This is a genomic window from Scleromatobacter humisilvae (assembly GCF_023231945.1).
GTDB classification, from domain to species: domain Bacteria; phylum Pseudomonadota; class Gammaproteobacteria; order Burkholderiales; family Burkholderiaceae_C; genus Scleromatobacter; species Scleromatobacter humisilvae.
This window is the reverse complement of sequence record NZ_JAJLJH010000002.1, coordinates 619,826-677,496: the sequence shown is the minus strand read 5'-3', so window position 1 is coordinate 677,496 and position 57,671 is coordinate 619,826. Positions and strand designations below refer to the sequence as shown.

Sequence of the window (57,671 nt, the reverse complement as noted above, 5' to 3'; positions counted from 1 at the left end):
GCCGCGATCGCGCTGGTCGACCAGTCGCTGCTGTCCAGCGGCGACACGGTGCTGATCCCGGCCAACGCCTACTTTCCGAACAAGAGCCTGGCCGCGCACGAGCTCGCGCGCTGGGGCATCGCGCACCGCTTCTACGACCCGATGGACGTCGAATCGTTGCGCGCTGCGCTCGGCGACGACGTCAAGCTGGTGTGGATCGAGCCGCCTGGCTCGGTGACGCTCGAGTTCCCCGACCTGCGGGGCCTCGTGCGTGCCGTGCGCGCGCACGCGCCGCGCGCGACGGTCGCGCTCGACAACACCTGGGGCAGCGGACTCGCCTTCGACGCATTCGACCTCGACCCCGGCGCGACGCCCGCGCTGGGCGTGGACCTGACGATCCACGCGCTCACCAAGTACCCGTCCGGCGGCGCCGACGTGATGATGGGCTCGGTCGTCCTGCGCTCGCAGGCCTTGCACGACCAGCTCGCGCTGACGCATTGCCGCCTCGGCCTGGGCGTCGGCCCCAATGACGTCGAGCTGGTGCTGCGCGGCCTGCAGACCGTGGCGCTGCGCTACGCCGCCCAGGACGCGGCGACGCGCCGCATCGCGCAGTGGGCGCTGGGCCGCAAGGAGTTCGTGCGCGTGCTGCATCCGGCCACGTCCGGCTCGCCCGGCCACGCGCACTGGGCCGCGCAATGCCGCGCCGCGGCGGGCTTGCTGACGCTGGTGTTCGATCCGGCCATCGCGCCGGAGCGCATCGATCGCTTCGTCGACGACCTGCGGCTGTTCGGCATCGGCTGGTCCTGGGCCGGGCCCATGAGCCTGGCCGTGCCATATCGCCCGGACTCGGGGCGCGTGGGCGACTACCCGGGCACGCTGGTGCGGCTGTCGATCGGGCTGGAGGATGCGGGCGACCTGATCCGCGACCTCGAATCCGCGCTGGAGGGACTGGCGCGCGCCTAGTCCTTCGAGGGCCCGGACACCTTGTGGCGCATCAAGCGACCCTTCTCGCGCTCCCAGTCGCGCTCCTTGATCGTGTTGCGCTTGTCGTGGTCGGCCTTGCCCTTGGCCAACGCGATGTCGGCCTTCACGTAGCTGCCCTTGAAGTGCAGGTTCAGCGGCACCATCGTGAAGCCGCGCTGCTCGACCTTGCCGATCAGGCGCCGGATCTCCTCGCCCTTCATCAGCAGCTTCTTGGTGCGGTCGGCCTCGGGGTTGACGTGCGTCGACGCCGAGCGCAGCGCGTTGATGCGGCAGCCGATCATGTGCAGCTCGCCGTCGCGGATGACGACGTAGCCGTCCGTCAGCTGCACCTGGCCGGCGCGGATGGCCTTGACCTCCCAGCCCTGCAACACCAGGCCGGCCTCGTACGTCTCTTCGATGTGGTATTCGAACCGCGCGCGGCGGTTCTCTGCGATGAGGGCGGGCATGGGGCGCTTAAAATTCAACCATTGTATGAAGCACGTCAAGAAGTCCGTCCTGCTCTGGTACTCCGCACGCGAAATGTATGAGCTCGTCGTCGCCGTGGAAGACTATCCCAAGTTCCTGCCCTGGTGCGAGTCGAGCACGGTGCTCGAGCAGCATGAGGCCGACCCGGCAACGGGCACGCCCGCGGGCATGACGGCGCGACTGGGCCTGTCGTACGCGGGCGTGCGCCAGGCCTTCACGACGCGCAACGAGCAGGTGCAGGGCGAGTCGGTCAAACTCAAGCTGGTCGACGGCCCGTTCTCGCAGCTCGATGGCGTGTGGACGTTCAAGCCGCTCAAGCAGTCCGACCCGGCCCAGCCCGTCAACCCGGACGAGCCGGTGGCCTGCCGCGTCGAATTCGATCTCGCCTACGCGTTCTCCAACCGCGTGTTCGAGGCCGTGCTCAGCCCGGTGTTCGACCAGGTGGCCAACACGTTCGTCGATTCCTTCGTCAAGCGCGCGGCGCAGGTGTATGGAGAGCGCTGAGATCGCGGTGCAGGTCGTGTGGAGCCCGTCCGCGCGCGAGACGCTGACCGCCGCGCTGCGACTGCCGGCGGGCGCCACCGTGGCCGACGCGCTGGCTGCGGCGGACTGGCCCGCGCTCGCGAGCGCCGCGCAGGGCGACGCGGCGTTCGGCGCGGCCGGGCTGTCGGCCGCGGTCTGGAGCAAGGCGCGCCCGCTGGCGCACGTGCTGCGCGATGGCGATCGCGTCGAAGTGCTGCGCGACCTGCAGATCGACCCGATGACCGCGCGCCGCGTGCGCTTCGAGGCGGCGGGCGGCATCGACGCGCTGCGCCAGCGCGGCTACGCCGGCCGCAAGCGCTGATTGTTCACTGGGCCGCCGGAAGCGGCCCGCAGTTGGACGAGATCACGTCTTGCGTATGCTTGATCTCGGCGGCGCGGGCGCTGTCGTCCAGCACCTCGCGCTCGCCCTTGTCGTTGAGGCGGGCCATGCGCAGGCCGCTCTGCAGCTCGGTGAGCGCGGCCTGGCCGCGGGCGCAGTTGTCCTTGCGCAGCGCGGCGGTCTTGGCCTCGGCGGCGGCGCGGTCGGCCTTGGCCTGGTCGGCCTTGGCCTGGTCGGCGGCGGCCTTCTTCTTGTCGAGCGCGGACGACGCGGCCGGGGCCGCTGCCGGAGTCGCGGCCGAGGCCTGGGGGTCGGCCGCGGCGGGCGCAAGCGAGACCGCCTTCGTCGACGTGGCGACCGGCGGGCCGCTGATGATGTTCTTGGCCGGCGTGCCCGGGGGCGGCGCGGTGTCGCTGATGTGCACCTGACCCGAGGCGTCGCGCCACTTCCAGAGTGTCTGTGCGTGTGCGCCGGCGACGGCGAACGCCAGCAGGCAGGCGGCGAGGGGCAGGGCGGTCTTTTGCATGGAGTTGAGGGCCGCCGGTTCGGCAGGCGCAGGAGTGTGTGGGACCAACGTGGCGCGACGTCGGCACGTTGACATTCTCGTGTCTTCGGCAATGCCGGCCGCCAGTGTAGTGCTCTGCAGTGGTGACAAATCGCAAACCGATGGGCCTGTCTGCCCCGCGTCGTGAAGGTGTTCTCGACGGGGCGGTCGAGCAAGGCGTCGCGGAGTCCGTATAATCCGCTTTTGCGTCTGGAGCTTCCTCTATGCGCCTTCTAGGCAAAGCGCTCACCTTCGACGACGTGTTGTTGGTGCCGGCATATTCCCAGGTGTTGCCCCGCGACACCAGCCTGCGGACTCATTTCACCCGCAACATCATCCTGAACCTGCCCGTCGTCTCGGCAGCGATGGACACCGTGACGGAGGCCCGCCTGGCGATCGCGATCGCGCAGGAAGGCGGCATCGGCGTCATCCACAAGAACCTGACGGCCATGCAGCAGGCCGCCGAAGTCGCGCGCGTCAAGCGCTACGAATCGGGCCTGCTGCGCGATCCGGTGACGATCGCCCCGGGCGCGCGCGTGCGCGACGTCGTGGAGCTGTCGAAGCTGCACGGCGTGTCGGGCTTCCCGGTGGTGGACAACGGCCGCGTCGTCGGCATCGTCACCAACCGCGACCTGCGCTTCGAGACGCGCATGGACGCGCCGGTGCGCGAGATCATGACGCCGCAGGAGCGCCTGATCACCGTGCCGGAGGGCACCTCGCTGGCCGTGGCCAAGGAGCTGATGCACCGCCACAAGCTGGAGCGCGTGCTGGTCGTCAACGACGCCTTCGAGCTGCGCGGGCTGTTCACCGTCAAGGACATCACCAAGCAGAACACCTTCCCCAACGCCGCGCGCGACTCGCACGGCAAGCTGCGCGTCGCGGCGGCCGTCGGTGTCGGCGACGGCACCGAGGAGCGCGTCGAGGCGCTGGCCAGGGCCGGCGTGGATGCGATCGTCGTCGACACCGCGCACGGCCACAGCCAGGGCGTGATCGACCGCGTCAAGTGGGTCAAGAAGAACTTCCCGAATGTCGACGTCATCGGCGGCAACATCGCCACCGGCGCGGCCGCGCTGGCGCTGGCCGAGGCCGGCGCCGACGCCGTCAAGGTGGGCATCGGCCCGGGCTCGATCTGCACCACGCGCATCGTCGCGGGCGTCGGCGTGCCGCAGGTCATGGCCATCGACAACGTCGCCACCGCGCTGCAGGGCACCGGCGTGCCGCTGATCGGCGACGGCGGCATCCGCTACTCGGGCGACATCGCCAAGGCCATCGCCGCGGGCGCGAGCACCGTGATGATGGGCGGCATGTTCGCCGGCACCGAAGAGGCGCCGGGCGAGGTCATCCTGTTCCAGGGCCGCAGCTACAAGAGCTACCGCGGCATGGGCTCGATCGGCGCGATGAAGGCCGGCTCGGCCGATCGCTACTTCCAGGAAGCCGACGACAACCCGAACGCCGACAAGCTGGTGCCCGAAGGCATCGAGGGCCGCGTGCCCTACAAGGGCTCGGTCGTGTCGATCCTGTTCCAGATGGCCGGCGGCCTGCGCGCGTCGATGGGCTACTGCGGCTGCCCGACCATCGACGACATGCGCAACAAGGCGGAGTTCGTCGAGATCACGTCGGCGGGCATTCGCGAGAGCCATGTGCACGACGTGCAGATCACCAAGGAAGCGCCCAACTACCGCGCCGACTGAGTGACGCGACGCTGAAGGACAGCCGCCCGGTTCGCCGGGCGGTTGCGCTTCGGACTCCTTCGAAGACCGGCCGCACGGATGGCCGGCACGAGACAACCTCCTTCAACCAGCCACCGTGAGCGCAGACCAAGCCCCCGTCGTCGAAGCCACCGCCTCCGGCAAGCGCCAGGCGGCGATGCCGTTCATCATGGCCACGGTGCTGATCGACATGATCTCGATCGGCCTGATCATCCCGGTGCTGCCCAAGCTGGTGGCAAGCTTCGAGACGACGGCCGCCGCGCAGGTCGGGGCGTACGCGTGGGTCTCGATGGCGTTCGCCATCGCCAACTTCATCGGCTCGCCGATCCTGGGCGCGCTGTCCGACCGCTACGGCCGGCGTCCCGTGCTGCTGATCGGCTTCAGCGGCCTGGCGCTGAGCTTCTTCGTCACGGCGCTGGCCACGGCCCTGTGGATGCTGATCGCGGTGCGCCTGGTCAGCGGCGCGCTGCAGGCCAACATCGCGGTGGCCAACGCCTACGTCTCCGACATCACGCCGCCCGAGGAGCGCGCCAGGCGCTTCGGCATGCTGGGCGCGATGTTCGGCCTCGGCTTCATCCTCGGCCCCGTGCTGGGCGGCCTGCTGGGCGGCATCAACCTGCGCCTGCCGTTCTTCGTCGCCGGCGGCCTGGCCGTCACCAACTGGCTCTACGGATTCTTCGTCCTGCCCGAGTCGCTGCCGCGCGAGCGGCGCCAGCCGTTCCGCTGGGCGCGCGCCAACCCGGTCGGCTCGCTGATGCACCTGGCGCAGCTGAAAAGCATGGGCGCGCTGCTGGGGGTAGTCACGTTCGCTTCGCTGGCACAGTTCATCCTGCAGGGCACGTGGGCGCTCTACACGCAGCTGAAGTTCGGCTGGGAGCCGCAGCAGATCGGCTGGTCGCTGTGCGCGGTCGGCGCGATGTCGGTGCTCGTGCAGGGCGTGCTGGTGGGCCGGCTGACGAAGATGATGCCGGTGCAGCGGCTGGTGGTGCTGGGCCTGGTGTCCTCGGCCATCGCCTACGTCTGCTGGGGCGCGGCCCCGCAGGGCTGGATGATGTATGCGGTCATCGCCTGCAACGTGCTGGGCTTCGCGGCGGGCGCGTCACTGCAGACGCTGATCGCCAACGCCGCCGACGAGAAGACCCAGGGCCAGACGATGGGCGCCGTCGCCGGCCTGCAAAGCCTCACCGCGGTGCTCGCGCCCGTCGTCGGCCCGCTGCTGCTGCGCACCGTCGCCGGCGCCCCGCGCGGCGACTGGCGCCTCGGCCTGCCTTACTACCTGTGCGCGCTGCTGCAGCTGTGCGCCATGGCGATGACGATCCTCCATTTCCGCCGCCTCCACGCCGATTCGACGGGCACGCCCATGCCCGCGAATCCCTGACATCCGATTCCTCAACGCCCCAGCCGCCATGCACGACAAGATCCTCATCCTCGATTTCGGCTCCCAGGTCACGCAGCTGATCGCGCGCCGCGTGCGCGAGGCGCACGTCTACTGCGAGATCCATCCCAACGACGTGTCCGACGACTTCATCCGTTCGTTCGGCGCCAAGGGCATCATCCTGTCGGGCAGCCACGCGAGCACGTACGAGGACGCCGAGCTGCGCGCCCCGCAGGCGGTGTGGGACTCGAAGGTGCCGGTGCTGGGCATCTGCTACGGCATGTTCACGATGACCGTGCAGCAGGGCGGCGAGGTGGAGCCCGCGCACGAGCGCGAGTTCGGCTACGCCGAGGTGCGCGCGCACGGCCACACCAGGCTGCTCGATGGCATCGAGGACTTCATCACGCCGGAAGGCCACGGCATGCTCAAGGTGTGGATGAGCCACGGCGACAAGGTCACCAAGCTGCCGCCGGGCTTCTCGTTGATGGCCAGCACCGGCAACTGCCCGATCGCCGGCATCGCCGACGAATCGCGCGGCTACTACGGCGTGCAGTTCCACCCGGAAGTGACGCATACGGTGCAGGGCAAGGCGCTGCTCGAGCGCTTCGTGCTGAACATCGCCGGCGCCAAGGCCGACTGGATCATGACCGACCACGTCGAGGAAGCCGTCAAGCGCATCCGCGAGCAGGTCGGCGACGAGGAGGTGATCCTCGGCCTGTCCGGCGGCGTCGATTCGAGCGTGGCCGCGGCGCTGATCCACCGCGCGATCGGCGACCAGCTCACCTGCGTGTTCGTCGACCACGGCCTGCTGCGCCTGGACGAAGGCAAGATGGTGATGGAGATGTTCGCCGGCCGCCTGCACGCGAAGGTCGTGCACGTCGACGCCAGCGCGCAGTTCCTGGGTCATCTCGCCGGCGTCACCGACCCCGAGCAGAAGCGCAAGATCATCGGCCGCGAGTTCGTGGAAGTGTTCAAGGCCGAGGCCGCGAAGCTCAAGGCCGGCGACGGCGGCCACAAGGGCGCGCAGTGGCTGGCGCAGGGCACGATCTATCCGGACGTCGTCGAGTCCGGCGGCGCGAAGACCAAGAAGGCCACGACGATCAAGAGCCACCACAACGTCGGCGGCCTGCCCGAACAGCTGGGCCTGAAGCTGCTGGAGCCGCTGCGCGACCTGTTCAAGGACGAGGTGCGCGAGCTGGGTGTCGCACTCGGGCTGCCGCCCGAGATGGTCTACCGCCATCCGTTCCCGGGCCCGGGCCTGGGCGTGCGCATCCTCGGCGAGGTGAAGAAGGAATACGCCGACCTGCTGCGCCGCGCCGATGCGATCTTCATCGAGGAACTGCGCAACTGGACGGACTCGGCCACCGGCAAGAACTGGTACGAGCTGACCAGCCAGGCCTTCACGGTGTTCCTGCCCGTCAAGAGCGTGGGCGTGATGGGCGACGGCCGCACCTATGACTACGTCGTCGCGCTGCGCGCCGTGCAGACCAGCGACTTCATGACGGCCGACTGGGCCGAGCTGCCGTACGGGCTGCTGAAGAAGGTGTCGGGCCGCATCATCAACGAGGTGCGCGGCATCAACCGCGTGACCTACGACGTGTCGAGCAAGCCGCCCGCGACCATCGAGTGGGAGTGAGCGGCGAAGGCGGCTCCGGCGACGATCAGTGAGCCGCCTTGCGCTTCAGGACTTCCGCCTGGATGTCCTGGAACTGCTGGCGCACCTCGCCCTCGACCACCGACGGGCCCAGCAGCGGCGGCACCCAGACGCCCGCGACGGAGTCCGCGTGGTAGGTCACGCGCGTGGCGTCGCCGTCGGGGGCCAGCTGCGTCAGCGTGTCGTGCTTCTTCAGGGTGCCGCGGATCAGGTGCGACTGCAGCGACTCCAGCGGCCGCACGTGCACCTCGCGCTGCGATTCGAAGCTGAACGAGAAGCCGGCGTGCGAGCTGTGCCCCTTCTGCTCGATCTGCCAGACGTCGCCGTCCCTGGCCGTGATCCTGCTCGAGTCCAGGCCGTGCAGGAAGCCGGCCATGTGGTCGAAGTCCGAGAGCACGTTCCAGACTTCCTGCGGCGTGCCCGCGATCGTGATGGACGCATCGACGGCGACGACATCGCCGTTCTTCTGCACCTTGACCTGCAGGCCGCCATCGGCCGGCGCCTGGGCCCACGCCGGCGACGTCGACAGGGCCAGCGCCAGCAGGCCGGTTCGGACAATCGTGGGCATCATCGGCGGGCTCCTTGCGAAGGACGTTGGCGAGCCATTGTGACGCAGGCCACGGGCGCGGCTAGAAGAGGCTGCCCTGCGCCGGCGGCTCCGGCGGCGGCGGGGCCGGCTTCGGCGGCTTGGGCGGCAGGATCTCGTCCCTGGCCGGCGGTTCGGTGGCGGCCCTGGGCGCGCGCGCCAGCGGCGCCGGCTCGGCCAGCAGCGGGCCGGGCCAGGCCTTGAAGAAGCGCGGCGCGTCGGGCAGGCCACAGGTCAGCCAGGGCAGGTAGTCCGCGGGGTCGAGGATGACGACCATGCGCTTCTCGTCGCCAGGCTTGAACAGGCGCCTGTAGACCGGATGCGTGTCCGCGTTGACGGTGATCATCGTGAACGTGAAGAGCTCGCCGCCTTTCGGATTGCGCCAGCGCCGGTACAGGCCGGCGATGCCCATCGGCACGTCGCCATGCTGCGAGACGCGCCAGCGCACGGCCTTGCCGCTCTCGTAGCAAGGCTCGAAGACTGCCTCGGCCGGGATGATGCAGCGTTGTCCCGCGGCCCAGGGCTGCCGGAAGCTGGGCAGGGTGGCGATCGTCTCGCTGCGTGCGTTGTAGGTGCGTCGTCCGAAGGCGAGCTCCGTCGCGAAGCCGGGCAGCAGTCCGAACATGCCGTCCTCGGCGACCAGCGCCGGCGGGCCGCCTTCCTGGCCCTCGATCGACAGGCGGATGAACGGCGCCATGCCGGTCGGGAAGACGTCGTCGGGCGCCTCGTCCTTCTCGCGCTCGACGCCGAAGAATGTCAGCAGTCGATCGAGGCGCGTGACGGGGCGGTAGTTGGAGCACATGCCGCCATGCTAATGCGGCAGCTCAGGCCGCCAGCGCCGCGTCAATCGCCTTCAGCAGCCGCGCATCGTCGGGCGCGGTGTCGGGCGCGAAGCGCGCGACGACGTGGCCGTCGCGGCCGACGAGGAACTTCTCGAAGTTCCACATGACGTCCTTCGGGTCGCCCGGCTGGATGCCGTAGCCCTTCAGTTCCTCGCGGAACGGCGCGGCGCCGAGGGCCTCCGGCTGGGCGGCGGTCAGGTTCGCGTAGAGCGGGTGCTGGTCGGCGCCGAGCACCGAGATCTTGGAGAACAGCGGGAACTTGACGTCGTAGGTGAGCGAGCAGAACTGGCTGATCTCGGCGTCGCTGCCGGGCTCCTGCGCGCCGAAGTTGTTGGCCGGAAAGCCCAGCACCTCCAGGCCTTGCGCGCGCTTGTCCTCGTAGAGCTTCTCGAGGCCTTCGTACTGCGGGGTGAGGCCGCACCTGGAGGCGACGTTGACGACCAGCAGCACCTTGCCGGCGTAGGCGCCGAGGGTCGTGGGGGCACCGTCGATGCGGTTGACGGGAATGGCCTGGAGTGGGGTGGTCATGGCGCAGCTGCTAGACAGTGGAACAAGCGCGGCCATGGTAGCCAAGGCGGGATCTCGCTGCCGCGCGATGGACTTGCCGAACAGCCGCGATAATGCGCGCTTCGCCTGCTTCGCACATTCCCGCCATGAGAGCCATGCTGACCATCGGATCGCTGCTGATCGTCCTGGCCGTCGTCGCGCTGTCGATGCGCGCCCAGTTGAAGGCGACCCAGCGATCGATGGCGTCGGCGGCGGCGTCGGATGCGGCGTCGGGCGCGTTGTCCGGCACGCCGGCGAACCAGGTGCAGCAGTACCAGCGCCAGCTCGACGCGGCCATGAAGGCGGCCGCGCAGCACACGGCCGACCGGGCCGCCAGCGCCGGCGAGGACGGCAGCCGTTGAACGCGTCCACGACCGTCGACGCGGCGTCCGACCTCGCGCCGGAGGTGCCGCCGTCCCCGTTCAGCCCGGCCGAGGAACGCGCGATGCGCCAGGCGCTGGACCAGGCCCAGAACGCGTGGCTGGTGGGCGAGGTGCCGGTCGGCGCGGTCATCCTGAGGGACGACGCCGACGGCGTGCCGCAGGTCGTGGCCACCGGCTACAACCGGCCCATCACCACCACCGATCCGACCGCACACGCCGAGCTCGTGGCGCTGCGCCACGCGGCCCAGCTGCTGGACAACTACCGCCTGCCCGAGTGCACCCTCGTCGTCACGCTGGAGCCGTGCGCGATGTGCGCGATGGCGCTGATCCACGCGCGCTTCAAGCGCGTCGTGTTCGGCGCGCGCGATCCGAAGACCGGCGCCGCGGGCTCCGTGATCGACCTGTTCTCGGTGCGCCAGCTCAATCACCAGACCACGGTGGTCGGCGGCTGCCTGGAGAACGAATGCGGCACGCTGCTGCGCGACTTCTTCGTCGAGCGCCGCGCCGCCCACAAGGCACGCCAGGCCGCGTTGCAGGCGCCTGCAGAAGACCCAGCCATCCCCGTCGCCGACGTGACCGTCGACGACGCGATCCCGGTCGGCGTCGCCACCGAGATCGATCCTTCCTTCCCCGATTCCCCGGACGCGCCATGACCTCGCTGATCCTGTACACGCCCTCCGGCGTCCTCGCCAAGGGCGGGCCGCTGAAGCTCGCCGCCAAGCGCCTGAAGAAGCTGGGCTTCGACGTCGCGATCGACGAAGCCGCGCTCGCGAAGCACCTGCGCTTCGGCGGCGAGGACGACGTGCGGCTCGAGGCGATCCACCGCGTCGCGCGCGCGCGCCCGGGCATCGCGCTGGCCACGCGCGGCGGCTACGGACTCACGCGGCTGCTCGATCGGCTCGACTGGTCGCTGCTTGCCGCGAGCGTCGAGGCCGGCACGCGCTGGGTCGGCTACAGCGACCTGACCGCGCTGCAGATGGGCCTGCTCGCGCACAAGAAGGCGCCGACCTGGTGGGGCCCGCACGCCTGCGACGACTTCGGCCGCGACGAGCTCGACGAGGTGACGCCCGACTGCTTCGCCGAGGCGATGACCGGCGCGCTGGAGGCGGTGGGCTTCCGCACCGAGTCCGGCTTCGACGGCCTGGACACGCGCGGCCTGATGTGGGGCGGCAATCTCGCGATGCTGTGCTCGCTGCTGGGCACGCCGCATTGGCCCAAGGTCAGGGGCGGGGTGCTGATGCTGGAGGACGTCGGCGAGCATCCGTACCGCGTCGAGCGCATGCTGCTGCAACTGCACCAGGCCGGCGTGCTGGCGTCGCAGAAGGCGATCCTCCTGGGTGCGTTCAGCGACTGGAAGAAGTCGCCGCTGGATCGCGGCTACACGCTCAAGACGGTGGTGGCGCACCTGCGCTCGCTGGTGAACGTCCCCGTCCTCACCGGCTTCCCGTTCGGCCACGTGCCGACCAAGGTGACGGTGCCGTTCGGCGTCAAGGGCCACCTGGTGGTGCAGGGACGCGACGCGTTCCTGGGCTGGGACGAGGATCATGCGCATCACCACCCTGGCCACGACGGCCACGGCCACGACCACGACGGCCACGCGCACCACGACCACTGAACGGCTTGTCTAGGCAAGCGCTCTCCAAGCGCTGAACACGCCGGGCCCGACCCTTGCTTGCTGCACTGCAACAGGGCTGAAAACCCCTAGGGGGCGCCCTGCGGGGTGCCTTTAAAATTGGCACGCACGCCTCGCGCGGCCTCGGGCACAACCCGAAGGTTGGCGGAGGCGGTTTTGTTTTGTTGGCGAGCCGGGCGGAATCGTTCTCCGCGCCGCCGCTCGAGTTCTGGAGATCCGCATGGGCGGTGTGTTTGGTCGTTGGGGCGGCGCTGCGTGGCTCGCGGCGTGCGCCTTGCTGGCGTCGCTGGCGGGCTGCGACAACAGCCCCTGGGAAAGCGGCGCGGCGTCGCAGAACACGCTGTTCACGGCCATGCAGGAGAACTCGCCGCGGCACATGGATTCGGTGGCGTCCTACTGGTCCAACGATCTCACGTTCACGATGCAGATCTACGAGCCGCCCTACGGGTATCACTACCTGAAGCGGCCCTACGAGCTCGTGGGCAAGTCGGCCGAGGCCGTCGCGCAGCCGCGCTTTCTCGACAAGGACGGCCACGAATTGCCGCAGGACGCGCCGATCGAGCAGATCGCCGAGAGCGTCTACGACGTGCACATCAAGCACGGCATCCTCTACCAGCCGCATCCGGCGTTCGCGCGCGATGCCGCCGGCAACTTCCTCTATCACCACCTGAAGCCGGGCGAGCTCGCCGGACGCTCCTCGCCGTGGGAGTTCGAGAAGACCGGCACGCGCGAACTGGTGGCCGACGACTTCGTCTATGCCATCAAGCGCCAGGCCACCACGCGCATCACCGCGCCCGTCTACAGCATCTTCTCGGAACACGTGATCGGCCTGGCCGACTACGGCCAGCTGATCAAGCTCGAGGACGCGAAGCTGCGCGCCGGCAGCGATCCCGCCAGCCTCGACCGGCCGTTCCTCGATTTCCGCAAGTACCCGCTGGCAGGGGCGTTCGCGCTCGACAAGTACACCTTCCGCGTGCGCATCAAGGGCCGCTATCCGCAGTGGAACTACTGGATGGCGATGACGTTCATGGCGCCCGTGCCCTGGGAAGCGGAGGAGTTCTACGCCCAGCCGGGCATGGCCGTGGCGAACCTCACCTATGACATCTGGCCGGTAGGCACCGGACCGTTCATGCTGTCGGAATACCACAAGGACCGGCTGCAGGTGATGCTGCGCAATCCGAACTACCGCGGCGAGCCCTACCCTTGCGAAGGCGCGCCGGGCGACAAGGAGGCCGGCCTGCTGGACGACTGCGGCAAGAAGACGCCGTTCGTCGACAAGATCGTGGTCGTCGCCGAGCGGGAGCAGGTGCCTCAGCGCGCCAAGTTCCGCCAGGGCTATTACGACCTGGAGGTGTTCGACCGCACGGACAAGGGCATGGAGTACATCGTCGAGAAGGAGAACTCCGACGAGGTCCGCAAGGACTACGACGCGAAGGGCTTCCGGCTCGACCGCTTCGATGATGTCTGGAGCTACGTCATCGCCTTCAACATGCTGGATCCGGTGATCGGCGACGGCGCCACGCCCCAGGAGGCCGAACGCCATCGCAAGTTGCGCGAGGCCATCTCCATCGCCATCGACTGGGAGGAGTTTGCGAAGGTATTCCCGTACCGCGCCGGACCGGCGGCGATGGGCCCGATACCCGCCGGCATCTTCGGATCGCGTCAGCAGACCGCGGCCGGCGTGAACCCGGTCACGCATCGCCTGGTCGGCGGCGTGCCCGTCAGGCGTTCGATCGAGGACGCCCGGGCGTTGATGGTGGAGGCCGGCTATCCCGGCGGGCGCGACGCGGCCACCGGGCGGCCGCTGGTGCTGAACTACGACTTCTACGCGCTGCCGACGCCGGAGCGCAAGATCGAGATCGACTGGGTCGTGCGTCAGTTCGCCAAGCTCGACATCCAGCTTGAGGTGCGCGCCACCGACAACAACCAGTTCCAGGACAAGATACGCAAGGGCAAGCATCAGGTGTTCTGGACCGGCTGGAACGCCGACTACCCGGACGCCGAGAACTTCCTCGTCCTGTTCTACGGGCCGAACTCCAAGAGCCTGTCCGACGGCGAGAACCAGTCCAACTACCGCAACCCGCGCTACGACGCGCTGTTCGAGGAGATGCGCAGCCTGCCCGATGGCCCTCGCAAGCAGGCCTTGATCGATCAGATGGTGGACATGCTGCGCCAGGACGCGCCTTGGTCCTGGGGCTACTTCCCGTATTCATCTGACGCCGTGCAGCACTGGGTCTACAACTCCAAGGCCGCGCTGCTGATCCGCGACCACGGGCGCTACCTGCGCATCGACGTCGACGAGCGCCGCCGCGCGCAGGCCGAGTGGAACAGGCCCGTCTGGTGGCCGATGGTCGTGCTCACGCTGGCGTTCGCGGGCCTGTTGCTGCTGGCCGTCCAGAGCTTCAGGCGACGCGAGCGCCTGAATGCGCGCGGCGAACTGCTGCCCGCCTGAAGGTCACCCGGATGTTCTCCCACCTCGTCCGCCGCTTCCTCTACGGCGCGCTCATCCTGCTGGGCGTGAACCTGCTCACGTTCTTCCTGTTCTTCACGGTCAACACGCCCGACGACATGGCCCGCCTGAACATCGGCGGCAAGCACGTCACGCAGGACCTGATCGACAAGTGGAAGGCCTCGCGCGGCTACGACAAGCCGCTGTACGTCAACGACGCGAAGCAGGGCGCCGAGCGCCTGACCGACACCATCTTCTGGGAGCGCTCGGTCTCGCTGTTCGAGCTGCGCTTCGGCCGCGCCGACGCCGAGAGCGCGGGCGACATCGGCCCCGAGGTGAGCCGGCGCATGTGGGTCAGCGTGCAGCTGGCGCTGCCGCTGTTCATCCTGCAGGTGATGGCCAGCACCGCGTTCGCGCTGCTGCTGGTGATGTTCCGCCACACGCGGCTCGACTTCTGGGGCGTCGTCGCCTGCGTGCTGATGCTGTCGATCTCCAGCCTGTTCTACATCATCGTCGGCCAGTTCCTGTTCTCGCGGCTGCTGCGCATCGCGCCGATATCCGGCTACGTGCCGGGCTGGGACGTCGCCAAGTTCCTGCTGCTGCCCATCGTGCTGTCGCTGATCTCGCGCCTGGGCACCGAGGCGCGCCTTTACCGCGCGATGTTCCTCGAGGAGATCGGCAAGGACTACGTGCGCACCGCGCGCGCCAAGGGCCTGGCGGAGACGGCAGTGCTGTTCCGCCACGTGTTGCGCAACGCGCTGCTGCCCATCGTGACCAGCGCGGGCTCGTACCTCCCCTACGTATTCCTCGGCAGCCTGGTCTTCGAGAGCTTCTTCGGCCTGCCGGGCCTGGGTGCCTACGTCATCGATGCCATCACGAAGCAGGACTTCGCCGTCGTGCGCACGATGGTGTTCGTCGGCTCGCTGCTGTACATCGCGACGTTCGTGCTGATCGACGTCGCCTACACCTGGGTCGATCCCCGGGTTCGCCTGGGTTGAGGCCGACGTGATGCCGAAATTCGTTCTGCTGTGGACGGACTCGACCGTCTGGGCGCTGGTGGCCTTCACGATCGCCTACGCGGCGATGGTGGCGCGCTCGCCCAACCTCAAGGCCAGCTGGCGCAAGGTGTTCCGCGACGCGCCGGCGCTGTGCTCGTCGCTGATCCTCGCGCTGTGCCTCGTCATCACGATGGCCGACAGCGTGCACTACCGTCCCGCGCTGAAGCCGGCCGCGGGCGCGCCGGCGGGCAGCGTGGCCTACGACACGGTGACGAAGTCGGGCCTGGACTTCGTGCTGTCGGACCTCGTCGCGTCGCGCGAGGTCACCTACTCGCGGCCGCTCGCCTACGTCAGCTACCGGCGCGACACCGTCACCATCAACGGCCAGCCGCAGCGCGTCTCGCCGCGCCTGCTGCACGGCGGCGCGCAGCTGTCCGATCCCGAGCACCAGTGGGGCAGCGACCTGCTGTCGCGCGGCTTCACCGGCCTCGTGCTCGGACTCGCGCTGGCGGCGGCGGCTGCGCTCGCGCTGTTCGCGCTGCTCGCGCGGGCGCGTGACGCGGGCTTCCTCGACACCGCGGCCAGCGTCTGGCGCAACGAGGGCGAGATCCCGTGGCGCGCGGCGCTGTGGACGCTGGTCGTCATCGCCACACTCAGCGGCGTCGCGATCTCGCTGATGGGCGCGTACCACGTGTTCGGCACCGACACCACGGGCAACGACGTGCTGTACCAGGCGCTCAAGAGCATCCGCACGGCGTTCGTCATCGGCGCGCTGTCGACCATCGCCACGCTGCCGCTGGCCGTCGTGCTGGGCATCATGGCGGGCTACTTCCGCGGCTGGGTCGACGAGGTGATCCAGTACTTCTACACGGTGCTCTCGTCGGTGCCCAACATCCTGCTGATCGCCGCGTGCGTGCTGATGGTGCAGGTCTACCTCGACAAGCACCCCGACATGTTCGAGACCGGCGTCGAGCGCGCCGACGTCAAGCTGTTCCTGCTGTGCACGGTGCTGGGCCTGACCGGCTGGGCCGGCCTGTGCCGCCTGCTGCGCGCCGAGACGATGAAGCTGCGCGAGCTCGACTACGTGCAGGCCGCCAGCGCGTTCGGCGTCGGCCCGATGCGCATCATGGTGCGCCACATCTTCCCGAACGTGGCGCACCTGATGCTGATCGTCACCGTGCTCGACTTCTCGTCGCTGATCCTCTACGAGGCCGTGCTGTCGTACGTCGGCGTCGGCGTCGATCCGTCGATGAACAGCTTCGGCGGCATGATCAACCTGGCGCGCAAAGAGATGAGCCTCGACCCGGTGGTGTGGTGGAGCTTCGCGGCCGCGTTCGGCTTCATGGTGACCGTGGTGCTGGCCGTCAACCTGTTCGCCGACGGCGTGCGCGACGCGTTCGATCCGCGCGCCCGCGCGTTCCGCCCGCGCCTGGCCATCACGCGCCGGCCCGCGGCGAAGAGGGCGCAGGCCTGAGCATGCTGCAGACCCAAGACCTCAAGGTGGCGCTCGATGCCGAACTCGGGCTCGTCAAGGCCATCGACGGCCTCACGCTGGCGATCCAGCGCGGCGAGACCTTCGCGCTGGTGGGCGAGTCCGGCTGCGGCAAGAGCATGACGGCGCTCGCGCTGATGCGGCTGCTGCCCGAGAACGGCCGCATCACCGGCGGCGAGGTCCGGCTCGATCGCGACGACCTGCTCGGGCTGCCCGAGGCCGCCATGCGCAAGGTGCGCGGCGGGCGCATCGGCATGATCTTCCAGGAGCCGTCGACGAGCCTGAACCCGGTCATGAAGATCGGCGCGCAGCTCGTCGAGGCGATCGAGGCGCACACCGCGCTGCGCGGCGCGGCGGCGCGCGCGAAGGCGATCGAGTGGCTGCGCCGCGTCGGCATCCCCGAGCCCGAGCGCCGCATCGACGACTACCCGTTCCGCATGAGCGGCGGCCAGAAGCAGCGCGTGATGATCGCGATGACGCTCGCCACCGAGCCCGACTTCCTCGTCGCCGACGAGCCCACCACCGCACTCGACGTCACGATCCAGGCGCAGGTGCTGGACCTGCTCAAGCAACTGCAGAAGGAGCAGGGCCTGGGGCTGCTGCTGATCACGCACGACCTGGCCGTCGTCGCGGGCATGGCGCATCGCGTGGCGCTGATGTACGCCGGCCAGATCATCGAGGTCGCCCCGGCCGAGGACTTCTTCGCCAACCCGAAGCATCCGTACGCCCGCGCGCTGCTGCGCGCCTTGCCCGACGCGCGCCGCCGCGGCCAGGCGCTGCAGGCGATACCCGGCACCGTTCCCGTGCTGACCCAGGCGTTCGCCGGCTGCCGCTTCGCGCCGCGCTGCGACCGCGTGATGGCCCATTGCGCCAGCGTCGTGCCCGAGCTCGCCGGGATTCACGGCCGCGAGCAGGACGGCGACCTGCACGCCGTGCGCTGCCTGCTGTTCGCTCCTGGTGCATCGATTGCACCGGCCGCGGGCGCGACCGCACGTGTCGAGACGCCGCGTGCACCGGCACGCGCCGCGACGGCGCCGGCCGCCACCTTGCTGGACGTGCGCGACCTGCGCGTGCGCTTCCCGATCCGCACCGGGCTGCTGCAGCGTGGCAAGCGCTTCTTCGATGCGGTGGACGGCGTCTCGTTCTCGGTGGCCGAGCGCGAGACGCTCGCGCTGGTGGGCGAGTCGGGCTGCGGCAAGACGACGACCGGCAAGGCCATCGTGCAACTGCTGCGCGGCAGCGCCTCGTTCGAGGGCCACGCGCTGCTGCAGGGACGCAACCTGTTCGAGCTCTCGGGCCAGGCACTGACGCAGGCGCGGCGCGACATCCAGATCATCTTCCAGGATCCGTTCGCCTCGCTCAATCCGCGCATGCGCGTCGCCGACATCCTCGACGAAGGCATGGCGGCGCTGCTGCCCGAGCTGGATGCCGGTGCGCGCCGCCGGCGCATCGAGGCGCTGGTCGACCAGGTCGGACTGCGGCGCGATGCGCTGGCGCGCTATCCGCACGAGTTCTCGGGCGGCCAGCGCCAGCGCATCGCGATCGCGCGCGCACTCGCGGTGCAGCCCAGGCTGATCGTCTGCGACGAGCCGACGTCGGCGCTCGACGTATCGGTGCAGGCGCAGATCCTGAACCTGCTGCACGACCTGCAGCGCGAGCTCGGCGTGTCCTATCTCTTCATCACGCACAACATCGGCGTGGTCGAGTACATCGCCGATCGCGTCGCGGTGATGCGGGCCGGGCGAATCGTCGAGCAGGGCGACAGCGCGTCGGTGCTCGAGCATCCGCAGCAGGCCTACACGCGAGACCTCATCGACGCGGTGCCGCGCCTCGACTTGCAGGTCTGACCAATCCTGTCTAGGCAACTTCGCACGGTCGGGCGCTCCGCGCGCCTCGAACCGCGCCAGGAACCGGACTCTTCGCACACCTTCGCCGGACCTCGCGCAGCGGCTCCGCCGCCCGGCCGTGTCAAGCCGGTTTTCCGCCGCGTGCCGGCGTAGACAAACGGTGTCTCGCAGGTGTCTGGAAGAAATTCGTTTCGCTGCATTCTCGCAACACATTGCCTTAGGGAAAACGTTCGGTACGCGTATCAAATGGTGCGTCGGACGAGCACTCCATGGACAATATTTTCACAAGCTTTATTGGCCTGTTCATCAGCGGTTCACAGACCGGCTCAGGACTTGCTTTTCAGGCTGGGTCTATCGATCAACCTTTCCACCCCCTCAGGAGGGAATCCATGTTTCAACGTACGAAGATCTGTTCCGGTCTTCTCTTGGCTTTCGGCGGCACCCTGCTGTCCGTCGCCCCGGGCGCCTTCGCCCAAGACACCACTGTCCAGCGCGTGGAAATCACGGGCTCGTCGATCAAGCGCGTTGATGCCGAGACTTCCGTTCCCGTCACGGTCATCACGGCCGATGAACTGAAGAAGGCTGGCGTGACCAGCGTCGAGCAGGCCATCCAGCAAGTCAGCGCGGTCCAGGTCCAACAGACCTCCGCTCAAGCGGTTGGTGCCGGCACCGGTGGTGGTTCGTACGCCGACATTCGCGGCCTGGGCTACAACAAGACCCTGGTGCTGCTGAACGGCCGCCGCATCGCCAACAGCGCGTTCACCGCGTCGGCCCCTGACCTGAACACGATTCCCTTCGCTGCGGTCGAACGCGTCGAAGTGCTGCGTGACGGCGCCTCCGCCCTGTACGGCACGGACGCCATCGCCGGCGTTATCAACTTCATCACCCGCAAGGACTACCGCGGCGGCACGATCACCCTCGGCGTGGATGCGCCGCAGCACCCGGGCGGCGCGCAGCACGAGGCACAGATCGGCTTCGGCGCCGGCGACCTGGACAAGGACGGCCTGAACATCTACGGCTTCGTCGGCTTCCAGCAGCAACAATCGGTCGCCGCCGGCCAGCGCCATTTCGCGCCGCACGCCGTGACGTCGAGCACGACCTTCCCCGCCACGGTCTTCTACGGCCAGGCAGGCGGCGGCGCGGGCAAGGGCATCGGCTACACGCCTTTCGCCGGCCCGGCTGGCTGTACCGATCCGACGCTGGTCGTTTCCTCGGATATCCGTTGCGGCGAAGACACGGCGACGTTCGTGGACTACATCCCGGCCTCGCAGCGCCTCTCGGGCTTGCTGAGCAGCTCGTTCAAGATCAATTCGAACAACACGTTCAAGCTCGAAGCGTTCGTCGCCCACAGCCTGGTCAAGGCCAAGATCGCGCCGGTGCCGTACGCGCCGGTCTTCATCGACCCGAGCAGCCCGTACTACCCGGGCGCCGGCATCACCCCGCTGCCCGCGGGCGCGGTGCTGGATCCGGATCAGGTCGATGCTGCCCCGGGTTCGCTGTTCTCGCGCGCCGGCGACGGCACCCTGAACGAAGGCCGCATGGTCACCCGCTTCCGCGACCTGGTCAACGGCTACCGCGAAGACGACAACTCGACCAACCAGGGCCGTTTCATGGCCTCGCTGGAAGGCACCGTCGGCGATTGGGACTACGACGTCGCCGTCACGCTGAACACGACGCACACGCAGGACTTGCTGGTGCACGGCTATTCGGATGAGGATCTGCTCGCCACGGCCGACCTCAACCCGAATTCGGCGACCTACGGCTACTACGTCCTGAATCCGGCCATCAACCCGTTCGGCGCCCAGTCCGCCGCGGGCGCTGCCGTCCTGCACAACGCCGTCAAGGAAGGCATCGTGCAATTCGGCGACGGCACGGTCAAGGACGTGGACGGCCACGCCAGCCGCGACCTCGGCGACTGGCTGCACGCCGGCCGCCCGGCCGCGATCGCCATCGGCGGCGAGTACCGTGACGAGAAGTTCCTGAACCGCGCCAACACGGAGTACGCGGCGCAGGTCGAGGCCAGCACCGGTATCGATCCGAACACCTACAACGCCGGCAAGCGCCAGGTGTATGCAGGGTACGCGGAACTGAACGTGCCGATCCTGAAGACTCTCGACGTGACGGCCGCTGTTCGCTACGACCACTACAGCGATTTCGGCAGCACCACGAATCCGAAGTTCGGCTTCCGCTTCCAGCCCGCCAAGGCGATCCTGCTGCGCGGTTCCTACTCGACGGGCTTCCGCGCGCCGTCGCTGTATGAACTGAACGCTGCCCAGGCGTACACGAACTCGGACTCCGGCGTCAGCGACCCGGTCAACTGCGGCAAGAACGCCGCGGGCCAGCCGGTCGCGTTGAACGGCTTCAACCTGAACGACGTCTGCAGCTACCTGGCCAAGACGTTCCCGGCGCCGAACGACAAGGATACGAACGCGATCCAGTTCATCGACAAGACCGGCGGCAACACGCACCTGCAGGCCGAGAAGTCGAAGAACGCGACCTTCGGCCTGGTGCTCGAGCCCATCAACAACCTGACGACCGAGTTCGACTTCTACGACATCCTGATCACCAAGGAAGTCGGCGTCCTGCCGGACTCGTACCTGTACTCGCCGGCCGGCTACGCGGCGTTCCCGGGCAACTTCCACTACACCGCGGGCGGCTCGCTGTCGCAGAATCCGCAGAGCTGCCCGAATTGCGGCTACGTCGATGCCCTGAACCAGAACATCGGTTCGGTGCGCACCAACGGCGTGGACGTCGCGATCGGCTACAAGGCCAACGCGGGCGCGCTGGGTCGCTTCAACTTCGAACTGCAATCCACCTGGGTGCATTCGTACAAGTACCAGCTGTTCCAGGGCGGTGGCTACACGCAGAACGTCGGCATCTACTCGCAAGGCAACGGCGAGCCGGTCTTCCGCTGGCAGCACAACGCCACGATCGACTGGAACCTCGATCCGTTCTCGCTGGGTCTCGCGATCCATCACAAGTCGAGCTACGTCGACTTCACGCCGACCCGCAACGTCAGCGCGTACACGACGGAAGACCTGTACGGCACCTACGCGATGTCCAAGGGCTTCTCGTTCACCGTGGGCGTGAAGAACCTGTCCGACCGCAACCCGCCGTACACGAACTACACCGGCAAGTTCCAGCAAGGCTACGACCCGCGTTACACCGACCCGACGGGCCGTACCTACTACGCTCGCGGCACGTACTCGTTCTAAGCGAGCCGCCGGAATCCGGGATGCCTTCGGGCATTCCGGCGTCCAGCAAGGGCGCGAAACATCCTCGGATGGTTCGCGCCTTTTTTCATGGCCCGCGCGTCCGCGCAGCCAATGAAGAACGGCCCCTCGCGTCGCGAGGGGCCGTTGTCGTTTCAGCGGCCGGGAAACCCTCCCGGGCCGGCAAGCCTGAAGACGCTCAGCGCGGGGCGAGGCGGATCGCGCCGTCCAGGCGGATCACTTCGCCATTGAGCATCTCGTTGGTGACGATCTGGTGCACGAGCTTCGCGTAGTCGACGGGCGTGCCCAGCCGGCTGGGGAAGGGCACGCTGGCGGCCAGCGCGTCCTGCACCTCTTGCGGCATGCCGAACAGCATCGGCGTGCCGAAGATGCCCGGTGCGATCGTCATGTTGCGGATGCCCGTCTTGGCCAGGTCGCGCGCGATCGGCAGCGTCATGCCGACGACGCCGCCCTTGCTCGCGGCGTAGGCGGCCTGGCCGATCTGGCCGTCGTAGGCGGCCACGCTGGCGGTGCTGATCAGCACGCCGCGCTCGCCGGTGGATTCGGGTTCGTTGGCGCTCATCGCCTCGGCCGCCAGACGGATCATGTTGAAGCTGCCGATCAGGTTGATCGTCACGACCTTGGAGAACAACTCAAGCGCGTGCGGGCCCGTCTTGCCCACAGTGCGCGCCGCCGGCGCGATGCCGGCGCAGTTGACCAGGCCCATCAGCTTGCCCAGGCCCTTGGCGGCCTCGACCACGCGGCGGCCGTCGGCCTCCTGCGTGACGTCGCAGCGCACGAAGGTCTGGCCCAGTTCGGCGGCGATGGCGTTGCCGCGTTCCTCCTGCAGGTCGGCCAGCACCACCTTGGCGCCGTTGGCCACCAGCATGCGCGCCGTGCCTTCGCCGAGGCCCGAGGCCGCGCCGGTGACGATGAATACCTTGCCCGAGATTTCCATGCTTGCTCCTGTGCCGGCCGGGCCGGCTGGATTGACGTTAACGTAAACGTCAATTGTCGCCGGAAAGCGGCGCAAGGCAAGGGGGCGGGCCCACCACGAAAAAGCCCGCGACGTCGCCGGCGCGGGCTTGCAGCCTGCGCGCGGGAACGCTCAGTTTTGCAGGGCGTCCAGCGCGCGCCGGGTGATCTCGTCGACAGTGCCGGTGCCGCTGATCTTGCGGACGCGCGGCGCCTGCGCGTCGCCCGTGGCGGCCCACTTCGAGTAGTAGGCGACGAGCGGCTCGGTCTGCTCGTGGTAGGTGGCCAGGCGCTTGCGCACGATGTCCTCGGCGTCGTCGGGACGCTGCGTCAGCGGCTCGCCGGAGACGTCGTCCTTGCCTTCCACCTTCGGCGGATTGTTGTGGATGTGATACGTGCGGCCGGAGGCCTGGTGCACGCGGCGGCCGCTCATGCGCTCGATGATCGCGGCGTCGGGCACGTCGATCTCGAGCACGAGGTCCAGCTTGACGTTGGCGGCCTTCATCGCGTCGGCCTGCGGGATGGTGCGCGGGAAGCCGTCGAACAGGAAGCCGTTCTCGCAATCGCACTCGGCGATGCGTTCCTTGACCAGCGAGATGATCAGGTCGTCGCTCACCAGGCCGCCGCCGTCCATCACCTGCTTGGCGGCCAGGCCCAGCGGCGTCCCGGCCTTCACCGCGGCGCGCAGCATGTCGCCGGTGGAGATCTGCGGAATGCCGTATTTCTGGCAGATGAACGCCGCTTGCGTTCCCTTGCCGGCGCCGGGAGCGCCCAGAAGAATCAATCTCATCGCTTGCCTCTAAGGTCGAAAATTCTTTTTCGCACGCCTGATATTCGAAATCGGCCAGAGGCCGTTATTCAGGCTGCCAGGGTGCCGGGATTACTCGACAGAATATCACGCGCACCCCGACGGAGCCTTACTGCACCATCGTGGATCGATGATGACGATGCGCGGAAATCCGCGGTGCGCGGATGTCGCCCGTCAGTCCGTGGCGCCCGCCAGCAGCGCCCGCACGCGGGCCAGATCTTCGGCGGTGTCGACACCGCCCGGCGGGGCATGCGGCGCGATGTGCACGACGATGCGCTCGCCGTGCCACAGCACGCGCAACTGCTCGAGCGACTCGAGCCGCTCCAGCGGCGCCATCGCCAGCGTCGGAAAGGTGCGCAGGTAGCCTGCGCGATACGCGTACAGGCCGATGTGGCGCAGCGCGCCGACGTCCTGCGCGCCCGCGACCGGCAACGCGGGCTGTCCGGGCGACGACGCGTCGCGCCACCACGGCAGCGGCGAGCGGCTGAAGTAGAGCGCGCGGAACTTCGCGTCGAGCACCACCTTGACCACGTTCGGATTGGTGAAGTCGGCGGCGTCATCGATCGCGTGCGCCGCCGTGGCGACGACGGCCTCGCCGTCCGTCTCGAGCAGGCCCGCGCACTGGCGGATCAGCGCGGGGTCGATCAGCGGCTCGTCGCCCTGCACGTTGACGACGATGTCGCCGCCGTCCAGGCCCAGCAGCGTGCAGGCCTCGGCGAGGCGATCGCTGCCGCTGGCGTGGTCGACGCGGGTGAGCACGGCCTCGACGCCGTGGCGCCGGCAGGCCTCGATCACGCGCGCGTCGTCGGCGGCCACCACGACGCGCAACGCGCCCGAGCGCGCGGCCTGGCGCGCGACGCGCACCACCATCGGCAGGCCCGCGATGTCGGCCAGCGGCTTGTCGGGCAGGCGTGTCGACGCCATGCGCGCCGGAACGAGGACGCTGAACGTCACGGCCTCGCGCCTCAGGGAACGAGTTGCGGCGCCGGCGTGGCGGCGGTCGCGAGCGGGCGCGCCTCGCTCTCCAGCATCACGGGGATGCCGTCGTGGATCGGGAACGCCAGCTTGTCGGCCGGGCACTCGAGTTCGACGAGCCGGTTGTCGGCGTCGCGGCCGGCTTCCAGCGGGCCCTTGCAGAGCGGGCACACGAGCATGGCGATGAGTCGATGGTCGAGGGTCATGATGGGGGCGCCGGCGGTCCCGGCGGGGGCAAGGTGTTTCAGGCGGAGCGGGGTCGCGCGGGCAGCGCGTCGCGCAGCGCGCGGGCCAGGTCGTCCGGCAACCCGAAGTCTAACGTGGCGACCCAGACCCGCGTCCGGCCGAGCGGGCGCCGCGCGAGCTTGACGGCGTCCTTCTCGGTGACGATGACGTCGTCGGTGCCCACAGGCCAGGGCAGGGGATCGAAGCTCGCGTGGTCGGTGAGCGGCAGCCGCGCGATCGCCAGGCCCTCGGCCTCGAGCATCGCGAAGAAGCGCTCCGGGTCGCCGATGCCGGCGGCGGCCAGCAGCGGGCGTCCGCGCAGAGCGAGCAGCGCCTCGCGCGTTGCCGTTGCGCCGCGCGACCAGTCCGCCAGCGACAGCGCGCCGCCCAGACTTCGCCGTGCCTCGAAGCAGCGCTCGCGCGGCGCGGGCAGCGCGCGCGCGGGCGGCGCGGGCCAGCGGCCGTTGACGAGGATGAAACGGGGTGGGGTATCGGCCCCGGTCGGCCAGATCGCGTCCGCGCGTTCGCGCAACGGGCCCGCCGGCAGCGGCCAGCCGTTGCCGATGCCGCGCCCGTCGAACACGACCAGCTCGATGTCGCGCGCCAGCGCGTGATGCTGCAGGCCGTCGTCGGCGACGATGACGTCGACCTCGGGATGCGCTGCCAGCAGCCCCAGCGCGGCCTCGCGGCGCTGCCGCGCGACGGCCACCGGCGCGCCGGTGCGAAGGTGCATCAGCAAGGGCTCGTCGCCGAACGCGGCGGGGGTGGCGGCGTCGGCCGGCGTCGTCGCATCGAGCAGCAGCGCGCCAGCGTCGGCGCGGCCATGGCCTCGGCTGACGATGCCGGGCGCCAGGCCCCAGCTGCGCAGCAGCGCCACGAGCGCGATCACGGTGGGCGTCTTGCCGGCGCCGCCGACGATCACGTTGCCCACGACGATCACCGGCACGGGCAGCGGCTGCGCGCGCGCGCCGGTGCGGCGCCGCGCGGCGACGGCGCCGACGACGCCGGCCGACGGCGCCAGCAGCGCGGTCAGCGGCGTCAGGCGAGGGCGCCACCAGTGGCGCTGCAGGAGTCGGGCGAACGCTGCGGTCATGGAAGGACGCGTCGCGCCGTCGGCCCTCCGCGCGCGGCGGAGGGTTGCCGTGTCATTGCTGCTCGGCGGCCGCGCCGTTGGCGGTCTGCGCGGCGAAGGTCATGCGCGACAGGCCGGCGCGGCGCGCGGCGTCCATCACGTTGATCACGGCCTGGTGCGTGGACATCGCGTCCGCCGAGATGATCAGGAACGGCTCCTTGCGCGACTCGGTCGCCGTGCGCAGCGCGGTCGTCAGCGCATCGACGTTGCGGCCGTCGACGGCCTGGTGGTCGACCGTGTAGCGTCCGTCGGCCGCGACCGCGACGATGATCTCGGCGGGGCGGTCGCGCGAGGCCTCCGCGTTGGCGCTCGGCAGCGTCACCGACAGCTCGGTGAACTTCGAGTACGTCGTCGACAGCATCAGGAAGATCAGGATCACCAGCAGCACGTCGATGAACGGGATGAGGTTGATCTCGGGATCCTCCGGACGAGGCTTGCGGAAGTTCATTTGGTCTGGCCCGGACGCGTCGCCGCCACGCGCATCAGCTGCGTCAGCAACTGCTCGGACGACTGCTCCAGCGTGTGCAGGTAGTCGTCGACGCGGCCGCGGAAGTAGCGGTAGAACATCAGCGACGGGATCGCCACGATCAGGCCGGCGGCCGTGTTGTACAGCGCGGTGGAGATGCCGTGCGCGAGTTCGGCGGGATTGGTGTTGCCACCGCCTTGCGAGCCGAAGATCTCGATCATGCCGACCACCGTGCCGAACAGGCCCAGCAGCGGCGCGGCCGCGGCGATGGAGCCGAGTGCGTTGAGGTAGCGATCCATCTTGTGCGCGGCGTCGCGGCCGGCGCCCTCGAAGGTCTGGCGCAGCTGCACTTCGCCGACGCGCGGGTCGACGGCCAGCAGCTTGAGGCCGGCGGCGAGCACGCTGCCCAGCAGCGAGTTCTCGGCCAGCTTGGCGACCACGTCGGCCGGCGGCAGGCCGTTGCGGGTGACGGCGATCACCTCGCCCAACAGGTAGCCGGGCGCGATGCGCGCGGTGCGCAGCGCCATGAAGCGTTCAACGATGAGCGCCACGGCGGCAATCGAGCAAAGAATCAGCGGCCAGATCGGCCAGCCGGCCTCTTGTACGATCTTGAGCAAATCAACCCCTTCGACATGTGAAAGCGCCCTGGGCGCAAGCGCGGATTATGGCTTGAGAAGCCGGGCCGCAATCCCGCCGGACCGCCGGCGCGCGGCGAAGAATCTTGCAACACGACGTGAGCGCGGCGCCGTTGCCGTGGCATCGTTGCGGCCGGGCAAATGAGGACGGATCGGCGACTTGTCCACCCATCCACACGATCTGTGGAAAACTTTGTGGGTAACTGGCCCTGGCGGGCCCGGAACCCGCCAATTCCGGCCCTCCGGGCTGGCTTGCTTAAAAAGTAGGCACTTAAAAAGTGATAAGAATCAATCACTTATGTGATAGCGACGGCGCCGCGACGGCATTGCCCGCTCGCCCGCGCCATCGGCAAAATTGTGGAGTACTAGGGTTTTTCCCCTCGATTTGTGGCATGGGGAGGTGTTGATGGCCGATCCGTTCGCGGTGCCGGGATTCGAACGCGCGAGGGCGCCCGGGAGCGGCCCGGCACTGCCCGCGCGACCCTCGGCCTGGAGCGTCTCGGCACTGCTGCTGGCTGCCGGCGACGCGTTGGCGGCGCGCTTCGGCGCGGTGACGGTGCGCGGCGAGTTGAGCGGCAGCACGCGCGCCTCCAGCGGCCATTGCTACTTCACGCTGAAGGACGCCTCCGGCGGGGCCGGGGCGCTGCGCTGCGCGATGTTCAAGCGCGCCGCGGCGCTCAGCAACGTGCCCTTGCAGGACGGCCTGCAGGTGGAGTTGCGCGGCCGGCTGGCGGTCTACGAGGCGCGCGGCGAGTTGCAGATGGTCGTCGAGTCCATGCAGCGCCTGGGCGCCGGCCAGCTCTACGAGGAGTTCCTGCGCCTGCGCGCGCGCCTCGCGGCCGAGGGCCTGTTCGACGCCCAGCGCAAGCGGCCGCTGCCGCCGTTCGTGCGTACGGTCGGCGTCGTGACGTCGACCGCCGGCGCCGCGCTGCACGACGTCGTGGCGACGCTCGCCCGGCGCGCGCCGCACGTGCAGGTGATCGTCTACCCGAGCCTGGTGCAGGGCGCGGAGGCGCCGGCGGCGCTGGTGGCCGCGCTGGCGCAGGTCGAGCGGCGCGACGAGGTCGACGTGGTGCTCGTGTGCCGGGGCGGCGGCTCGCTGGAGGACCTCTGGGCCTTCAACGACGAGCGCGTCGTGCGGGCGCTGGACGGGATGTCGCGGCCGGTGGTCAGCGGCGTTGGCCACGAGACCGACGTCACGCTCGTCGACCTCGTCGCCGACCTGCGCGCCGCGACGCCCACCGCCGCGGCCGAGTCCGTGGCGGTCGAGCGGGCCGTCGTGCTGGACGCGCTGACCGCCTCGGCGCGCCGCCTGAGCGCGCGCGTCGAGCAGCGCCTGCAGGCGCATGCGCAGCGGCTGGACACCGCGGCCGCGCGCCTGGCGCGTCCGGCACAGGCGCTGGGCGCGTGGCGCCAGCGCCTGCAGCGGCTGGAGTCGCGCCACGCGGCGGCGCTGCGCGCGCGCTGGCAGGCGCTCGCACGCGCGCAGGAGGCGCTCGGCGCGCGGCTGGCGAGGGCCGGCGAGCGGGTCGTCAACGCGCGCCGCGAGCGTCACCAGTCGCTCGGTGCGCGCTTCGTCCGCGCGGCCGAGCGCACGCTGGCGCGCCACGGCGACACGCTGCGCCGCCACGAACAGGCGCTCGCCAACCTCGACCCGCAGCGCGTGCTCGAGCGCGGCTACACGCTGCTGGAGTCGCGCGACGGCCGGGCGCTGGTGTCGGCGGGGGCGCTGCAGCCGGGGCAGGACGTCGTCGCCGTGCTGCACGACGGGCGCGCCGACCTGCGGGTCGAACAGGTGCTGGTCGACGCCGAGGGCGGGGTGTCGGGAGAATGAATCTCGCGCAAGCCGGGATTTAGCCCCGGATCGGCGCTTGCCCCGAAAGTGCTGCCTACAATCCGCCGAGAGCGCCTACCGCCGGATCGGTCGAGCGCCCGTCTGATTCGAACAAGCAAACAAGCCAGAAAGGTCAAGCCAATGGAACACACTCTGCCGCCGCTGCCGTACTCGCACGACGCCCTCGCCCCGCACATGAGCCGCGAGACGCTCGAGTACCACCATGACAAGCACCACAACGCCTACGTCACGCAGCTGAACAACCTGCAGAAGGGCACCGAGTTCGAGTCGCTGTCGCTGGAGGAGATCATCAAGAAGGCCTCGGGCCCGATCTACAACAACGCCGCGCAGATCTGGAACCACACGTTCTTCTGGAACTGCATGAAGCCCGCCGGCGGCGGCGAGCCCAAGGGCGCGCTGGCCGACGCGATCAACGCCAAGTGGGGCTCGTTCGCGGCGTTCAAGGAAGCATTCCAGAAGTCGGCCGTGGGCAACTTCGGCTCGGGCTGGACGTGGCTGGTCAAGAAGGCCGACGGCTCGGTGGACATCGTCAACATGGGCGCCGCCGGCACGCCGCTGACGACTGCCGACAAGGCGCTGTTCACGGTCGACGTGTGGGAGCACGCGTACTACATCGACCACCGCAACCTGCGTCCGAAGTTCGTCGAGACTTACCTGAACTCGCTCGCGAACTGGGATTTCGCGGAAGCCAACTTCGCCTGATCGGCGCGTTTCGCGCCCGACGCAAGAGGCGGCCTGCGGGCCGCCTTTTTTCTTGCCGGCGCCGATAGTCGCCGTGCACCGGAAGTGCCCGCGCATTCGATGTTTCGGGGCGCGATGCACGGGAATGGTCTGTCAACGAAAGGCGCGGCCGGGCGTTGCGACGCCTTGCGGCGCCAGCGGCTTGCAGATCTTCTGCGGACCGCCCGGACCACCGTTGTTCATTCGGTGAAATGTGGGTGATCCCGATAGGGCGCCGAGTGCTTTTTGGAGTATCTTCACGGCCGTTGAGGTCATCCATTCGTCACACTCAACTTTCCCCCAACCGGAGGTTTGTACATGCAAGTGAAACTGAACATGATCGTCGCCGCAGCCGCTGTGCTGTGCGCCGGCGCGGTCCAAGCTGAAGACATCACGGTCCGCATCGGCCACGTCGGTCCCGTCTCGGGTTCGCAGGCCCATTACGGCAAGGACAACGAAAACGGTGCCCGGATGGCCGTCGACGACCTGAACAAGGAAAACGTGATGATCGGCGGCAAGCACGCCAAGTTCGAGCTCGTCGCCGAAGACGACGCGGCCGATCCGAAGCAGGGCACCGCCGCCGCCACGAAGCTGTGCGACCAGAAGGTCAACGGCGTTGTCGGCCACCTGAACTCCGGCACGACCATCCCCGCGTCCAAGATCTACAACGCGTGCGGCATGCCCGAGATCACCCCCTCGGCCACCAACCCCGCGCTGACCAAGCAGGGCTTCAGCAACGTGTTCCGCCTGCTGGCCAACGACAACGCCCTGGGTTCGGGCCTGGCGCTGTACGCGGCCGACGCGCTCAAGCTCAAGCGCATCGCCATCATCGACGACCGCACGGCCTACGGCCAGGGCGTGGCCTCGGTGTTCAAGAAGGCCGCGGAAGCGCGTGGCATCGAGATCGTCAGCGAGCAATACACCAACGACAAGGCCACCGACTTCATGTCGATCCTGACGGCCATCAAGTCGAAGAACCCGGATGGCATCTTCTACGGCGGCATGGATCCCCAGGCCGGCCCGATGCTGCGCCAGATCGAGACGCTGGGCATGGCCAACGTCAAGTTCTTCGGCGGCGACGGCATCTGCACCGAGAAGCTGATGGAACTGGCCGGCGGCGCCAAGACGCTCGGCAACGTGGTGTGCGCGCAAGGCGGCGTCTCCATCGCCAAGATGCCTGGCGGCACCGAGTGGAAGAAGCGCTACGACGCGAAGTACCCCGGCGACTTCCAGGTCTACTCGCCGTACACGTACGACGCGACCATGGTCCTCGTCGACGCGATGAAGCGCGCCGGCTCGTCCGACCCGAAGGTCTACCTGCCGTTCCTCGCCAAGACGAACTACAAGGGCGTGACGACCACGGTGCAGTTCGAAGCCGACGGCGAACTGAAGAACCCGGCCATGACGTTCTACGCCTACAAGGACGGCAAGCAGATCGCCCTCAACTGAGGCGCGGCTGCGACTGCCAAGAGGGGCTCCGCGGAGCCCCTTTTTCATGAGAGCTCGGATACGCTACAGGGTATCGTATGAGCGCGCTGGGCCGCCAGAACGGGCCGCTGGGGCCCCCTGAATCGTTTCAACGAAATACCGCGAACAGGTGATTGCACTAGGTTGCGCAATCTGTCAGCCCGCTAAGATCGCGGTTCGCTATTGCCTCAATCTTCAGGGAGATCTTCATGCGTATTGTTTGCCTCTCCGTCGCGTTGCTCGTGCTGGGCGGTTGCGCGGCCCAGGATGGCGCGGTCAGCGGCGCGAAAGCGCCCGTCACGGTCGTGGCCGATTCGACCACCAACCTCACGCCCCAGACCAAGCTGCATTGCCACAAGGAGACGCCTCCCGGCTCCAACGTGATCCAGAACGTCTGCGAAACGGAGAAGACCGAAGCCGAACGCCAGGCCCTGCAGACCAAGCTGCTGGACATCGGCTCGCAGAACGGCGCCAATCATCACGCGGTCGGCCCCTGAGCCTGGGCGCCGGCGCGGGATGACGCGCCGCCGGTCCCCTTGATCTGCCGACGACGGCGCCCCATCGGGCGCCGTCTTTCATTCAGATTTCAGGAATGGTCAATTGACGCGGGGCGATCTTGTTCGCCGGCGTTCCGGCTCGATGTCCCAGGCACGCCGTCGACGTTTGACGGTCAACCAGGAACATCGCCATGAAATCGACCCTTCTCGTCTCCGCCGTCGCCCTCGCGGCCACCGCTTTTGCCATCTCCGCGCAGGCGCAGACGGGCCGCCCGTCCGCCATCGAAGTCCAGGCCTCCAGCGACGCCCCGCGCACGGTCGCGACGGACGAGGAGGCGGGCTCCTATGCGCGCTACCTGATGTTGAACGGCGCCACGCGTGACGAGGCCCTGGCGGCCGCCCGCAACGTCGATCATCCGGTCGTGCGCAGCCGCCTGGCGGCCAAGGGCCGCGCGCCGGCCGATGCGAAGGCGCCGGTTCGCCAGTGAACCGCGGCGAGGGTGCGGGCGAAGCCTCGGTGGGGCGTCGCCGTCCCTGAGTTTCAAGCGGACTGTCTACACTGGCGGCCTTCCGTCGCCACGAAGGACTTCGCTTGATCAGGACCCTGCCGCGTCATTCCCTCCGTCCATCGCCGGCTGCCCGCCTCGCGGTACTGGTGGTGCTCGTCGCCGGCCTGTCGGCGGGCGCGCGCGCGCAGGACGCCGCGGCGTCGGCCTCGGCGGCGTCCGCCTCAGCGGCGTCGGCGCACGCGCGCAGCCATGCGGAGACGTTGCGCCACACCCACCTGGTGCGCCTGCAGGAGCACCTCGAGAAGCCTGAGGAAGACCTGCACCGAACCTGCCGTTTCGAGAGCGACATCGCGACGCTGCCGCCCGAGGGCGTGGTCGCGCTGACCTTCGACGACGGCCCCGAGCCGGGCCACACCGAGGCGATCCTGGCGGTGCTGGGGCGCCACCAGGTGCCTGCGACGTTCTTCCTGATCGCCGAGAAAGCGAAGGCGCATCCCGAGCTGGCGGCGCAGGAGCGCGCGCTGCCGGGCGCCGTGATCGGCAACCACAGCTGGTCGCACCCGAACTTCCACGACATCCCGGTCGAGGAGCAGACCAGCGAGGTCGACCGCGCCGACGCGCTGCTGCACGCCGACCTCGGCGCGACGCCGCTGTTTCGCTATCCATACGGCAATTCGAGCTGCGACACCAACGAGCGCGTGCACACCATGGGCTACCGCATCGTCGGCTGGCACGTCGACTCCTGCGACTGGGGCTTCGACGGCCCGAAGGGCCTGACGGCCGCCGAGGCGCTGTCCTGCGGCGTGCTGCCCGCATACCGCCAGGACTTCCTCGGCCACGTCGTCGCCAGCGTGCGGGCGCACCGCGGCGGGGTCGTGCTGATGCACGAGACGCAGCACATCAGCGTCGACAACCTCGACGCCCTGATCGTCAAGCTGCAGGCGGAGGGCTACCGCTTCTCGACGCCGGCGGCGCCGGAGTACGCAGCGTCGTTGCGCTGACTGGCCGCGTCAATCGAGCAGGAACAGCGAGCACATCGCCACGGAGACCAGTCCGCCCGCGGCGACGATGGCGCGGCAGCGCAGCATCGGCCCGGCGATCTTGACGAGCGCGACCGTCGTCACGACCCACGTGAAGACGACCACGGCGATCAGGAACAGCATCGGCTCGCCGATGAAGTCGTAGAGCAGCACGCCGGCAAGCGTGGCCGGCAGCAGGGCGAGGGCGAAGCAGCCGGCGTAGAACACGGCGTCCGACAAGCCCACGCGCCGCGCCTGGCCGGGGCGATCCTCGATCTCCATGGCGCCCGGAACCTGGTCGAGCTGGTCGTACATGACTGGCCTCCTTGAACCCGCCACTCATTAACGCGCCGCGGGGGCCGGCTCGTCAAGATGCCAGGGGGAAAACACCGGACCGGTCGGCGGCAGCCTGCTCGGGCGCGAGCGCCGGCCCGGCGGCGCGCACGGCCAGGAAGGCTTCGAACTGGTCGGCCGGCATCGGGCGCGCGAACAGGTAGCCCTGGCCCATCGCGCAATGCGTGGCGGCCAGGAAGTCGCGCTCCGCCGCCGTCTCGATGCCTTCCGCGACGACCTCGAGCTCCATCGCCCGGGCCATGTCGACGATCGCGCGCACGATCGCCGTGGTGCTGGGGCTGGCGAGCGCGTCGCGCACGAAGGACTGGTCGATCTTCAGCTTGTCGACATTCAGCCGCTTCAGGTAGGCGAGGCTGGAGTAGCCGGTGCCGAAGTCGTCGATGGCCAGCCGCACGCCCAGCGCCTTGAGGTTGTCGGCGGTGGCGAACACCTTGTCGGTCTCGTGCATGAGCACGGATTCGGTGATCTCGAGCTCGAGCTGGCGCGCCGGCAGACCCGAATCGCGCAGGGCGTCCGCCACCTGCTGCACCAGGTCGCCGTGGCGGAACTGCAGGATCGACAGGTTGACCGCGACGGCGGGCAGCGCCAGGCCCTGGCGCTGCCACGTCGCGACCTGCGCGCAGGCCTCGCGCAGCACCCAGGCGCCGATCTCGACGATCTGGCCGCCGTCCTCCGCGACCGGAATGAACTGGTTCGGGCCGACCGGCCCGAGTTCGGCCGACGTCCAGCGCAGCAGCACCTCGGCGCCGGCCAGTTCGCCGCTGCGCAGATGGAAATAGGGCTGGAAATGCAGGTGCAGTTCGCCGCGCTCGATCGCGTGGGCGAGCAGCCAGCGCAGCCGCGAGCGCTCGCTGGCCTCGACGTTCATCTGCGGATCGTAGAAGCGGAACGCGTTGCGGCCCGCGGCCTTCGCGCGGTACATCGCGGTGTCGGCGCATTGCATCAGGCCGTCGAAGTCCTCGCCGTCCTTCGGGAACATCGCGATGCCCACGGACATCGACAGCGGCAGTTCGTGGCCGGCGATGGTCGCCCGGCGATTCGACAGCGCCATCACGCGTTCGACCGCCCGCGCGACGGCCGCCGCGGAGTCGACGTCGGTCAGCACGATCGCGAACTCGTCGCCGCCCTGGCGGCAGACGGTGTCCTCCTCGCGCAGCATCAGCGTGAACTGCGCGGCGACGTGGCACAGCAGCGCGTCGCCGGTCGCGTGGCCGAGGGTGTCGTTGACCTCCTTGAAGCGGTCGAGGTCGATGAACATCAGCGCCACCTTCTCGCCGCGCCGCGCCGCGGTCGCGAGCGCCTGGGTGACGCGGTCGCGCAGCAGCGTGCGATTGGGCAGCCCGGTGAGCGGATCGTGATGCGCGAGATGATGCAGCTGCGCCCGGCCCTCCGCGACGGCGCGTTCGGCGGCCAGCAGGCGGTCGCGATCGCGCAGCTGCTGCGTCTGGCGCACCACGGCGCACAGCAGCGCCAGCACGAACAGCACGCGCAGCGGCGGCCGCGCCTGCATCGGGAGGCGGTCGCCGAGCGCGATGAAGCCTGCGGCCGCGGACGTGACTGCGACCATGGCCAGCGGGATCTGCCGCAGCAGCGCCTCGCACAGTCGGTCGTAGCGGGGCGACAGGCTGGGCACCGGGCGCCAGTTCGCCACGCCCCATCCGAGCAGCAGCGCCAGCAGCGAGAACATCAGCGTCATGCCCGTGCCGGGACGCAGCGTGGCGTCGAGGAACGCGAGGCTCCAGGCCGTCCACAGCGCGCCGTAGCCGGCGAGTCCGGCGAGCACCGCGAAGGTCGCCGCCGTCGGCCGCAGCCGCAGGTGCAACTGCACCACGATGCCCGCGGCCGCGGCGGACAGCAGCAGCACCGGATACGCCGTCAGCACGACGAACTCCAGCGCGCTGCGCCGCACGGCGTGCGGCAGGAACAGCGCCAGCGTGAAGGCCAGCACGGCCAGGCCGAACCCGGCGATGTCGAGCGCGGCCGACTTCCATTGCGAGCCGGGCATCCGGTCGCCCACCGTCGCGGCGAAGCCGAGCGCGAAGCAGGGGCTCAGCAGCAGGTAGAGCAGGTTCGGGATGCCGGGGAAGGGATTCCAGCCCGCCCAGGACAGCAGGTCCCAGCTCAGTTGCCCCGCCGCGAGACAGGCCATGCCGAGGGCGAAGCGGCTTCGCACGCGCCTGAGCTGGCCGTCGGCCGCCCGCGCGGCGCGCCATGCCACCCACGCCGCGGCGACGAACGCGCCGGTCCAGTGCAGGCTGTCGAGGATCCAGGCCGAGTCCGAGGTCGGCCTCGACGCGGCCATTGTCCAGGCCGCGAGGACGAGCAGCACGCTCGCGAGAAGGATTCCTGTCGCACGCGTCGGTGGAGTTCCTTCGGACTGCATCAGCACCTGATCCTCGCTCCGTTTTCCTGGCTCGAATCGCTCGCGGCGGCCGCGGCCGGAGGCCTCGAGTGCGGCCGGCGCCCGCGGGCGTCCGACGAAAGAGTCCGATTGCTAGTGTGCCTCAGTCGAGCGGCCGTGCCGCGCCATTCAGGGTCGAAGAACGTCGAATGTGTCGCGGATTCGCGTCCGGCGATGTGCGCGTGCGGCGTCGCGCGGCCGCCGTGTCCGGATACCTCACGGGGCATCGACGCTCGCTCGTCGACGGCGCTAGCGGCGTCGCGCGAGGCGCTCGAGGACTAAGATGCGGCCCAGGCCGAAGCGCGCAGTGCGAATGCATCGCAGTCAAGAGCGCCGGCGAGGAGGAGTGCCGTGCGTGGATGGCTTCTGCTGGCGATCGCCTGGGCCTTGACGATGGCGGCCGGCATCTTTCAGGGATGCGCCTCGGTCGACGCCGCCGAGGGCCCTGAGCGCGTGACGACCGTCGCTTCGGCGATGTCGCCGGCGCCTGCCCCCGCGCCACCGCCGGCTCCAGCTGCGGCACCTGCGCCGCTCCCCGCGCCCGTTCGTGGTCTGGAGCCCGCCGGCGCGCAGGCGACGGCGGCGATCGCGAATCCTGTCGAAGTCAAGTCGTCGGCGGCCCCACATCGGCACGCGCTCGCGAAGGCCGCGCACCCGCCCGTCATGCAGAAGGTGGTCGACCTGAATCCGCCGGCGGCGGGCGCTCCCGAGGGCTTCGTCAGCGCCGGCGACGTGGTGTTCTGGGCCGAGCCGGAGACCGAATCCGTGCAGTCGCACGTCTTTCTCGATTGCACTCCGAAAGGCGTGGCCGCCGCCGCGATCCCGGCCTCGGCGGCGACGGCGGCCATCCCGAATGTCCACTTCAGCCACGTGATCGTCGCCGAGCTGCACGCGGACAAGAAGGACTTCGACATCCCGCGCCCGGTGCAGCGGGCCGTCATCCTGGGCAACGAGGTGGCGCGCCTGACCTGGGACATCACGCCCGTCGCCCACCCCCACAAGAAGTCGGATCCGGACGAGTCGCGCAAGATCTGGGTGACGGTGTCGCCGACGACGCAGGTGGGCAACGAGCTGGTGCCGGACACGACCTTCGAGAAGGACACCTACATCGACGTGAAGATCCAGCATCCGCCCCCGGCGCCCTGGTGGAAGGCGCTGTTCGACTGGTATTCCGCGAACGCCGACACGCTCGACAAGGCAGGCGCCGCCGCGGCGGCCGTTGTCGGATTCCTCGGGACGGCGTGGGCGTCGCTGAAGGCCATGCGGCGCAAGCGTCGGATGCAGGAGGCCAAGGCGCCGGACGACGACTCGCCGTTGCCGTCGATACAGCCGCCTCAGTAGGTGCGCGGGTCGCAAAACAAAAACAGACGCCCGAAGCGTCTGTGGTTGCGGCCCTGAAGGCTTGCAGCGGGCGAGGGCGCCGCTGGCGGAAGGGGCGGGATTCGAACCCGCGGTAGGCTATTAACCTACACATGCTTTCCAGGCATGCGACTTAAACCGCTCATCCACCCTTCCGGGGTAGCCGGCTATTCTAGCTGATGACAGGTGGGGTTTGTCCAGCCCTGCGAGCGGGCGGAGGCGCCGGAACGGCCGGGCAGGGCGTTTGTTGCAGATCCGGGTCGTCCGGGCGCCGATCTGGGGCAAACCCGGCCATTTGACATTGCGCGGAAAGCGTTCCGCCCTACACTTCGCCCTTCGCCCGTTTTCCACCCCGCCACGCCCGCCCTCCGAGCGGGCCACGTGCCATGCTTCGCTTCCGCTTTCCCGTCGTCATCATCGACGAGGACTTCCGCTCCGAGAACACTTCTGGCCTCGGCATCCGCGCGCTCGCCTCGGCGATCGAGAAGGAGGGCATCGAGGTGCTGGGCGTGACCAGCTACGGCGACCTGTCGCAGTTCGCGCAGCAGCAGAGCCGCGCGTCGGCGTTCATCCTGTCGATCGACGACGAGGAGTTCACGCCGGGCCCCGAGCTCGACCCGGCGGTGCTGAGCCTGCGCAAGTTCATCCAGGAGATCCGCACCAAGAACACGGAGATCCCGATCTACCTGTATGGCGAGACGCGCACGTCGCAGCACATCCCCAACGACATCCTGCGCGAACTGCACGGCTTCATCCACATGTTCGAGGACACGCCGGAGTTCGTGGCGCGCCACATCATCCGCGAGGCCAACAGCTACCTCGACGGCGTCGCGCCGCCGTTCTTCAAGGCGCTGATGGACTACGCGCAGGACGGCTCGTATTCGTGGCACTGCCCGGGCCACTCCGGCGGCGTCGCGTTCCTGAAGAGCCCGGTCGGCCAGATGTTCCACCAGTTCTTCGGCGAGAACATGCTGCGCGCCGACGTCTGCAACTCCGTCGAGGAACTCGGCCAGCTGCTCGATCACACCGGGCCGGTGGCGGACTCCGAGCGCAACGCCGCGCGCATCTTCAACGCCGACCACTGCTTCTTCGTCACCAACGGCACGTCCACGTCCAACAAGATGGTGTGGCACCACACGGTGGCGCCGGGCGACGTCGTCGTGGTCGACCGCAACTGCCACAAGTCGATCCTGCACTCGATCATCATGTGCGGCGCGATCCCCGTGTTCATGACGCCGACGCGCAACCACTACGGCATCATCGGCCCGATCCCGCAGTCGGAATTCACGCGCGAAGCCATCGAGCGCAAGATCGCCGCCAACCCGCTGCTGGCCGGCGTCGACCTGAAGACGGTCAAGCCGCGCATCATGACGCTCACGCAGAGCACCTACGACGGCGTCGTCTACAACACCGAGACCATCAAGAACCTGCTGGACGGCTGGATCGACACGCTGCACTTCGACGAGGCCTGGCTGCCGCACGCGGCCTTCCACGACTTCTACAGCGTCTATCACGCGATGGGCAAGGCGCGCGTGCGTCCGAAGGAGGCGATGGTCTACGCGACGCAGTCGACGCACAAGCTGCTGGCGGGCCTGTCGCAGGCCTCGCAGGTGCTGGTGCAGGATTCGCAGACGCGCAAGCTCGACAAGCACCTGTTCAACGAGGCCTACCTGATGCACACGTCGACGTCGCCGCAGTACGCGATCATCGCGTCGTGCGACGTCTCGGCCGCGATGATGGAATCGCCCGGCGGCACCGCGCTGGTCGAGGAGAGCCTGAAGGAGGCGCTCGACTTCCGGCGCGCGATGCGCAAGATCGACGCCGAGTTCGAGGAGGACTGGTGGTTCAAGGTCTGGGGCCCGGAGAAGCTCGCGGACGAGGGCATCGGCGAGGCGGCCGACTGGGTGCTGGAGGCCAACGAGAGCTGGCACGGCTTCGGCAACCTGGCGCCGGGCTTCAACATGCTCGACCCGATCAAGAGCACGATCATCACGCCGGGCCTGAGCGTGGACGGCGGCTTCGACGAGACCGGCATCCCCGCGTCCATCCTCACGAAGTACCTGGCCGAGCACGGCATCGTCGTCGAGAAGACCGGCCTGTACTCGTTCTTCATCATGTTCACGATCGGCATCACCAAGGGCCGCTGGAACACGCTGCTGACCGCGCTGCAGCAGTTCAAGGACGACTACGACAAGAACGCGCCGCTGTGGAAGATCCTGCCGGAGTTCTGCGCCGCCCATCGCCGCTACGAGCGGATGGGACTGCGCGACCTGTGCCAGGCCATCCACGAGGTCTACACGCAGGGCGACATTGCACGCCTGACGACGGACATGTACCTGTCGGACCTGCAGCCCGGCATGAAGCCGTCGGAGGCCTACGCCCGCATCGCGCACCGCGACACCGAGCGCGTGGCCATCGACGCGCTGGAAGGCCGCATCACCACCTCGCTGCTGACGCCGTACCCGCCGGGCATCCCGCTGCTGATCCCGGGCGAGCGCTTCAACCGCAAGATCCTCGCGTACCTGCAGTTCGTGCGCGAGTTCAACGAGCGCTTCCCGGGCTTCGACACCGACGTGCACGGCCTGGTGATCGAGGAAGACAACTTCGGCCGCAAGCACTACTTCGTCGACTGCGTGCGCGACACCCCGTCGCACTGATCGTGGCGAGCGCCGCCGATCACGCCCGTGCGCTCGCCGCGCTCGAGCGTGACGCGCGCGCGCACCCGCGCGATGCGCGCGTCCCGCTGGCGATCGGCCAGACGCTGCAGCACCTGGGCCGGCCGCTCGAGGCGCTGGAGGCCTACGAACGCGCGCTCGCGCTGAACCCGCAGCTGGGCCCCGCGTGGACGCTGCGTGGCCACCTGCTGCGCCAGGCCGGGCGGCTCGCCGACGCCAGCGTCTGCTTCAACAATGCGATCGGCTGCGGCGAGGACGTCGCGACCCACCTGTATTTCCTGGGTGCGCTGGGCCTGGGCGCCTTGCCCGAGGCCGCGCCGCCGGCGTTCGTGCGCGGGCTGTTCGACGAGTACGCCGATCGCTTCGAACAGGAGCTCGTCGACACGCTGCGCTACCGCGGCCACGAGCAGGTCTGCGCGCCGCTCGCGACGCTGCATCCCGCGCCGTTCGCCTCGGCGCTGGATCTCGGCTGCGGCAGCGGGCTCGCGGCGCCGCTGCTGCGGCCGTCGACGGCGCGGCTGGTGGGCGTCGACCTGTCGCCCCGCATGATCGAGCGCGCGGCCGCGACGCGGCTCTACGACGAGCTGCACGTCGCCGAGGCCGTGGCGTGGCTGCGGGCGACCCCGCAGCGGCACGACCTGGTCGTCGCCTGCGACGTGTTCATCTACCTCGGCGACCTGGCCCCGATGTTCGATGGTGTCGCGCGCGCGCTCGCGCCGGGCGGCATGTTCGCGTTCACGGTGGAGGAAGGCCACGCCGAGGCGGGCTACGACCTGCTGCCGACGCTGCGCTACGCGCATTCCGAGGCCTGGCTGCGGGAACTCGCGAGCGCGCGCGGGCTGCGCGTGACGCGCTGCGAGCGCGCGCCGCTGCGCGAGGGGCACGGCGAGGCCATCGTCGGTCTGACGATGCACCTGCAGCGCGTCTGACGCCTCAGTTCAGGTGCGAGATCCGCACGCCCGGCGCGGGCGCGTTGCGGTTCTGCGTGTCGATGCCCGCGTCCGCGCGCGTCGGGTTCTGCTCGCGCTGCACCGCCAGGCCGGTCGACATGATGTCGATCACCAGCAGCTGCAGGATGCGCGCGACCATCGACAGGAACGTCGAGCTGTCCTCGGCATGGTCCAGGCCGATGCACACCGTGGCCAGGCGCGCGAGGCGGGACTGGCTGGCGGTGATCGCGATCACGCTGGCGCCGCGCTCGATCGCGATGCCGGCAGCGCGCACGAGTTCGGCGGTCTGGCCCGAGCTCGAGATGAAGACGGCCACGTCGCCCGGCGCCAGCATCTCGGCCGCCAGGCCTTGCAGCGACGTGTCGGTCTGCGAGATCGCCGGGATGCGGAAGCGCAGCAGCTTGTGCTGGGCGTCCAGCGCGACGACGGCGGAGTTGCCGCAGGCGAAGATCTCGACGCGGCGTGCACCGCGCAGCAGGGTGATCGCGCGGTCGATGGCCGCGGAGTTCAGCGACTCGCGGAAGTGCACGATCGCCGAGATCGTGTTGTCCAGCACCTTGGCGCTCAGGTCGGCCGTCGGCTCGCCGCGCCGCACCTGGCTGCGCAGCACCGGGATCGTGCCGGTCAGGCCGGAGGCGAGCTTGAGCTTGAAGTCGGCCAGGCCCTCGAAGCCGAGCGAGCGGCAGAAGCGGATCACGGTGGGCTGGCTGACCTCGGCCTGGGCCGCGATGATGGCGATGGCGTCGTTCAGCAGCGAGCGCGGGTTGCCCAGCACGACATCGGCGACGCGCCGCTCGGCCGGCGTCAGCGAGTCGCGCGACTGGCGCACGCGATCGAGCAGCGGGCTGTGCGAGCTCGGGTCGGGCACGTGCTCGGCCAGCAGAAGCGACAGGCCGCGGAAGGCCGGGTTGTCGGCCGTCAATACATACGTGGGGATGCGCGCGAGCCAGGACGAGAAGCGGCCCTTGGCCTCGAAGCGGGCGCGGAACTGCGAGCGCTCGAACAGCTCGCCCAGGCGCGGCACGATGCCGCCGCCGATGTAGACGCCGCCGGTGGCGCCCAGCGTCAGCGCGAGGTTGGACGCGAAGCTGCCCAGCATGCCGCAGAAGCAGTCGATGGCGTCGACGCTGGCCGGGTCGGTCCTGGCGACCGCGCGCCGCACGATCTCGGCGGTGGTCAGGCGCTGGCCGCCCTGCGCGGTGCCGGCGGTGAGCGCCTCGTGGATCAGCTCGATGCCGGGGCCCGAGATCAGCCGCTCGGCCGACACGTGCGGCAGGTGCTTCCACGCGTGCTGCAGCACCTTCAGCTCGCGCTCGTCGTTGGGGGCGAAGCTGACGTGGCCGCCTTCGGTGGCGAGCGTCGACCAGCGATCCTCGGCCGGGATGAGGCCCGACACGCCCATGCCCGTGCCCGGGCCGAGCAGCGCGATCGCGCCGTCGGGTTGCGCCTCGCCGCCGCCGACCTGCACGCGCTGGCCCGGCTGCAGGCCGGGCAGCGCCATCGCCAGCGCGGTGAAGTTGTTGACCACCAGCAGCGTGGCCAGTCCGAGCTGCTGGCGCACGCGTTCGATCGAGAACGCCCAGTCGCGGTTGGTCATCTGCACCGCGTCGCCGTTGATCGGATTGGCGATGGCGATGGCCGCGTGGCGCGGCGGCGGCCCCTCGAGGCCGCGCAGGTAGGCCTGGACGACATCGGCGAAACCGGCGAAGTCGGCGCACGGGAACACGACCACGTGGTTGAAGTGGCCCGGCGAGTCCTCGACGCAGAAGCGCGCGTAGGTGGCGCCGATGTCGGCGAGCAGTCGCGGCTCCGAGGCGGAGGCCGGTGACCAGGGGCTGTCTTTCACGTCTTGGGTGCTTTCCGCGTTCATGCGCTGATTGTCGGGCCTGCGCGGGCGGTTTTCGCGGCGAACGGAAGCGGTTCCATTCGAGATGCGAGGCCGCTGCCCATGTCGGTTGGCTACAAAACTCCAGCACGATAAGTAATTGAGCTACATCTGCGTCCTGGGGGGAACCAGCAGGACTATGCATCAATGCGGTGCGACCCCCGTGTTTCTACCCGTGTCGCGGGCGCCGAAATGGCGCGTTTAGCAGGCGAATCACCCTTGCAAACGCGTAAAAGATCAGTAAACTTCTGTCGAGAATCAGATGATCTAGTTTTAATACATCCGATTTTTGGCCTTCAGCGAAGGGGGGTCGTTTGACTACAAACACTTCGTATCGACCGGATGGCGCACCTGGCGACCGTCCGCAGAACTTAGGAGACAAGCTGGTGAAAAACTCAACGGGCAAGCGTTCGGCTGCTGCTTTCAAGCTCAAGCCGACCATGGCATTCGCAGGTCAAGCCACGGCGGGCGCCTTCTGGGCGCTGGCGGCCACCGGAGCGGCATACGCGCAAGCCGCGCCATCTCCGGCTCCTGCGGCGTCCGCGACGGCACCGGCTTCCGAGCCGGGGGCCGTAACGCCGATGGTCGGCGGCAAGGCGCCCCCGGGCGAGCAGCAGGTCGTCGTCACCGGCATCCGCCGCGGCATCGAGGCGGCCATCTCGGTCAAGAAGAACTCCGACCAGATCGTGGAAGCGATCTCGGCCGAGGACATCGGCAAGCTGCCCGACACGACCGTGGCCGAATCGCTGGCGCACTTGCCCGGTGTCACCGCGCAGCGCGACCGCAACGGCGTCGCCACCAACGTCAACATCCGCGGCCTCAGCGCCGATTTCAATGGCTACCTGCTGAACGGCCGCGAGCAGACCTCCACCGGCGACAGCCGCACGGTGGACCTGAGCGTCTATCCCGCCGAACTGCTCGCCGGCGCGACGGTCTACAAGACCAGCGATGCCAGCGTGGTCACGGCCGGCCTGGCGGGCACCATCGACAACAAGCTGGTCGACCCGCTTGCATTCCCCGACCGCGTCATCGCGGTCTCGGGGCAGAAGGGACACCCGAGCATCGGCCTCAAGCCCCACGGCGACAACAACCGCGAGAGCATCACCTACATCGACCAGTTCGCAGACCGCAAGATCGGCCTGGCGATCGGGTTCGTGCGCTCGGACGGCAGCAGCACGCAACTGGGCGTGACGAGCTGGGCCAGCACGAACATCAACGCACACGCCGCGGGCGACGAGTCGTCCACTTGCGTTGCCCCGACGTGCCAGACCGGCACCAACCTGCCGTTCGGCGGCGGCATGGGCTTCGACTCGGAGAAGTACACCGACAAGCGCACCGGCACGGCCGCGATCCTCGAGTTCAGGCCGAACGACCGCTTCAAGACCGAGCTCGACATCTACCACGCGCAGATCAACACCGACACGCACCACACGACGATCAAGGCGCCGCTGCCCGGCGACGTCTACGACGCGACGGTCGATTCGGCGACGAAGCAGATCACCTCGGGCACCTATCACCTCGGCGCCAACCCCGGCGGCCTGATCGACTACACCGAGAACGTGTTCGACGACGACACGCTGCAGTCGCTCGGCTGGCGCAGCGACCTGAAGATCAACGACACCTGGCGCGCGAGCCTGGACGTCAACCAGAACAAGGCCCGCCGCATCGAGCGCGACATCGAGGCGTACGCCGGCATCACGCAGGCCGACGACGTCAGCTTCACGCTGCCGGTCGGTGGCGTGGTGCCGCACCTCAGCGTGCTCGCGCCCACCAGCTACACGTCTCCCGGCACCATCGTCATCCGCGACCAGAGCGGCTGGAGCGGCATCACGGGCGTTCCGCAGGACGGCTACGACAAGGGCCCGACGACCATCGACAAGCTCTCCGCCGTGCGCCTGGACTTCACGCACGACCTGGCCGGCAACTCCTGGTTCAGCGACCTGCAGTTCGGCGCCAACTGGAGCGAGCGCTCGAAGAATCGCACCGCGGTCGAGGCGCTGATCGTCGCCGACACGCCCGACGGCACCGGCACCATCCCGTTCCCGTCGGGCTCCTATGTCGTCCCCAACGTGGGCGGCACCGGCCTGGATCTGCTCAGCTTCAATCCGACGGCCGATCTCTGGCCCGGCGCCCGCCTGCAGCAGAAGTTCAACAACGACATCCTGTCCAAGAGCTGGAACGTCACCGAGAACGTGACCACCGGCTACGGCAAGCTCGACATCGACAGCCAGGTCGGCCAGATCCCGGTGCGCGGGAACGTCGGCCTCCAGGTTGTCTACACCAACCAGCACTCGCAGGGCTTCCGCGCGAACGCCGGGCCCGACGTCACCCTGACCAACCCGGCCGCCGGGCTCTCGACCGCAGGCACGCGCTACACCGACTACCTGCCTTCGCTGAACCTCGTCGGCGACCTGGGCAACGGCAACACGCTGCGCTTCGGCGCCAGCGAGCAGATCGCGCGGCCGGACATGACGGACCTGCGCAACTCGTATGCCGTCGGCGGCGACACGACGAACAACATCGAGACGTCCTCCTCGGGCAACCCGTACCTCAAGCCCTTCAAGGCCAAGGCGCTCGACCTGTCGTACGAGAAGTACTTCGCCAATCGTGCGTACTTCGCGGGCGCCGTCTTCTTCAAGAAGCTCGACACCTACATCACGCAGCAGTCGGCGATCGTCGACTTGCAGAGTGCGGCTGCCGCCGTCGGCCAGACGTCGATTCCCGTCGGCTTCAAGAACGGCTGGATCGGTCCGTACACGGAGGCCGTCAACGGCCACGGCGGCAACGTCAAGGGCATCGAGTTGTCGGCATCGCTGCCGTTCAACCTGCTGACGCGCTATGCCGACGGCTTCGGTACCTCGCTGAGCTATTCGAACACGACGAGCTCGATCCGCCAGCCCAACGTCATCGGCCTGAATCCCACCCAGACCATCCCCGGCACCGGCGGCACCATCGGCCTGCCCGGCCTGTCGCACATCAACGAGAAGATCGAGCTGTACTTCGAGAAGTGGGGCTTCAGCGCCTTCGTCTCGGACACCTACCGTTCCGCGTACATCGGTCCTGTGGCCAACACCACGGTCGGCGGCTATCCGACGCTGATCAACATCGCGTCGCAGAAGTGGATCTCCGCGCAGATGGGCTACGAGTTCCAGTCGGGCTGGCTCAAGGGCCTGGGCTTCCGTGTCGAGGGCAACAACCTCAACAAGCCCAAGTACACGGAGTACAAGGCCGACCACACGGTCAACCAGCAGAACGAGACCGGCGCGTCGATCGACCTGCGCGTGTCCTACAAGCTCTGAGGCCGCTTACGGACGTCCGGCGCTGGCGTAAAGTCGACGCCTGAACGACGTCCGACCCGAACCCTTGCGCGACGACGTCACGCAAGGGTTTCTTCGTTTCATGAGAGGCTTTCGATGAGTGAAGTGAGCCAAGCAGATCCGCTCGACATCGTGATCGTCGGCGGCGGGACGTCGGGCTGGATGACGGCTGCGGCGTTCTCCAAGGTGCTCAAGGGCAGGTACCGCATCACGCTGGTCGAGTCCGACGAGATCGGCACCGTGGGCGTGGGCGAATCGACGATCCCGATGATCTCGCTGTTCAACCGCATGCTCGAGATCGACGAGAACGAGTTCATGCGCGAGACCCAGGCCACGTTCAAGCTGGGCATCGAGTTCGTCGACTGGGGCCGAATCGGCGATCGCTACATCCACGGCTTTGGCGTGATCGGGCAGGACAACTGGACGGTCGACTTCCACCAGTACTGGCTCAAGCAATACATGGCGGGCAAGGCGAAGCGCCTGGAGCACTATGCGATCAACACCGCGGCCTGCCTGCAGGGCAAGTTCATGCGTCCGCGGGCGGACATGCCGAAGTCCCCGCTGTCGCAGATCGCGTACGCGTTCCACTTCGACGCCAGCCTCTACGCGCGATACCTCAGGCGGTATGCCGAGGCGCGCGGCGTCGAGCGCGTCGAGGGCCGGATCACCGATGTCGAGCTGCGCGAGGGCGACGGCCACGTGGCGTCCGTCACCTTGCAGTCCGGTCGCAAGATCGCGGGCGACCTGTTCATCGACTGCTCGGGCTTCCGCGCGCTGCTGATCGAGGGCGCGCTCAAGACCGGCTTCGAGGACTGGTCGCACTGGCTGCCCTGCGACCGCGCGGTCGCCGTCCCCTGCAAGCCGGTGCCCGAGCTCACGCCCTACACGCGGGCGACGGCGCGCCCGGCGGGATGGCAGTGGCGCATCGCGCTGCAGCACCGCATCGGCAACGGGCATGTCTATTCGAGCGGCTTCATGAGCGACGACGAGGCGATCCGCCTGCTGCTGGCCGGCCTCGACGGCGAGCCGCTCGGCGAGCCGCGTCCGTTGCGCTTCAAGGCCGGGCGCCGCAAGCAGGCCTGGAACCGCAACGTCGTCTCGATCGGCCTGGCCTCGGGCTTCCTCGAACCGCTGGAATCGACCAGCATCCACCTCGTGCAGATGGGCATCGCGCACCTGCTGACCTACTTTCCGTCGTCCGGCTTCGATGCGGCCGACCGCGACCAGTACAACCGCACCATCCAGCAGGAGTACGAGTGGATCCGCGATTTCATCATCCTGCACTTCAAGGCCACCGAGCGCGACGACACGCCGTTCTGGAACCATTGCCGCGAGATGACGGTGCCGGATTCGCTGCAGGAGCGCATGGACCTGTTCCGGGCCAGCGGCCGCGTCCTGCGCATGGGAGACGAGCTGTTCGCCAAGCCGAGCTGGGTGCAGGTGATGCACGGCCAGCGCGTCCACCCCCGCACGTATCACCCGCTGACCGACCTCATCGCGGAGCCGGAGATCCAGACCTACATCGAGGAGGTCGAGAGCGTGATCGCCAATTGCGTCAAGCTCATGCCCACGCACAACCAGTTCGTCGCGCAGTTCTGCCCGGCAGAACCGGTCACGAAGGTCGCGGCCTGATCCGCGGCCGGACACATCAAGGAGAGTTCCCCCATGTTGCCTCGTCTCACTGCGCGTGCCGCCGTGTTGATCCTGCTCTCGCTGGCCGGTTGTGCGAGCGGCCCCGGCGTCGCGATACTGACCTATGAAACCCAGCCTGCCGGCGCGACGCTGTACGAAGGCGGCCAGGCCATCGGCGTGGCGCCGCAGGAGCGGCGCTACAGCGGCGATCCGCAGACGGGCGCCGTCCGGACGCCGGAGGTCACGGCCGTGTGGCCCAGCGGCGCGAAGACGACGTTCTGGACCAACCTGCACGTGGGCGACGACCGCGTCACGACGCTGCAGCGTCCATCGAATGCGCCGAACCTGGCGCTCGACCAGGACAACGCCGCCAAGTTCACCGACCAGGCCAAGCGCGACGAGGCGCGTGCCAAGGCCTCGCTGATGACCGACCAGGCGCGCAACTCCGCGCGCTGCAAGGTGCAGCAGCAGACCGGCCACGTGGGCGTCGACGATTGCCAGTGAGCGGTCGGCGCGCGCTGCGCGTCGGCGTTCAGGGCGAGGCCGGCTTCTCGCCCGCAATCCGGGCCTTCAGCTGCGCGACCGGCGCCCGCAGGTGCGCGCTGATGGCGGTCTGCCCCGCGATCGCGGCGCTGGCCATCGCCGACGCCACGCGCGCGAGGCGCGCGTGGCCCGCGGCGAGCGCGCACAGGCCCATGCGGGCGCGCCAGTAGGCCACCCGCGGGTTGGCGTCGCTGCGGTCGCGCGCCAGCCGGGGCAGCGACTGGGCGAACAAGGCCAGGCCCTCGTCGAACCGACTCCTGCCGCACAGCGCCGAGGCGCGGGCGACGAACGCCTCGTCGTCGTAGCGCTGGTCGGCCTTCAGGTGGCGGCGTTCGGTCAGGTTCAGGACGTCGTCGAAGCGGCCGCGTTCCAGCGCGACGACGAGCCGGGCCTCGTCCCGATCGTGATCTTGTGTCGCCGCTCCGTCGTCGCGAGGCGGTGTGACGCCGGGCAGGGCATCGAACGCGTCGAGCACCGCCTGCGCTTCGTCGTAGCGCCGCTCGTGCATCAGGGCGATGGCGCGCTGCTCGTAGGCCCACGCGAGATCGTTGCCCGTGTACAGCGCCCTGTTCTCGGACAGGATCCTGTTGCTGATCTCGTCGGCCTCCGCGGAGGCGCCGGCCCAGGTCGCGGCGACGACGGCATGGCCGAGGCACATGTTGCGGGCGAGTCCTCGTTCCGCGTGTTCCATGCAGATCGGGAAGGCACGCGTCATCAGCACCCGGCCTCGCACGTAGTCGCCCCAGCGCATGTAGGCGAGGCCCAGGTGCAGGTCCATCTCGGCGAGAACGTGTGGCGGCACGGTCCATGAGCGGGATTGCAGCGCGGCGCGGTCGCGCGCGACGGTTGCGACGACGTCCGCGAAGCGCCGCGCGCCGTCGAAGGTGTACATCCAGCTGGCGAAGCGCGATTCCTCGACTGCGGCGCGCGCGTCGTCCGGGCCGCCCACGCTGCGCATCGCGGCCAGCGCGGCGTCGACATAGGGCTTGGCCTGCTCCGAGCGGTAGGCGAAGGTCAGTTGCGCCCCGAGCGTCGTGCGCGCGTGCATCGCCGTGCGGGACGTCGGCCCTTCGGCCTCGAGCGCCAGCCGGATGGCCTCGTCGAACAGCGGGATCGACTTGTCGATCTGGCCCTTGCCGTCGGACAGCCACAAGCCGCGGACGAACAGGGCATTGGCGCGGGCCAGCGCGGGCACCGCATGGTGCGCCATCAGCGCCTCGGCCGCATCGAGCTCCTTGCCGCCGGCGTCGACGCGACCCTGGCCGGCGGCGAGCACGAACGCCAGCTGGGCGTGGGCGCGCACGAGGAGTTCGGGGTCGTCGGCCGCCAGCGCGATCGCGCGCCGCAGCCGCACCTCGGCATCGCCCCAGCGCCACAGGTCGATCAGGCTCTCGCCCAGCGACAACGTGGCGACCGCCAGCGGCCGCCCGCGTTCGCCGGCCGACGACAGCGCCTCGACCTGGCGCGTGCCGAAGTCCACCGCCATCTCGAACGCGGACAGGTTGAAGTACATCTGGCTCACGACGCCGTATAGCTGGGCCTGCAGCAGCGGCTGCCCGGCGAACTTGCTGTCGATCTGGCGCGCCCCGCGTTCGAGCAGGGCCTGTGCGGGGATCTGCGCCAGCGAGCCTTCGCTGCCGGCGTGCGTGTTGAACATCTCGACGACGAACTCGTTGACCAGCCGCGCGCGCTCGGCCTCGGCGTTGGCGCGCTGGGCCTGCACCAGGGCCACGCCGCTGCCACTCAGCACCGCCGCCGTCACGGCGGACGCCGCCGTCAGCACGACCCAATGCCGGCGTGCCGCCTTGCGCCAGCGATAGATCGGGCCGGCAGGCCGGGCGAGCACGGTCTCGCCGTTGAGGTGGCGCTCGATGTCCTGGGTCAAGGCATCCACGGTCGGATAGCGCCGCGCCGGATCGCGCTGCATCGCCTTGTCCAGGATGGCGTCCACCTCGCCGCGCAGCGCGCGTGCCACCGCCTTGTCGCTGGTGCGGCTGCTGGCCGGGCGCGCATCGCCTTCGAGGATCGCGTCCTCCACGGCGCCGAGCGTGGGGCGCCGCGGCGCGTGCGGCAGCTGGCCCGTCAGCAGCTCGTACAACAGCACGCCGAGCGAGTACACATCCGACTGGACGGTGACGGCGTCGCCGGCGATCTGCTCGGGCGAGGCGTATTGCGGCGTGAGGACGCGGCCCTGTTCCTGGGTCAGCCCCGGCGCGTTGCCGGTGGCCTCCTGCAGCAGCTTGGCGATGCCGAAGTCCAGCAGGTGGGCCTGGCCGTCGGTGCTGACCAGCACGTTCGACGGCTTCAGGTCGCGGTGCACGACGAGCCGTCCGTGCGCGTACGAAACCGCTCGCGCGATCTGCGCGAACAGGCGCAGCCGGGCCCGCACCGGCAGGTCGTGGGCCTCGCACCACGTGTCGACGGGCTGGCCGTCGATGTACTCCAGCGCCAGGAAGGGGCGACCGCGCTCGTCGACGCCGGCGTCGTACAGCCGCGCGATGGCGGGATGCTCCAGGCGGGCGCCGATCTCGCGTTCGCGGGCCATGCGCTCGGCCAGTCCGGCGCCCCACGACAGCCGCGGCAGCTTGATTGCCACCTGCCGCTGGAAGCTGCCGTCGGCGCGTTCGGCCAGCCACACGCTGCCCATGCCGCCGCGCCCGATTTCGCGCAGCAGGCGGTAGGGCCCGACGCGGTCGCCGGGATGAGCCACGGCCTCGTCCGCGGCCTCCAGCTGCGGGCTGTGGCGCAGGAACGCGCCGCCCCGGGTCGACCGCGCCTCGGCGAGCATGTCGCGCAGGCGCGGCGCCAGGTGACGCCGGGCCGGCGGCAGCGCGGACAGCCACGGCTCGAGCTCGGCCGGATCGAGTTCGAGCGCGGCATCGAGCAATTCGCTCAGGAGCGACAGGTCGGACGCGGGGATCGTCATGGGCGGCAATCGAGGAGGCTGGTCCCGACCGGACGCGATCGCGAACCGAAACCGGACACCGCGTCGATTGCAACGCCGGCGATCGGCTGCCGCAATCCCCTGGCAGCGTCAGCGCGCCTGGCGCCGGCAGGTGAAGAAGCCGTTCGCCGTCAGCCGCGCGGTGGCGGGGTCGCTCGTCAGCAGGTCGGGGCGGCCGATGTCGCCGGAATGGAAGAAGCCGGCGTCGTACAGGATCATCCGGTTCCATGCCGCCGGCACGCGTGCGACGCACTCGAAATAGGCGTTGCTGCCGTTCATGTAGCCGGGCGCCAGTCCGTAGCGGGCCGCGAACTGCTCCGCGCCCAGCGTGGCGCTGTCGTTCAGGATGCGGTCGGTGGCGGCCTCGGACTGGCGCGGCACATAGAAGCTGGTGCCGCCGAGCGCGGGGTCGCGGAACAGGTAGAGCACCGATGCCGCGAACATGATCGTCGGATCGCGGCTGACCTCGTCGCGATGGCATTGCCACTGGCGTGGATCCAGTTGCGCGGGCGGGGTCGTCACCATCGACAGCCGCACGTCGTGGCTGAGCGTGCGGCGGGCCTGCAGCCGCGTGCGCGCGCGCTGCGCGAAGAAGTCCGCGAAACGGGCCGCCAGGCCGGACGGCGCGGCGGCGATCAACCCGGGGTAGAAGAAGTGGCGTGGTGCCCCGAAGTTGCATTGGCGGGCGCGTTCGACGAGCCCCGCGGGATCGAGCAGCACGTCGTCGATCACCACCACGTCGAAGCCGCCCGGCAGCGGCACGCTGCTGATGGTGGGCGCCGGGTTGAAGAAGAGCCCGTTGCCGTCGTCCCAGTTCATGGCTGCGAGTCTCGCATGGCGGCGTCGGCGCGCTTCGGGACATGGCTGGCGCGCGCGAGCAGCACCACGCCCGAGCGGGCGGGCACGACGATGGTCAGCGTGCGCGCGGCGATGTCGACCTGCGCCGGCACGTGGCTCAGCGCGTCCGTCCACGGGAACGGGCTCGCGCCGCGGGGCACGGGCACGGTCAGCGTCCGCGCGGCATCGCCGTTGTTGGTCGCGGTGATGGCCACCGTGTTCGCGTCGCGGCGCGCCAGCACCACGACATGCTCGTCGACATGCAGCGGCGCCATCAGCTGGCCGTGGCGCAGCACCGGCAGGTCGTGGCGCAGCTTCGTCAGGCGCCTGAAGTCGGCCAGCAGCGCGTTGTCCGGATGGCCGCCGCGATCGGCCCAGGGATAGGTGCCGCGGTTCATCGGATCGGGGCCGCCGGTGACGCCCACCTCGTCGCCGTAGAAGATCGCCGGCGAGCCGGGGTAGGTCATCTGGAAGAAGACGGCCAGCCGCAGCTTCTGCTTGGCGAGCGCGACCTCGGCGGGCGTCGCCTTGCCGTCGACGTCGCCGAGCACGTGCAGCGAGCGCGCCGAGTCGTGCGTCGACAGCAGGTTCATCAGCGCCGCGAAGGTCTGCGGCGGATAGGCCTCGCGGATCTCCTCGAGGTTGGCCACCATCCTGCGCGCGTCGCCGCCGTTGGCGTAGTCCAGCACGGCGTCGCGGAAGATGTAGTTCATCGTCGAGTCGAACTCGTCGCCGAGGAAGAACTTGGACGCGTCGAACCAGGTCTCGGACACGGTCAGCGCGTCCGGCTTCGTCTGCTTGACCACCGCGCGCCACTCGCGCCAGAAGTCGTCGGGCACCCACGGCGCGACGTCCATGCGCCAGCCGGACGCGCCGGCGTTGAGCCAGGTGCGCGTCACCGAGTCGGGCGCACCGTACGCGAACGCGCGATACGACGGGTCGGCCTTGTTCAGCTCGGGCAGGTCGGCGACGCCGACCCAGCCCTTGAACTGCTTGTCGGGCTCGGCCTGCGTCGCGTCGAACGTATACCAGCTGGCGTATGGCGACGCCGCGTTGATCCGGCCGCCTTCGAACGCACCCTGGCCGCCGCGCGTGCCGTAGCGGTCGAAGTAGATCGAGTCGGCGCCGCTGTGGTTCAGCGAGGCGTCGGGCAGCACGCGGATGCCGCGCTTCGCGGCCTCGCGGCACAGGCGCTCGAAGTCGGCGTTCGTCCCGAAGTGCGGGTCGATGTGCTTCCAGTCGGCGGTGTCGTACTTGTGGTTGCTGGCCGCGGTGAACATCGGCGTGATGTAGAGCGTGTTGGCGCCGACGCTCCGGATGTAGTCCAGCTTCTGGATGATGCCGGCGATGTCGCCGCCGAAGAAGTCGTTGCTCCACTGGTCGTCGCTGCCGTCGCCGCTGCCGGGACGCCAGGGCTTGTCGTTCCAGTGCTCGTGGAATTCGACGGTCTTGTCGTGGAACCTGTCGACGCCGGGCCTCGGGTCGTTGCGCCGGTCGCCGTTGCGGAAGCGCTCGGGAAAGATGTAGTAGTAGACGGCGTCGCTGGCCCAGGCCGGTACCGTGTAGGGTGTGTAGACGGTCTGGCGATAGCGGCGGATGCGCTTCGCGTTCGACGGCATCTCCGCGACCACGCCCGCGCCGCCGGCGCCGCGCTCGCGGGTCCAGTAGACCGGCGTCGGGTTGTTCTCGAAGAGCACCGTCCTGCCGCCGATCTTGGCCTCGAACCAGTAGCCGTAGACGGCCGCGGCGTCGAACCTGTAGCGGCCGCTCCAGCGCTCGCGCCCGTCGGCGCCCGCGGGTGCGCGCGCGAGCGGGACGCGCGCGAGCTCGCTGTAGTCGAGGACGTCGTAGTTGCCCTCGAGCCTGCGCTTCTCGACGACCAGCGTCACCGCGTCGACGCCCGGCAGCGCGCTCAGCGAGAACGTGACCTCGGTGCCGACCACGACCGCGCCGTACGGCGACTTGTCGGCAACGTCCTGCGAATCGAAGGCCAGGCTCAGCGCCACCGGATCGGTGACGGTGGACGCCGCGGGCGGGGGCAACGGCGTGTCGGCGGGCAGGTCGGTCACCGTCAGCGTGGGCGCCGGCCCGGGCGTGAGCGAGATGCGCGCGACGCCGTTGAAGGTCGCCTTGAGCGCCTGCCCCTTGGCCGCGAGCGCGACGGGAACACCGGAGTTCAACGTGATGTCGCCGGGCGCGCCGAAGTCGAAGTCCCAGTCCTCGTCGCCGACCTTGAAGCTCTGCGCGCCGCTCAGCCTGGCGACGAGTTCGTAGTGGTCGCAGACGTAGCTCAGCGCCGTCTCGTCGTCGGCGCGCCAGTCGTTGAAGCTGCCGCGCAGGTAGATGCTGCGGCCGGGGAGCGGGTCGGGGTGGCAATCGGCCGCGAAGGCCTGCGTGGCCGCGGCGAGCAGGAGCGCGCTGGCGGCGAGACGGTGGGACTTCATTGAACGCGCTTGTAGTTGGTGTAGCCGCCGGGCGGTGCCACGTCGGGCTTGAGGACGGCGAAGCCGTGCGCGGGCAGCGTCAGGTGCATCAGCGCGGCGAACAGCCGCGTGTCGGCGAGTGCGGCCGGATCGGCCTTGTCGGCCAGCAGGTTGACCATGCGCGTGCCGTCCATCAGCTTGGAATTGGCGACGAGCACGGTGTCGGTGACGGGCATGTCCGATGGATTGAGCAGGACGACGACGGTGTCGGCCGCGCGGTCGGTGTAGCGCTCGAAGCCGATGAGCTTCGAAGCGGTGATCGCCCGGTAGTTGCCGACGCGCAGCGCGCGGTTGTCCTTGTGCAGCGCGACCAGCCGCTTGTTCCAGTTCAGCACCGGGTTGTCGGCCTTGACGAGATCCCAGCGCATGGGCGCGCGCATCTCGGGATCGTCGCCGCCGGGCATGTCCAGCTCGGTGCCGTAATAGAGATTGGGCGAGCCGGGCAGCGTGAACTGCAGCACCTGCGCGAGGCGGCGCTGCGCCGGGTCGGGCAGGGCGGTGGCGAGGCGCACGGTGTCGTGGTTGTCGAGATAGACCCAGGACTTCAGGATGTGCTCGTAATCGGCGTCCTGCACGATGCGCGCGATCATCTGCTGGCCGGTGGCCGCGTCGATGCGGCCGCCGGCCACGCCCAGGATCACCTGGCGCAGCGTGAAGTGGATGAGGCCGTCGACCGACGGATACCACTCCTTGGGGAAGTTGGCGATCTCGCCGACGACCAGCGAACCGGGCTTCTCGTCGTGCGCGGCCTGCGTCAGCTCGCCGAGAACCTTGAAGCCGATGTCGAACGCGACGTCGAGGCGCCAGCCGTCCATGCCGTCGCGCAGCCAGCCGCGCACGATGGAGTCGTGGCCGTTGAACAGGTCGTCGCGCACGGCGGGGTTCTCGAGGTTGAGCTCGGGCAGGTTCTCGGCCAGCGCCCAGGCGCGTGCGCCGCCGGCGTATTGCGGGCCGAACACGAACCAGTCGCGGTACTTGCTGTGCGGATCGGCCTCGGCCTGCCTGAAGATCGGCGAGTTGCGGCCCATGTGGTTGAAGACGCCGTCCAGCATGATCTTCATGCCTCGCGCGTGCACGTCACGCGCGAGGGCGCGGGCGTCGTCGCGCGTGCCGTATTCGGGCGAGACGGCGCGGTAGTCCAGCGTGTCGTACTTGTGGTTGGTGTAGGCGAGGTCGATCGGGTTCAGGTACAGGACGTCGGCACCGAGGCCCTGGATGTAGTCCAGCTTGCCGCGCAGGCTCTGCAGGTCGCCGCCCCAGAAATCGATCTCGTGGCTCCAGACCTTGGCCTCGGGCAGGTAGACGCCGTGCGTGGGCAGGTCCGTCCACGCATGCAGCCTCTTCGGCGCCGGATAGAGCGCGCGCTTGGCGTCGAGGTTGGCCGACGGCGCGAAGCGGTCGACATAGACCTGGTAGACGACCGCGCCGTCGCGCCAGTCCTTTTCGCGCGCCTCGAACACGCCGGCCAGCGCCTGGTCGAAGCTGTTCGCGTAGTCGACCCTCTGTGCGATGGCTGGCGACACGGCGAAGGCGCACAGCGCGCTCGCCAGGCAGGTGACGAGCGGCTGGCGGTTCATTCCTTGACGCCTCCGGCGGTGAGCCCCGACACGATCCAGCGCTGCGCCGCGAGGAAGACGACCGTGATCGGCAGGCCCGACAACACGGCCGCCGCGGCGAAGTCGCCCCACAGGTATTTCTGGTCGGCCAGGTAGTACTTCGAGCCGACGGCCAGCGTGAGGTTGGACTCCTCGCGCAGCAGGATGGACGCGACCGGGTATTCGATGATGGTGCCGACGAAGGCCAGCACGAACACGACCATCAGGATGGGCACGGCCATCGGCAGCAGCACGCGGAAGAAGGCCTGGAAGTGGCTCGCGCCGTCGACCTTCGCGCATTCCTCGATCTCGACCGGGATCGTCTCGAAGTAGCCGCGGATCGTCCAGACGTGCGTCGCGACGCCGCCGAGGTAGGCCACGATCAGGCTGCCGTGCGTCTCGAGGCCCAGCGCGGGGATGTAGTTGCCGATGGTCTCGAAGATCGCGTAGATCGCGACCAGCGCCAGCACCGGCGGGAACATCTGCAGCAGCAGCATGCTGTTGAGGATGGGCATCTTGAACGCGAAGCGCAGGCGCGCGAACGCGTAGGCCGCGGTGGTGGAGATCGCGACGATCAACGCGGAGGCGATGGTCGCCACCTTGACCGAGTTCCACAGCCACAGCAGCACCGGGAAGGGCGGGTGCACGACGACGCCGTCGGCGGTCACGACGTCGAACCCGAGCGCCAGCTTCCAGTGCTCGAGGCTGATCTCGCGCGGGATCAGCGAGCCGTTGGCGAAGTTGCCCGGACGCAGCGAGATCGAGATCACGGCCGCGAGCGGGAACAGCGTGACGACGAGCAGGATGATGAGGAAGGCGTGCGCGCCCAGCACGCGCCAGCGCTGGTTCTTTCCGGTGACGATGGCCATGCGTCAGCCCTTTCTGGCGTTGCGCGCCGCGACGCGCAGGTTCGCGAACGACAGCAGCGCGACGAGGAAGAAGATCACCGTCGAGATCGCCGCGGCGAGGCCGAAGTTCTGGCCCGAGTCGAGGAAGGCGATGCGGTAGGTGTACGAGACGAGGATGTCGGTCGTGCCCGCGGGAATCTTCGTGTTGAGGAAGTCGGGCCGGCCGTTGGTCAGCAGCGAGACCAGCACGAAGTTGTTGAAGTTGAACGCGAACGCCGAGATGATCAGCGGCGACAGCGGCTTGACGATCAGCGGCGCCGTGATCTTGAAGAAGTTCGTCAGCGGCTTGGCGCCGGCGATGGCCGAGGCTTCGTAGAGGTCAACCGGGATCGCCTTGAGCAGGCCGGTGCACAGCACCAGGAAATACGGATACCCCAGCCACGTATTGACGACCACCATCATCGTGCGCGCCAGCAGCGGGTCGGCGAACCAGGCCGGCTTGATGCCGAAGACGGCGGCGAGGATGCCGTTGATCTCGCCGAAGTTCTGGTTGAACAGGCCCTTGAACACGAGGATCGAGATGAAACCCGGCACCGCGTAGGGCAGGAACAGCAGCGTGCGGTACAGCGTGCGAAAGCGCAGCGCCTCCCAGTTCAGCAGCACGGCCAGCGTGCAGCCCACGCCCAGCGACAGCGCGACGGACAGCGCGGCGAACACCACTGTCCACACGAAGATCGAGACGAACGGGCCGCGGAACTCCTGGTCGGCCAGCATGCGCGCGTAGTTCGCGAAGCCGACCGCGACCTTGTAGCCGGGCTGCAGCCGATCGCCGTCGGCGGCGATGTAGAAGCCCTCGGTGTTGTTCGGGGCGTAGGTCTTGTTGTCGTCGAGGCGGGTCAGCGACTCGTCCGGGTTGGCGCGCCAGACAGCGGCCGACGGGCCGAACTCGTGCACGCCGGCGTAGCTCAGCACGCGCTGGTCGGGCATCGCGAGCTTGAGCGCCAT

At 69.1% G+C, this 57,671-nt stretch carries 47 protein-coding genes and 1 tRNA gene (2 of these 48 running past the window's edge); 26 read left to right on the top strand and 22 right to left on the bottom strand.

Features of this window, described 5'->3' with window-relative positions; all coding sequences use genetic code 11:
• Positions 1-942: the 3' portion of a PLP-dependent transferase gene (locus tag LPC04_RS12335; protein WP_275682521.1), read on the top strand. 270 nt of this gene lie to the left of the window's left edge; only the last 942 of its 1,212 coding nucleotides appear in the window; the start codon falls outside the window, past its left edge; it ends in the stop codon at positions 940-942.
• Here LPC04_RS12335 and smpB read toward each other — a convergent pair.
• Complete coding sequence (gene smpB, locus LPC04_RS12330) at positions 939-1,409, bottom strand: SsrA-binding protein SmpB (protein WP_275682520.1); 471 nt, start codon at positions 1,407-1,409, stop codon at positions 939-941. The two genes, LPC04_RS12335 and smpB, sit on opposite strands and share 4 nt — an antisense overlap.
• A gap of 25 nt (positions 1,410-1,434) precedes the next feature.
• On the opposite strand from smpB, the gene LPC04_RS12325 reads away from it, so the two are divergent.
• Together LPC04_RS12325 and LPC04_RS12320 are read left to right on the top strand one after the other, a co-directional pair.
• Positions 1,435-1,932, top strand: a complete 498-nt coding sequence (locus LPC04_RS12325; RefSeq protein ID WP_275682519.1) for a type II toxin-antitoxin system RatA family toxin — start codon at positions 1,435-1,437, stop codon at positions 1,930-1,932.
• On the top strand, positions 1,919-2,272 hold the full coding sequence (locus LPC04_RS12320) for an RnfH family protein (RefSeq protein WP_275682518.1): 354 nt from the start codon (positions 1,919-1,921) through the stop codon (positions 2,270-2,272). Before LPC04_RS12325 ends, LPC04_RS12320 begins: the two co-directional genes overlap by 14 nt.
• Before the next feature lie 4 nt (positions 2,273-2,276).
• On the opposite strand, the gene LPC04_RS12315 is transcribed toward LPC04_RS12320, so the two are convergent.
• A complete protein-coding gene (locus LPC04_RS12315; RefSeq protein WP_275682517.1) occupies positions 2,277-2,816 on the bottom strand; it encodes a DUF4124 domain-containing protein in 540 nt (179 codons plus the stop codon).
• A gap of 242 nt (positions 2,817-3,058) precedes the next feature.
• On the opposite strand from LPC04_RS12315, the gene guaB reads away from it, so the two are divergent.
• The 3 genes from guaB to guaA all read left to right on the top strand — a co-directional run bounded on the left by guaB (position 3,059) and on the right by guaA (position 7,554).
• A complete protein-coding gene (guaB, locus tag LPC04_RS12310) occupies positions 3,059-4,525 on the top strand; it encodes an IMP dehydrogenase (RefSeq protein ID WP_275682516.1) in 1,467 nt (488 codons plus the stop codon).
• 115 nt (positions 4,526-4,640) lie between these two features.
• Complete coding sequence (locus LPC04_RS12305; protein WP_275682515.1) at positions 4,641-5,921, top strand: MFS transporter; 1,281 nt, start codon at positions 4,641-4,643, stop codon at positions 5,919-5,921.
• Between the two features lie 28 nt (positions 5,922-5,949).
• Positions 5,950-7,554, top strand: a complete 1,605-nt coding sequence (gene guaA / locus LPC04_RS12300; protein ID WP_275682514.1) for a glutamine-hydrolyzing GMP synthase — start codon at positions 5,950-5,952, stop codon at positions 7,552-7,554.
• Between the two features lie 25 nt (positions 7,555-7,579).
• Here the strand turns inward: guaA and LPC04_RS12295 are convergent, their stop codons facing one another.
• The 3 genes from LPC04_RS12295 to LPC04_RS12285 are packed head-to-tail and all read right to left on the bottom strand — an operon-like array spanning position 7,580 to position 9,528.
• On the bottom strand, positions 7,580-8,143 hold the full coding sequence (locus tag LPC04_RS12295) for an SRPBCC family protein (RefSeq protein ID WP_275682513.1): 564 nt from the start codon (positions 8,141-8,143) through the stop codon (positions 7,580-7,582).
• A gap of 58 nt (positions 8,144-8,201) precedes the next feature.
• Positions 8,202-8,960, bottom strand: coding sequence for an SOS response-associated peptidase (locus LPC04_RS12290; RefSeq protein WP_275682512.1), 759 nt, complete (start codon positions 8,958-8,960; stop codon positions 8,202-8,204).
• A gap of 22 nt (positions 8,961-8,982) precedes the next feature.
• A complete protein-coding gene (locus tag LPC04_RS12285; RefSeq protein WP_275682511.1) occupies positions 8,983-9,528 on the bottom strand; it encodes a glutathione peroxidase in 546 nt (181 codons plus the stop codon).
• Between the two features lie 125 nt (positions 9,529-9,653).
• On the opposite strand from LPC04_RS12285, the gene LPC04_RS12280 reads away from it, so the two are divergent.
• The 8 genes from LPC04_RS12280 (at position 9,654) to LPC04_RS12245 (ending at position 21,563) form a co-directional block, all read left to right on the top strand.
• The gene (locus tag LPC04_RS12280; protein ID WP_275682510.1) at positions 9,654-9,908 is read left to right on the top strand and encodes a hypothetical protein; all 255 of its coding nucleotides are present in this window, start codon (positions 9,654-9,656) and stop codon (positions 9,906-9,908) included.
• An 83-nt stretch (positions 9,909-9,991) separates the two neighbouring features.
• Positions 9,992-10,582 (top strand): tRNA adenosine(34) deaminase TadA, encoded by a 591-nt coding sequence (gene tadA, locus LPC04_RS12275; protein WP_275682667.1) that lies wholly within the window; start codon positions 9,992-9,994, stop codon positions 10,580-10,582.
• A complete protein-coding gene (locus tag LPC04_RS12270) occupies positions 10,579-11,544 on the top strand; it encodes an LD-carboxypeptidase (protein ID WP_275682509.1) in 966 nt (321 codons plus the stop codon). Before tadA ends, LPC04_RS12270 begins: the two co-directional genes overlap by 4 nt.
• Before the next feature lie 238 nt (positions 11,545-11,782).
• The gene (locus LPC04_RS12265; protein WP_275682508.1) at positions 11,783-14,014 is read left to right on the top strand and encodes an ABC transporter substrate-binding protein; all 2,232 of its coding nucleotides are present in this window, start codon (positions 11,783-11,785) and stop codon (positions 14,012-14,014) included.
• Positions 14,015-14,025: 11 nt separating this feature from the next.
• A complete protein-coding gene (locus LPC04_RS12260) occupies positions 14,026-15,009 on the top strand; it encodes an ABC transporter permease (RefSeq protein WP_275682507.1) in 984 nt (327 codons plus the stop codon).
• A 10-nt stretch (positions 15,010-15,019) separates the two neighbouring features.
• Positions 15,020-16,483, top strand: a complete 1,464-nt coding sequence (locus LPC04_RS12255) for an ABC transporter permease (RefSeq protein ID WP_275682506.1) — start codon at positions 15,020-15,022, stop codon at positions 16,481-16,483.
• Positions 16,484-16,485: 2 nt separating this feature from the next.
• Positions 16,486-18,348: an ABC transporter ATP-binding protein gene (locus LPC04_RS12250; RefSeq protein ID WP_275682505.1), complete on the top strand. Its 1,863-nt coding sequence runs from the start codon at positions 16,486-16,488 to the stop codon at positions 18,346-18,348.
• A 389-nt stretch (positions 18,349-18,737) separates the two neighbouring features.
• The gene (locus LPC04_RS12245) at positions 18,738-21,563 is read left to right on the top strand and encodes a TonB-dependent receptor (protein ID WP_275682504.1); all 2,826 of its coding nucleotides are present in this window, start codon (positions 18,738-18,740) and stop codon (positions 21,561-21,563) included.
• A 196-nt stretch (positions 21,564-21,759) separates the two neighbouring features.
• On the opposite strand, the gene LPC04_RS12240 is transcribed toward LPC04_RS12245, so the two are convergent.
• From LPC04_RS12240 to LPC04_RS12210, 7 genes are all read right to left on the bottom strand, one after another.
• Positions 21,760-22,518, bottom strand: a complete 759-nt coding sequence (locus LPC04_RS12240; protein ID WP_275682503.1) for a 3-hydroxyacyl-CoA dehydrogenase — start codon at positions 22,516-22,518, stop codon at positions 21,760-21,762.
• 150 nt (positions 22,519-22,668) lie between these two features.
• The gene (gene adk, locus LPC04_RS12235) at positions 22,669-23,325 is read right to left on the bottom strand and encodes an adenylate kinase (RefSeq protein ID WP_275682502.1); all 657 of its coding nucleotides are present in this window, start codon (positions 23,323-23,325) and stop codon (positions 22,669-22,671) included.
• Between the two features lie 192 nt (positions 23,326-23,517).
• On the bottom strand, positions 23,518-24,297 hold the full coding sequence (kdsB, locus tag LPC04_RS12230; protein WP_275682501.1) for a 3-deoxy-manno-octulosonate cytidylyltransferase: 780 nt from the start codon (positions 24,295-24,297) through the stop codon (positions 23,518-23,520).
• A gap of 11 nt (positions 24,298-24,308) precedes the next feature.
• Complete coding sequence (locus LPC04_RS12225; protein ID WP_275682500.1) at positions 24,309-24,524, bottom strand: Trm112 family protein; 216 nt, start codon at positions 24,522-24,524, stop codon at positions 24,309-24,311.
• A 38-nt stretch (positions 24,525-24,562) separates the two neighbouring features.
• Positions 24,563-25,636, bottom strand: a complete 1,074-nt coding sequence (gene lpxK / locus LPC04_RS12220; protein WP_275682499.1) for a tetraacyldisaccharide 4'-kinase — start codon at positions 25,634-25,636, stop codon at positions 24,563-24,565.
• A gap of 52 nt (positions 25,637-25,688) precedes the next feature.
• Positions 25,689-26,123: an ExbD/TolR family protein gene (locus tag LPC04_RS12215; protein ID WP_275682498.1), complete on the bottom strand. Its 435-nt coding sequence runs from the start codon at positions 26,121-26,123 to the stop codon at positions 25,689-25,691.
• A complete protein-coding gene (locus LPC04_RS12210; protein WP_275682497.1) occupies positions 26,120-26,758 on the bottom strand; it encodes a MotA/TolQ/ExbB proton channel family protein in 639 nt (212 codons plus the stop codon). Before LPC04_RS12210 ends, LPC04_RS12215 begins: the two co-directional genes overlap by 4 nt.
• Positions 26,759-27,182: 424 nt before the next feature.
• Between LPC04_RS12210 and xseA the strand changes: the two genes are divergently transcribed.
• The 6 genes from xseA to LPC04_RS12180 all read left to right on the top strand — a co-directional run bounded on the left by xseA (position 27,183) and on the right by LPC04_RS12180 (position 32,825).
• Positions 27,183-28,610 carry an exodeoxyribonuclease VII large subunit gene (xseA, locus tag LPC04_RS12205; protein ID WP_275682496.1) on the top strand — a complete coding sequence of 476 codons (1,428 nt, stop codon included), beginning with the start codon at positions 27,183-27,185 and terminating at the stop codon, positions 28,608-28,610.
• A gap of 141 nt (positions 28,611-28,751) precedes the next feature.
• Positions 28,752-29,333: a superoxide dismutase gene (locus LPC04_RS12200; protein ID WP_275682495.1), complete on the top strand. Its 582-nt coding sequence runs from the start codon at positions 28,752-28,754 to the stop codon at positions 29,331-29,333.
• A gap of 336 nt (positions 29,334-29,669) precedes the next feature.
• Positions 29,670-30,800, top strand: coding sequence for a branched-chain amino acid ABC transporter substrate-binding protein (locus LPC04_RS12195; RefSeq protein WP_275682494.1), 1,131 nt, complete (start codon positions 29,670-29,672; stop codon positions 30,798-30,800).
• Positions 30,801-31,027: 227 nt separating this feature from the next.
• Entirely contained in the window at positions 31,028-31,315 is a 288-nt protein-coding gene (locus LPC04_RS12190; RefSeq protein WP_275682493.1) for a hypothetical protein, read from the top strand.
• A gap of 191 nt (positions 31,316-31,506) precedes the next feature.
• Entirely contained in the window at positions 31,507-31,803 is a 297-nt protein-coding gene (locus LPC04_RS12185) for a hypothetical protein (RefSeq protein ID WP_275682492.1), read from the top strand.
• A 104-nt stretch (positions 31,804-31,907) separates the two neighbouring features.
• The gene (locus LPC04_RS12180; RefSeq protein ID WP_275682491.1) at positions 31,908-32,825 is read left to right on the top strand and encodes a polysaccharide deacetylase family protein; all 918 of its coding nucleotides are present in this window, start codon (positions 31,908-31,910) and stop codon (positions 32,823-32,825) included.
• Between the two features lie 9 nt (positions 32,826-32,834).
• Here LPC04_RS12180 and LPC04_RS12175 read toward each other — a convergent pair whose 3' ends face one another.
• Both LPC04_RS12175 and LPC04_RS12170 read right to left on the bottom strand, forming a co-directional pair.
• Positions 32,835-33,158, bottom strand: coding sequence for a hypothetical protein (locus LPC04_RS12175; protein WP_275682490.1), 324 nt, complete (start codon positions 33,156-33,158; stop codon positions 32,835-32,837).
• A 52-nt stretch (positions 33,159-33,210) separates the two neighbouring features.
• Positions 33,211-35,526 (bottom strand): putative bifunctional diguanylate cyclase/phosphodiesterase, encoded by a 2,316-nt coding sequence (locus tag LPC04_RS12170; protein ID WP_275682489.1) that lies wholly within the window; start codon positions 35,524-35,526, stop codon positions 33,211-33,213.
• Between the two features lie 423 nt (positions 35,527-35,949).
• On the opposite strand from LPC04_RS12170, the gene LPC04_RS12165 reads away from it, so the two are divergent.
• Positions 35,950-36,939 carry a hypothetical protein gene (locus LPC04_RS12165; RefSeq protein WP_275682488.1) on the top strand — a complete coding sequence of 330 codons (990 nt, stop codon included), beginning with the start codon at positions 35,950-35,952 and terminating at the stop codon, positions 36,937-36,939.
• A gap of 83 nt (positions 36,940-37,022) precedes the next feature.
• On the opposite strand, the gene LPC04_RS12160 is transcribed toward LPC04_RS12165, so the two are convergent.
• Positions 37,023-37,113: transfer RNA gene (locus LPC04_RS12160), tRNA-Ser, on the bottom strand.
• A gap of 230 nt (positions 37,114-37,343) precedes the next feature.
• Here LPC04_RS12160 and LPC04_RS12155 point away from each other — a divergent pair.
• Complete coding sequence (locus LPC04_RS12155) at positions 37,344-39,614, top strand: arginine/lysine/ornithine decarboxylase (protein ID WP_275682487.1); 2,271 nt, start codon at positions 37,344-37,346, stop codon at positions 39,612-39,614.
• A 2-nt stretch (positions 39,615-39,616) separates the two neighbouring features.
• Positions 39,617-40,561 (top strand): class I SAM-dependent DNA methyltransferase, encoded by a 945-nt coding sequence (locus LPC04_RS12150; protein ID WP_275682486.1) that lies wholly within the window; start codon positions 39,617-39,619, stop codon positions 40,559-40,561.
• Positions 40,562-40,565: 4 nt separating this feature from the next.
• On the opposite strand, the gene LPC04_RS12145 is transcribed toward LPC04_RS12150, so the two are convergent.
• Complete coding sequence (locus tag LPC04_RS12145) at positions 40,566-42,428, bottom strand: glucokinase (RefSeq protein WP_275682485.1); 1,863 nt, start codon at positions 42,426-42,428, stop codon at positions 40,566-40,568.
• Between the two features lie 425 nt (positions 42,429-42,853).
• Here LPC04_RS12145 and LPC04_RS12140 point away from each other — a divergent pair, with 425 nt between their 5' ends.
• The 3 genes from LPC04_RS12140 to LPC04_RS12130 all read left to right on the top strand — a co-directional run bounded on the left by LPC04_RS12140 (position 42,854) and on the right by LPC04_RS12130 (position 47,920).
• Positions 42,854-45,766, top strand: a complete 2,913-nt coding sequence (locus LPC04_RS12140; protein ID WP_275682484.1) for a TonB-dependent receptor — start codon at positions 42,854-42,856, stop codon at positions 45,764-45,766.
• Between the two features lie 114 nt (positions 45,767-45,880).
• Entirely contained in the window at positions 45,881-47,416 is a 1,536-nt protein-coding gene (locus LPC04_RS12135; protein WP_275682483.1) for a tryptophan halogenase family protein, read from the top strand.
• A gap of 33 nt (positions 47,417-47,449) precedes the next feature.
• Positions 47,450-47,920, top strand: coding sequence for a hypothetical protein (locus LPC04_RS12130; RefSeq protein ID WP_275682482.1), 471 nt, complete (start codon positions 47,450-47,452; stop codon positions 47,918-47,920).
• Between the two features lie 28 nt (positions 47,921-47,948).
• Here the strand turns inward: LPC04_RS12130 and LPC04_RS12125 are convergent, their stop codons facing one another.
• The 6 genes from LPC04_RS12125 to malF form a co-directional block, all read right to left on the bottom strand.
• A complete protein-coding gene (locus tag LPC04_RS12125) occupies positions 47,949-50,885 on the bottom strand; it encodes a serine/threonine-protein kinase (RefSeq protein ID WP_275682481.1) in 2,937 nt (978 codons plus the stop codon).
• Positions 50,886-50,993: 108 nt separating this feature from the next.
• The gene (locus LPC04_RS12120) at positions 50,994-51,722 is read right to left on the bottom strand and encodes a DUF6445 family protein (protein WP_275682480.1); all 729 of its coding nucleotides are present in this window, start codon (positions 51,720-51,722) and stop codon (positions 50,994-50,996) included.
• Positions 51,719-54,184: a glycoside hydrolase family 13 protein gene (locus LPC04_RS12115; protein ID WP_275682479.1), complete on the bottom strand. Its 2,466-nt coding sequence runs from the start codon at positions 54,182-54,184 to the stop codon at positions 51,719-51,721. Before LPC04_RS12115 ends, LPC04_RS12120 begins: the two co-directional genes overlap by 4 nt.
• Positions 54,181-55,800 carry an alpha-amylase family glycosyl hydrolase gene (locus tag LPC04_RS12110; RefSeq protein ID WP_275682478.1) on the bottom strand — a complete coding sequence of 540 codons (1,620 nt, stop codon included), beginning with the start codon at positions 55,798-55,800 and terminating at the stop codon, positions 54,181-54,183. Before LPC04_RS12110 ends, LPC04_RS12115 begins: the two co-directional genes overlap by 4 nt.
• Positions 55,797-56,687 carry a maltose ABC transporter permease MalG gene (gene malG / locus LPC04_RS12105; RefSeq protein WP_275682477.1) on the bottom strand — a complete coding sequence of 297 codons (891 nt, stop codon included), beginning with the start codon at positions 56,685-56,687 and terminating at the stop codon, positions 55,797-55,799. Before malG ends, LPC04_RS12110 begins: the two co-directional genes overlap by 4 nt.
• A 3-nt stretch (positions 56,688-56,690) precedes the next feature.
• A protein-coding gene (gene malF / locus LPC04_RS12100; RefSeq protein WP_275682476.1) for a maltose ABC transporter permease MalF crosses the window boundary here: on the bottom strand, positions 56,691-57,671 show its 3' portion. Its footprint extends 567 nt past the window's final position; the window shows 981 of its 1,548 coding nt (coding positions 568-1,548); the start codon falls outside the window, past its right edge; it ends in the stop codon at positions 56,691-56,693.

Excerpts from the sequence above, each read along its gene's own strand:
- smpB (WP_275682520.1), bottom strand. The coding sequence starts at position 1,409 with ATGCCCGCCCTCATCGCAGAGAACCGCCGCGCGCGGTTCGAATACCAC.
- LPC04_RS12325 (WP_275682519.1), top strand. The coding sequence starts at position 1,435 with ATGAAGCACGTCAAGAAGTCCGTCCTGCTCTGGTACTCCGCACGCGAA.
- LPC04_RS12320 (WP_275682518.1), top strand. The coding sequence starts at position 1,919 with ATGGAGAGCGCTGAGATCGCGGTGCAGGTCGTGTGGAGCCCGTCCGCG.
- LPC04_RS12315 (WP_275682517.1), bottom strand. The coding sequence starts at position 2,816 with ATGCAAAAGACCGCCCTGCCCCTCGCCGCCTGCCTGCTGGCGTTCGCC.
- guaB (WP_275682516.1), top strand. The coding sequence starts at position 3,059 with ATGCGCCTTCTAGGCAAAGCGCTCACCTTCGACGACGTGTTGTTGGTG.
- guaA (WP_275682514.1), top strand. The coding sequence starts at position 5,950 with ATGCACGACAAGATCCTCATCCTCGATTTCGGCTCCCAGGTCACGCAG.
- LPC04_RS12295 (WP_275682513.1), bottom strand. The coding sequence starts at position 8,143 with ATGATGCCCACGATTGTCCGAACCGGCCTGCTGGCGCTGGCCCTGTCG.
- LPC04_RS12290 (WP_275682512.1), bottom strand. The coding sequence starts at position 8,960 with ATGTGCTCCAACTACCGCCCCGTCACGCGCCTCGATCGACTGCTGACA.
- LPC04_RS12285 (WP_275682511.1), bottom strand. The coding sequence starts at position 9,528 with ATGACCACCCCACTCCAGGCCATTCCCGTCAACCGCATCGACGGTGCC.
- LPC04_RS12280 (WP_275682510.1), top strand. The coding sequence starts at position 9,654 with ATGAGAGCCATGCTGACCATCGGATCGCTGCTGATCGTCCTGGCCGTC.
- tadA (WP_275682667.1), top strand. The coding sequence starts at position 9,992 with ATGCGCCAGGCGCTGGACCAGGCCCAGAACGCGTGGCTGGTGGGCGAG.
- LPC04_RS12270 (WP_275682509.1), top strand. The coding sequence starts at position 10,579 with ATGACCTCGCTGATCCTGTACACGCCCTCCGGCGTCCTCGCCAAGGGC.
- LPC04_RS12265 (WP_275682508.1), top strand. The coding sequence starts at position 11,783 with ATGGGCGGTGTGTTTGGTCGTTGGGGCGGCGCTGCGTGGCTCGCGGCG.
- LPC04_RS12260 (WP_275682507.1), top strand. The coding sequence starts at position 14,026 with ATGTTCTCCCACCTCGTCCGCCGCTTCCTCTACGGCGCGCTCATCCTG.
- LPC04_RS12255 (WP_275682506.1), top strand. The coding sequence starts at position 15,020 with ATGCCGAAATTCGTTCTGCTGTGGACGGACTCGACCGTCTGGGCGCTG.
- LPC04_RS12250 (WP_275682505.1), top strand. The coding sequence starts at position 16,486 with ATGCTGCAGACCCAAGACCTCAAGGTGGCGCTCGATGCCGAACTCGGG.
- LPC04_RS12245 (WP_275682504.1), top strand. The coding sequence starts at position 18,738 with ATGTTTCAACGTACGAAGATCTGTTCCGGTCTTCTCTTGGCTTTCGGC.
- LPC04_RS12240 (WP_275682503.1), bottom strand. The coding sequence starts at position 22,518 with ATGGAAATCTCGGGCAAGGTATTCATCGTCACCGGCGCGGCCTCGGGC.
- adk (WP_275682502.1), bottom strand. The coding sequence starts at position 23,325 with ATGAGATTGATTCTTCTGGGCGCTCCCGGCGCCGGCAAGGGAACGCAA.
- LPC04_RS12225 (WP_275682500.1), bottom strand. The coding sequence starts at position 24,524 with ATGACCCTCGACCATCGACTCATCGCCATGCTCGTGTGCCCGCTCTGC.
- lpxK (WP_275682499.1), bottom strand. The coding sequence starts at position 25,636 with ATGACCGCAGCGTTCGCCCGACTCCTGCAGCGCCACTGGTGGCGCCCT.
- LPC04_RS12215 (WP_275682498.1), bottom strand. The coding sequence starts at position 26,123 with ATGAACTTCCGCAAGCCTCGTCCGGAGGATCCCGAGATCAACCTCATC.
- xseA (WP_275682496.1), top strand. The coding sequence starts at position 27,183 with ATGGCCGATCCGTTCGCGGTGCCGGGATTCGAACGCGCGAGGGCGCCC.
- LPC04_RS12200 (WP_275682495.1), top strand. The coding sequence starts at position 28,752 with ATGGAACACACTCTGCCGCCGCTGCCGTACTCGCACGACGCCCTCGCC.
- LPC04_RS12195 (WP_275682494.1), top strand. The coding sequence starts at position 29,670 with ATGCAAGTGAAACTGAACATGATCGTCGCCGCAGCCGCTGTGCTGTGC.
- LPC04_RS12190 (WP_275682493.1), top strand. The coding sequence starts at position 31,028 with ATGCGTATTGTTTGCCTCTCCGTCGCGTTGCTCGTGCTGGGCGGTTGC.
- LPC04_RS12185 (WP_275682492.1), top strand. The coding sequence starts at position 31,507 with ATGAAATCGACCCTTCTCGTCTCCGCCGTCGCCCTCGCGGCCACCGCT.
- LPC04_RS12175 (WP_275682490.1), bottom strand. The coding sequence starts at position 33,158 with ATGTACGACCAGCTCGACCAGGTTCCGGGCGCCATGGAGATCGAGGAT.
- LPC04_RS12155 (WP_275682487.1), top strand. The coding sequence starts at position 37,344 with ATGCTTCGCTTCCGCTTTCCCGTCGTCATCATCGACGAGGACTTCCGC.
- LPC04_RS12135 (WP_275682483.1), top strand. The coding sequence starts at position 45,881 with ATGAGTGAAGTGAGCCAAGCAGATCCGCTCGACATCGTGATCGTCGGC.
- LPC04_RS12130 (WP_275682482.1), top strand. The coding sequence starts at position 47,450 with ATGTTGCCTCGTCTCACTGCGCGTGCCGCCGTGTTGATCCTGCTCTCG.
- LPC04_RS12125 (WP_275682481.1), bottom strand. The coding sequence starts at position 50,885 with ATGACGATCCCCGCGTCCGACCTGTCGCTCCTGAGCGAATTGCTCGAT.
- LPC04_RS12120 (WP_275682480.1), bottom strand. The coding sequence starts at position 51,722 with ATGAACTGGGACGACGGCAACGGGCTCTTCTTCAACCCGGCGCCCACC.
- LPC04_RS12115 (WP_275682479.1), bottom strand. The coding sequence starts at position 54,184 with ATGAAGTCCCACCGTCTCGCCGCCAGCGCGCTCCTGCTCGCCGCGGCC.
- LPC04_RS12110 (WP_275682478.1), bottom strand. The coding sequence starts at position 55,800 with ATGAACCGCCAGCCGCTCGTCACCTGCCTGGCGAGCGCGCTGTGCGCC.
- malG (WP_275682477.1), bottom strand. The coding sequence starts at position 56,687 with ATGGCCATCGTCACCGGAAAGAACCAGCGCTGGCGCGTGCTGGGCGCG.